Below are 57,671 nucleotides of genomic sequence, written 5' to 3' on the forward strand. Positions count from 1 at the left end.
TAAATCTACAGTATTGTCTTCGTTATTACAAACTTCAAATGTGTTAAACGGATTTATTGCTGGTGGTAAATTAATATCTATATCGAGTGGTACCGCATTATAGCAATCAGCCACAGTGTTATAAACTTTTATATAAACCGTTTGAGGGTTAGAAATATTAATATAAGCTTCAGGTGTAGCAATTGCATTAATATCAGCATCTAAATCTAACATAGTTTCAAAATAGGTGATAACATTATCTGGGTTTATAACATCAAACAATTCTGATTCAGATTGTGTAAGATCAATAGTTGTTGTTGCATCATAATCATCATCACAATACACAAGTAAACTTGGTATATTAGGATGCTCATTTACACGTAATGCAAACTGTGTTAAGCTGTAACAATCCGTTATATTATTTTCAATTCTTACATAAATAATTTGATTATCTTCTCCAGTATATACATCAGGTAATGCAGAAATAGCAGCATTTGCATTGGCTTCATCTAAATAATAGGTTACTGTAAACTCAAGTGCATCTTGATTCCCTAAAACAGAACTTGTTTGCGAGAATAAACTAAACACATCAATATTGTCATTTGACGCATCATCACAGGTTTGCATATCATTTGGTTGATTTGCAATTGGTAAAGGGTTTATAATAAGTTCAAATGGATAAATATAAAAACAGGACGTTGCACCAAATTCAACCCTTACATAAATAGTATCACTTATGGTTTGATAGGTATAATCTGTACTTAGAGCATTATTGCTGTTTTGAGCATCTGTTAGGTTTTGATAATAACTAAACAATACATCTGTATCTTCATTAACAATAACAGATTCAATTTCATTTAAATTAAAACTGCTAGTAGGATTATCACATATCTCATACGTAGCAAACTCATTAATTGCTGGCGGAAGATTTATAATTAAATCTAAAGTAACTGTCGAATAACACTCTGCCAACGCATTATATGCTTTTATAAATATAGTTTGAGGATTCGTTAGATTTAAATACGTATCAGGATTAGTAATCATATTACTATCTGTATCTAAATCTGCTTGAGATTCAAAATATGAGATTGTAATGTAATTAGGTGTTACTGCATACAAATCTGTTTCGGCTTGTGTTAAGTCAAACTGCGTAATGCCATCATAATCTGCATCACATAAAATAATAGGTTGAGCTGGTTGCGGATGCTCATAAATTAACACATCAAATGTAGTAGTGCTATAACAACCTGTAGTATTATTTTCTATTCTAACATGAATTGTTTGTCCGTTAGCAGCATTATACATATCTGGTAAAGCACCTGTATCATTATTTGCCGAAGCATCATCAACATGATAAGTTACAGTAAACAAAGTTGAACTTTGCGTACCAAGAACAGCGTTCTCTTGCAAGCTTAAATCTATAAGCTCAACACCATCATTAGTTGCATCATCGCAAGCTAAAAATGTAGATGGCATATTTGCAATTGGTAACGGATTTACAATTAAATCAAAATCATAGGTTGTTGAGCATCCTGTTAACGCATACTCTAGCCTAACAAAAATAGTATCACTCGTTGTTAGATACGTATAATTTGTTGGTAATGGGTTTGAATTTGAATTTGCATCTGCTTGAGATGTATGGTATGAAAATACAATACCTGTAACATCATCTGTAACAACAGAATTAATGGTTGTTAAATCAAAACCACTTGTGGTATTATCACAAATCTCATAGGTTTGAAAATCGTTAACTGGCGGCGGAAGATTAACAATTAAATTAATTGGTAGTATAACATAACAGTTAGAAATGGTATTATTAATCTTTATATAAACCGTTTCAGGATTGGTGGTATTAGTATAATTCTCTGGATCAAGAATAAGTTCTGAATCGGTTTCTGCGCCAACAAATGATTCGTGGTAGCTTATTACAATATCATTTTGCCTAACATCTAAAATTTCAAATTCAGAAATAGTTAAATCAAAAACTACACTACCATCATAGTCAGCATCACACAACATTAAATCTGATGGTAAATTAACGTCTGGAACTTGAATAATATTAATATTAAATTCTACTATGGCATGACAATATGTACCATTTTCTATTCTAACAAATACTTGCTGCGGATTGGTTGTGTTGGTATAGGTTAATGGCAATTCACTAAGATCATTATCTGCTTCATAATATGAAGGATGAAATGAAATATCTAAAGTTTCTGGAATACCATTAGAAATTTCAGCTATTTGAGTATTTAAATCGAAGGTTTCGATACCATCATTGCTAATCTCATCACAAGTAAATACATCTGCTGGCGGATTATAAAGCGGCAATGACCCAACTTCTAATTCAAATGAAGATGTACCATAGCAGTCTTGATCTGTATAACTTTCTACACGTACATAAATAGTTTGCGGACTCGACGTATTTTGATATGCAGCGTATTTATCAATAATACTTGTTCGGTCTTCTGCATCTTGAGCAGTTTCAAAATAAAGTACTTGTTTATCTGGCTGACCGTTTAAAATTTCGTTGTCTTTTAAATAGAAGAAAAAATCTGCAATCTGATTTCCGTCAGCTTCACAGTTCTCAAAATTAGTAATGGGTATAAACTCAGGCAAAGTATTTATATATGTGTAGAAGCCAATTATGCTAAAGCATTCTGTAGAACTATTCTCTACTCTAACATAAATATACTGTGTTGAAGCGTTATAACTATCTGGATTTGCAATTTCGTTTTCATCATTAAATGCATTCCAATAATCCACATGATATGTAATATTTAATCCTGTAGTATTAGCAACAATTTCTGGAATTTTAGTTTCTAAATCTACTATAAACATACCATCTTGATCATCATCACAAATAATAATATCTGTTGGCTGCGTTACCGTTGGCGCACTTGTTACATTAATAGTTAGTGGCGCAATATCAAAACATCCTGTTAATGTATTGGTTACTCTTACATAAACCAATTGTGGGTTTACAGAATTATAATAATAAGGCGGAAGTATATTCTCATTATTAATGGCATCTTGCTCAGTTAAGTAATATTTTACGTTAGCTCCATTTACACCTGTACTTACATAAGTATTAAATGTGCTTAAAAATATAGATGTAAATCCATCTGTATCTTCATCACAATAATCTACCGTGCCTAAACCTTGAATATCTATATGCGGATTAATAATCAAATTTATTGTAATAAACTCAGTACAAACATCACTTATAATAGTTGCAAAAATTTGAGCTGGACTTGTACTTACAGTATAAGGTATAGCTACGTTTAATGGATTTGCATCATTATCTTGATCATCTTGAGTTTCGTAAAACGTAATTGTAAAATCATCATTTTCATTATAACCATTAACTAAAGTTTCAGTAATTTCATTTAAATCAAAATCTTCAACACCATCATCAGATACATCATCACAGACATTAAAACTACTTGTATCAAAACCTGTTTGAATAATATTTGCATGCAATTCTAAAGGAACAATAGAATAACAACCTGTTACATCATCTACAACACGTATATATACTACCTGAAACGTTTGCACTACATTCTGGTAATTTGTTGCATCTGCAATTGAATTATTTCCAGTTTGTGCATCTGTATAAAGTTCATGAAATGAAACCGAAACACCTGTAAGACCCTGTAATACATTAGCAATAACCGATGTTAAATCAAAAGTTTCAAAACCGTCCATGTCTTGCTCACAACTATTAATCCATTGGTCTTCTTGATTAACTACTGGGTTATCTAAAACGGTAATATCTATTGTCGTTGTACTTACACATCCAGTTGTAGCATCATAAACTCTTACGTATAATGTTTCACTAGTATTGATATTAGTGTAAGGCATGAAAATTTGATTGCTACCATTTTCTGCATCTTGCTGATTGTAATGATAGGTTACATAAAAATTTGGGTTATCTCCTGTAATTTCTGAATTAGCATCTGTTAAATAGATTAAAGTAAAACCGTCTGAAACTTCATCATCACAAATCTCAAAAGGACTTGGTTCATTAATTGCTGGTGCTTGATTAACCACTAAATTAAATGTTGAAAATGCTAAACATCCATTAACCGTATCTTCAATTCTAATATAAATGGGTTGCGGGCTCGACGTATTTTGATATGGATTTATAACAGGATTAACGCCATTTAGAGCATCATCATTAGTAAGGTGATAACTTATATTATAGTTTGATGGCGGAACAGATATAATGACTTCATAGTCTTTTGTTGCTAAATCAAACGTTTCTACACCATCATTACTATTATCGTCACAGAGTAGATAATCTGAAATAGTCCCTGAAGATTGTTCCGAATTTAAGGTCACTTCTACCTCATCTTCAATAACACATTGTGTGCTATTTAATTGAATGCTAATTTCTACTTTATAGGTTCCTGATTCTGTTGCTTCATACGTTGGATTAGTTTCTCCAGTAATTAAAACGCCATTTCTAAACCATTCATAAGTTGCTAAAGGATTATCTATATTTCCATCAAGCGTTACAGATTGTCCGCAAGTTGAAATATCTGGACCTAAATCTACTGATGCATTAAAGCTATTACCTTCAATAAACACTGCCGAATCATAAAACTCATCACCTTGATCTGCTATAACTAACTTAATATGGTATTGTACATTAGGTTGTATTGAAGCTGTTGCTGTTAATACAGTTGTTCTTCCGTTATAATTAGTGTCTCCAATATTATAACCTTGAAAAAAACTTTCATTTTCTGAAGGACAAAACCCAACTATTTCGTCATGAATGGTATTTGTGTTTACAGGAATTGAGGTTCCAGGGATTAAAGCGATATTTTGATATGGGTCGGTTGAAGCAGTTTCGCGAATTAGAAATGCAAAACCATCAGAGTATTCGCAAGGATTAGTTCCAAAATATTCTTCTGAAGCTAATAAGTAATTAAACTGAATTAGATTGGCTACAGAAATAAAATCAAACTCTATAGATGTTGCATTTAAAGTTCCGGTTATACCTAGTGCGTTTTCTAAATCTGTATCTGTAGTCCAATCCGTTTCTCCTTGATTTAAAACTGCATTATTTACTACATTACCAGCATCTGCAACACTTCCTGTAGTAAGCATAATACCATTTTGAAACGGAAAATTAGAAGTAGATTTTTCAAAATAACCATAACTTCCCAAACCGTTTACAGAACCATTTACTGAAGATGAAATATTTGAAATATCTACACAACCTTGGCCCAAATTACTTTCTATTAAAGCTTCAAGAGGTATCGTTTCATCTGTTGTAATTTGCTGTGAAAACAAAATATGGTTAAAACAAAAAAGCACAGCAATACATAGAAGGTAATTCTTTTTCATTTGCATAGATTGATTTTATAGCAAAGCAATTAAGTACTAATGTAAACTTGGGAGTAACAATGTATAAAAGTTTAAAATAGAAAAAAATCCCCATTAATGGGGATTTTTAAAGTTGAAATGGGCATTTATTTAGATGAAGTACATTTTATTTTTTTTAGCGGATTATTTACAAAGCTATAGCATTTTTATATATGCTTTTTTAAATGGCTTATATGCTATATTGTAACATTTTAAAATAAAAACTGACAAACATATAAAACTAGTCATTATGCTTTTAAAAAACCACTATCATCTTTTAGGTATAGAACCATCAAGTGACATTAACACTATAAAAAAAGCATTCAGAAAAGAGATTGCCATTTATCATCCTGAAAAAAACAAAACTGAAGAAGCTGCAGAGCGATTTGAAGGTTTAATACTTGCCTTTGATATTCTTTCGCATCCAGAAAAAAGAAAAACCTACGACAAATTATTAAGTGAGTCACTTACAAACAAACCCGCAGTTATAGAGCAAAAAGAAGAACAGCAATATAAAGAGTGGAAAAAAGAAGCCAAAACAAAATCTAAAAAATACAAATCTTCTTCTCTTGATGACCTATTGCTACTTGACCTATTTTTTGAAGCAGGCATACATGGTTTACTTGATAGTACAGATGGTCTTTTAGATGGAATTGGTGATGTTTTAGGAGAAGGTTTAGGTGGCGTTTTCGATTTATTCTAACCAGTTTTTAAAATCTTTAACGCGCTCTCTTGCAACAATAACCTCTTGCTCATTAAACGTATTGAGTTTTACCTGAAGCCTTGAATTGGTATAACTTATCATATCTTTTATTGCATTAATATTCACAAAAAACTTTCGGCTAGCCCTAAAAAACACTTGCGGTTCTAGTTCGCTTTCAAGATGTTCTAAACTTGTGTCTAATAAGTAATTTCTACCTTCGTTTGTAAACGCGTAAGTCCCTTTGTTTTCGCTATAAAAACACTCAATATCTTCAATATTAATGAGTTTTAGGTGCTGACCTACTTTTACAGAGAATCGCTTTTTATATTCGCGATCTATTGGATTTACCAATAACTTTTTAATATCATTAAAATCTAAAGTTACGGAGGTTTGTTTAGGTGTACGCTCATTATATTTTAATACTGCTTTTTCTAAATCTTCAGCATCTATTGGTTTAAGTAAATAATCAATACTATTAAGTTTAAAAGCCTGCAACGCGTACTCATCATAAGCTGTAGTAAAAATAACTGCCGACTTGATATCTATAGCTTCAAAAATTTCAAATGATAAACCATCACTTAGTTGTATGTCTAAAAAAATAAGGTCTGGATGTTCGTTATTATTAAACCAATCTATAGACTCTTCTACAGAATGCAGCATAACTTCTGTTTCAATATTTAAACTACTTAACATACGTTGCAAACGTCTTGCAGATGGTTTTTCGTCTTCTATGATGATTACATTCATTATTTTAATTTATTTTTTCTTCAAAAAAATTATAATTCTATTAAATAGGTTTATTCCCAAAAAGTGGTTTTTACTTCTTCTTCTTTATCTTTTAGAAACTCTTTTGCTTTTCTATCTTCCCAGTTTTTATTAAAAAGCGATTTTCTTTTAAAAACACTCCAAGCATGGATGCTAATTAAAGCTGTCCATAATACTAGAACTGTAATATTTAATGCGGTAATATTATTTGTATATGGACCACCTTCTTCAAGAATATAAAGATTATATGAGAGAAGCGCTACTACAATTGCATACAGTATTAAATGTAAATAGAACATTTTAATCCGTTTTACTTGATGCTTTGCATTTTCATAATGCTTTTTATCTTCTTTACTTAATGTCATTACTATTATAGCTTAAATTAATTATTTCCAGCTTTTATTTTCTTTGTCCATAATTTCTTTAATCTTGCGTTCTTCCCATTTTTTTCCAAAAATGAAGTCTGGCCCAAAAACACCTAAGAAATGGAAAAACAAACCAATTCCCCAGAACAAAGCTGTGGCGTAAGTTCCGAAACTAAAAAACCCGTTACTACTATTGACTCCTATTAAAATAATTAAAAATAAATTTACTACAATGTAAGATGCTAAGTGCCAATAGAATCCTTTTAGTGCATCTAGTTTTTTTCTTGCTCTTATATAAGCTTCTTCTTTACGAAATCGTTGTTGTGGCGTATCTTCTATACCTGATTCTAAATTATATCTTTCCATACTACTATTAATTAATTCCAACGTTTATCTTCTTCGTCACGCATAAATTTTTCAATTTTACGTTTTTCCCAATTACGCCCAAAAGCACCATCATTTACAAATACCCTAAAAGCTTGAATTGCTAAACCTAATCCCCAACCAAACATTGGAAACCAAAACCATTGTATGGTATGTGGCGTATATCTATACCATATAAAAATTAAAAAAGGGATTACAAAAACGTAAGATATTAAACTGTAATAAAAGCCTTTAAGTTCTTCTACATGATTACGAGCCCTTACGTAGCTCTCATCAAATTCTGTTGGTGTATGTGATTGTTTTCTCATGATTGATATTTGTTTTGTAAGCATTGGTATTGCGACTGCAAAACTTTTTGCTTGTTGATTGATTTTTACTTTTCTATTTGTTAATAATTGGTAGCGTTGTTTAATATTTTCTAAACCTACACCACTACTCTTTTTCACTATTTGTTTTGGTTGTAAATTGTTTTCTACAACTAAACTCTCACTAGTTTCATAAATCTTAATATGCAATGGTTTACTACTGGTAACCATATTATGTTTGACTGCATTTTCTAAAAGCAACTGCAATGATAATGGTACCACTTTACTTTCTGGGTTTGAAGCTTTCTCAGGAATTTCAAAAATAATACTGTCTTCAAAACGCATTTTTAAAAGTGACATATAAGTTCTTGCAAAATCTAACTCTTCATCAACGGTTATAATATCTTTGTTTTTCTGTTCTAAAACATAACGATATACTTTAGACAATGAGGTTGTGAATTTTTGTGCATTATCTGGGTTCTCTTCTATTAAACTTGTTAATACATTTAAGCTATTAAATAAAAAGTGAGGATCTAACTGATTTTTTAAAGCATCAAATTTTGCGCTTGCAGTACCAGCAATTACTTTTTGTTCTTTAAGCTTGTTCTTTTGGTATTTAGCAACAAAGTAAACCACATGAAAAATAGTTACAATGGTTAATGTAATCCATAATCCAAATGAATAGTTTCCCCAAGTTTCATTTGCAACAAACTCACTAAATGTTTTACCATTAAAAATGATTTCAGTATTAGCTCTAAGTATAAACAAACCTATTAATGTAATGATTGTAGATCCTGCAATACCTAAAGCAATGCGTTTAATAGTATCACCTTTTTTCCATGGACGACGTTCCATATAATCGAAAAAAAACATATTGGAATAGCCCAGAACAAACGAGTAAAGTTGATACACTACAAACTCAGCTAAAAACGCATTAATACCATTGAAGCGAAATCCATCTGAAAGGAAATTACCTATTAAAAAGATTAAACATCCTATAATAAAAGTGAGTATTATATTTTTAACTGATTTTGTCATGATAGCTTCTTAAGACAATTAATTATTCGCAAGATGCTAATACTTGCTCTACACGTTTTTGTCCCCATTTTGGGTGAAACGCAGTTTCTGGTTTAAAGTTAGCAAAAAGTTCTAAGGCCTTTTCTAAGTCTTTACAAAAAGGTTTAGTATCACTACCAAAATAACGTGCGCTTCCCATTCCCCATTCTGCTTTTCCTGCAACAACTCTTGGATTTTCTGGAGCAATTTCATGAGCTTTAGCATAAAGCTCTGCAATTTTACCAGAATATTTCATACCATAAGTCATGCCGTCAAAAGCAACCCAATTGGTTAATACATGTGCTTGTAACACTAATAATTCAGGATTATTTTCACTTATATGCATTGCTACATCTAAATGCTCTTGTGCTTTATCTAATTGTGCTTTAAGAATAGCTTCATCTTTTTGCTCCCAACTTTTTAAGCTATTCATTTGTGCAATATAATAATGAGGCAACCACTGTTTTGTGTCTGCTTTAGCAATACGTTCAAACATGTTTTCGGCTTCGTCCCATTTATTTTCTTCCCAAAGTGTAAATGCTTTTTGCATGCCTTTGTCAAAATTTGCTTGTGCATTAGTTATGGTTGATATAAAAAATAATGCAATAATGATAAAATGTTTCATAATGTTTCTGTTTTAATGATGAGGCAAATATCTTGTAAGACGTTCTATCTATAAAACCTTGTTTACCGAATTGTATAAATTTATGGACGAACTGTAATCTCTTAAAGATTAATATTAAAATAAGTAACTTAGTTCCGCTATTTGATACTAATAGAATAACTATTCATTATTTAATCTATCAATCATATGAAAAAATTAGTACTACTCGTTCTTAGTTTATTTTTTATTTCTTCACTAAATGCTCAAACTGACAAACGTTTAAAAGGCGTAGAAAAGGAAATGAATGCCATTTTAGAAACCGCTAAAGCTGCTGGTTTTGCTGTTGCTGTTGTTGAAGGCGATAAAGTTATTTACGCCAAAGGTTTTGGATATAGCGACTACGAAAACAAAATTCCTGTAGATACAAACACCCTATTTGCTATTGGATCTTCAACTAAAGCATTTACATCATCTGTTTTAGGAGTATTACGAGCAGAGGACAAATTGTCTTTTGATGATAATCCAAGACAACACTTACCTGAATTAGAGTTTTATAACGATGATATGAATTCTAATATCATTATAAAAGATTTAATGCGTCATAGTACAGGTTTACCAAGACATGATATGTCGTGGTATAATTTCACATCACATGATAAAGACAGTTTAATTACTCGCGTAAAATACCAAAAACCATTTACTGGTGTTAGACAACAATGGTATTATAATAACTTTATGTTTTTGGCTCAAGGCCTTATTGCAGAACGCATTACAGGCAAAAGTTGGGAAGATAATATAAGAGATCTTTTTATAAAACCTTTAGGTATGACTAGAACTAATGTCTCAATAGATGAAATGAAAACTGCTAGTAATGCAGCATTTGGTTATAACCTTAAAGATGGTGAAATTATAGAAAAAACAGATTACTATGATATTGCTGCCATGTCTCCTGCTGGAAGCATTAACAGTAGCGTTAATGATATGTCTAAGTGGTTAATTACTTGGATTAATGACGGAAAATACAATGGTAAAGAAATCCTTCCTGAAGCGTATGTAAAAGAAGCTATGAGTTCTCAAATGGTTATTGGAGCTGCCTTACCAAAAGAAGACTTAGAAAATATTCACTTTGCAAATTATGGTTACGGTTGGATGTTACAATCGTATAAAGGTCATTATCGTGTAGATCACGGAGGAAACATAAATGGGTTCTCTGCTAATGTTTGCTTTTTCCCTTCTGATGATATTGGTATTGTGGTATTAACCAACCAAAATGGATCAGCAGTTACCACTTTGGCAAGAAATACTATATCAGACCGTTTACTCGATGTAAATACTACAGATTGGGTAAAAAAACATGCAGATTTAATAGAAAAAAGAAAAAAAGCTAGTGAAGAATCTAAAAACGACAAACCTGAATCATCGAAAGTAGAAAACACTAAGCCATCTCATGTAAAACAAGATTATACTGGAGTTTACTCAAACAAAGGTTATGGTGATTTTAAAGTTGAATTAAAAAACGATTCTTTATTTTCTGAATATCTTAAAATTAAACAATATGTTAAGCATTACCATTATGACACTTTTGAGTTTATTGATGTTATAGATAATGTAGTAGACACCTCTCAAATTGGCAATGCCTTTAAAATAAAGTTTAATACTAATGCCACAGGTGATATTAGTAGCGCAGAGATAAATGTAGAACCAACTCTAGGCCCAATTGTATTTGATCGTACACCTTTAACTATTAATGTAAACACAGATGATTTACAACGCTATGTTGGTGAGTTTGATTTAAAAGGCACTACAATAAAAACCTATATTAAAAATGGTGACACACTTTATTTATTTGTAACAGGACAACCAGAATATGAATTATTAGCTACAGACGAACATAAATTCTCTTTTAAAGCTATTGATGGTTTTAAAGTAGAATTTACACCAAGTGATGATGGATCTATAAACGACATGACACTTATACAACCTAATGGTACGTTTAAAACAAAGCGTAAAGCAGAATAAATAGTTTCTTATATAGAAAAGCACCTTATCTTATAGGTGCTTTTTTAATTTATAACTTAAAATACGTAAATTTACATACTTCTTTTTTATTCAAAAAAACGAATACCTCAATTAAATAACTACATATAAAGTAGTTGACAACAATGAAATAACAAATTTATTTTTGTGAAAAATCAACTTAAAACCTACTTAAACAGATATGTCTATTTTAGCGACACCGAAATTGATTTAATCTATTCTCAACTAAAAGAAAAAACGTTTAAAAAAAAAGCGTTTCTTTTAAAAGAAAGTAAGGTTTGTAAATTCAACTATTTTATTCTCAAAGGTCTTGTTAGGTCATTCTATATTGATGAAAAAGGAAAAGAAAAAATAACCCTATTTGCCATAGACAATTGGTGGGTAACTAATACTGAAAGCTTTATTAAACAAACTCCATCTATACAATATATTCAAGCAATAGAAGAAACAACTGTTCTTTACTTATCAAAAGAAACTCTTGAAATTCTTTATAACAAATGCCCAAAGCTTGAAAGAGCTTTTAGAATAATTACTGAAAATATGCTCATAGCAAATCAACGAAAAAGTGATGTTTTTCTACAAATGAAGAGTAAAGAGCGTTACAATGATTTTGTTAAAAAACTTCCAGACTTTATTCAGCGTGTACCGCAATATATGATCGCTTCTTATCTAGAAATATCTCCCGAATACCTAAGCGAATTAAGAAAACCAAAGTAATATTAATTTCTTAAGATATCTTAACTTCTAATTGATTCTTTACTAATAATTTTGCTTAAAATGTTTAAAGAAAAACTTATGGAACGAATTACCTATCGAGATATTCCAAACGGAATGTTTGAAAACTTAAGAACTATTGAAACTTCAATTACAAATTCTTCTCTAGATAGAAAATTAATTGAAATTATTAGATTAAGAACTGCTCAAAAAAATGGCTGCGCTTATTGTGTAGATATGCATTATAAAGAATTAAAACATCTTGGAGAAACCGAATTACGTTTATCTTCATTATGTGTTTGGGAAGAAACACCATATTTTTCTGATAAAGAAAGAGCTGTATTACACTTTACAGATACACTCACAAAATTAAATAGAGGTCCAATTTCTAATACTGATTATAACTCTTTATCAAAATTCTTTTCAAAAGAAGACATCTGTTATTTAACATTGACTATTTCTCAAAGTAACACATGGAATCGCTTAATGAAAGTATTTCAGTTTACGCCTGGACATTATAAAATAAATCAATATAAAACAAACTAGCACTAAAAATGAAAAAATTAGGAATCATCATAATAACAGCTATTATAGTTAGTTGCAATCCGAACAATTCAAAGCATACAACAAACAATAAAATAGCCCATCAAAGTATAATCAAGACCGATACACTAACAAAACACTTAAAAGCTTTTAAACCAGAATTACCTACAATAGGTTTACTTATGTTTAGTGGAGTTTTACAAGGAGAAGTTATAGCTACATCAGATGTTTTTGGGAAACCAAATAAAGACAGAAAACAACTTTTTAATGTAATTACTATAGCACAAACCCAAAACCCAATCACAACCGAAGAAGGTATGCATTTTGTTCCTGATTACACTTTTGAGAATTGCCCCAAATTAACGGCTTTATTTGTTCCTAGTGGATATGATATGTATGCACAAGTCCGTAATGAACAAATGATAGATTTTATTAAAAAGAAAAACAAAGAAACTAAATATATAGTGAGCAATTGCGCTGGAGCGCAGCTTATAGGGAAATCTGGAATAGCAGATGGTCATAAAATCGTCACCTATATTGGAGGCGGAAAACAATTGCAAAAAGATTATCCAAATTTAAAAGTTCAAAATGACAGTTTAGTAACCTTTGTTGAAGACGGAAAATTTAGTTCATCAAATGGGAACTTGACCAGCTATATTTCTGCTTTAAATCTAGTAGAAAAAATGACTAGTCCAGAACACAGAGCGTTTGTTGAAGACTATTTATATATCGACCGACTTCAAAAATGGAAAAAATGATGCAATTACTAATACTTCAATATTTTAAAGGTTTCAGAGGTGTTTTGTGAGTTATTAACCAAAACATAATAAACACCTGAAGGCAATACTTTTGTATCTAATGTTATAGAACCTAATTTTGTTTTAGTCGTTAAAACAAGTCGACCTAAAGCATCATATAAACTAATACTATAATCACCTGGGTTATTAAAGGTCAATGTAATGTTATCACTTGTAGGATTAGGATAAACCTTTACATTTAAAGTCGTCTCTTCATCTAAACCTAAAGTTTCATTTATTGAAAAATCTGTAATTACCGGAAAATGATCCGAAGCACTACTTGTATCTAATAAATCAAAACCATATAATGCTAATCTATTAGCTGGCATTTCTTCAGTTTGAAGCACAAAAGATTTTTCGGCAGTTAAGGTATAATCAGAAAAAATGATGAAGTCTAATTTGCCTGGAGGAAAACCTTGACCATCAGAGCGCCAAGTATAATTCATTCTAATATCAGTTTGAAGGCAGTTTTGTTCTGTTAAGTCACTATCATCCCAATCTAATGGATCACCAACACCATAAGATGCCGTATCTTGAATATCGCCTGTTTTTAGCGTTGTTAGTTGTTGCGAAAAGCCAACCAAATTTAAATCACCTCCATAAACAAAAGGTGTGTTTGCAGGCAACGTGATATCGCCACCTGCAGATTTAGCATCTAAAATAAATGCAGCGTATTGATCTGCTTGATCCTGTCTATTAACATCTGCGCCACAACAGCTTAAATGCGCATTTGTAAACAGCAAATCTGTACCATAACTGCTTGGCAAATCAATAAGTACAGGAAATTGTCGTGTTAAACCATCCCAACGTTGTGTGATTTCCCATCTAGAAACAGTGACTTCGCCACCATGTCTTTCTACATACCAGCCATTTGCTGTACCTAACGGAAGCCAAGCATCAAAAAGCGATTTTACATAGGCTTCAGTTGTATTATAACTTTCAACAAAGCCAACAATATCAGGATTTACAATTTTAATTATGTTTTCAAAATTATCAACTCTATCCACCTCTAACAAGCCGTTAAATAGCGTGTTGTATATCATAATTCTAATATCAGATATATCAGATTTATTAATCTCAATTGGTGTATATGGTGTCACAGGTGTTTCATCAAACGTATATGAAAACACAGAACCAACATTTGGCACTTTATCAAAATTACTATCGTTTTTTAAGAGTATTTTTATAGTTGAAGATGTAAACAAAGGGTTGATACCATCAGGAATAGCATTACGACCAATGGCAATTTCAAACTCATCAGAGGTTACTGTTGGTGCAGCTCTTAATTTAAGGTCTGAAAACCCAACTTGAGAATACGGCGTAACATTATAATGTGCAAAAAGCTCTGTAAAAATGATACCAAGTTCTGATCCATATCCTTGTTGAACATCAAAACCTGTACTTGTATTATTATCTGAATCTATAAAAATCCCTAAATCGTGTAAAATAAGGTCATCGGTTAGATCAAATTCTGCATCGGCTTTTATTTTAATAAATAAAAACTCACTATCGTTGGTAACTTGAATTTCTAAAAAGTCGATACCACTAATGTTTTCGTTAGTATCTACAAAAGTGGTTAAATCTGGTGTCCAATCATCAAAAACACCATCTATAGTTATGGCTTTAGATTGGGCAAATAGTAATTGTAAGTTTATAAACGCTAAGAGTAGTAAGCTCTTTTTTAGGTTATTTAATCTCATAGGTTTTTAAAATAATGTCATGCAATTTACGGTATTAATAAAGAAGAACATACCAGTAACAAAATAAATAAAAAAGCGTGATTATTTATAGTGTTTTAACTTAAAAAATACGTAGAACTACGTATTTCTTTTCTCAATTTATTTGCCGTACTTCGCTTAAATATTGATATAGAATATTAAAACGGGTTCATATCATAAAATTATACCATATTAAATTAACACTACGGTCAAAAATGGGCTGACAATCCAAAGTCGAAATTTGAACAATGACGTCAAAAAAAGGTAAATCTGATATTATAAACATCAACAAAAAACAATACAAACAAAGGATATATTTTCCTAAAATAAATTAAAAAAAATGAACTTAATTAAACTTTCTAGAAAACCCTATATGCCGATTTTTTTGGCAACATAAATCTTATTTGTTTCATGCAATGTACCACATAGTGAAGCAATAGACTTGGAGAATTCAAAAAACACCTCTTTGAGTTTAGAAAAATTTACAGAAAAGCATATTGACTATACAAATAAGCTTTCATCAATTTTGAAAAACGAAAAGAATGTCGATATGAATATTTTAGAAAACTCTAAAGGAGTTTTTAATGATATTGATGAACTTAAAATGTTTCTAATCGAATCTGAAATTGAACAGGTTGAAGAAATAGCTAATTTACTTTTACAAATACATAACAATACTGATACTTTTTTAAAGAATCTAACCTTTTCAAAAAGTTTAACCGAAAATGAGGCTATTCAAATTATTACAAATGAAATAATATGGCAACTGAATCTAAAGTTAGATAGAAGTAGTCTAATGAAAGCTAGTGATTGTCAAAGAGCATATGATATAGCTATGTATCGATGTGAAAGAAATTTTGCAATAGGTGTTGCTGGCTTAGCTGTTTCTGCTTTTTTTACATTTGGATTAGGGTCTGTTGTTGGTGCAACAGTAATAGCTGGAATTGCTGCAAATTGTGGAGCCGAAGCACTTTCTGACTATAATGACTGTAGAGAAGCACTTTGATTACCATATTAGATTTTTAGAAATAAGAAAATTTCAACCTCAATTTTTATAAAAATTTAAAAGAAATGAAAAAAAAATATTTAATATATATTCCTTTAATTTTAATTTTAATTATTCAAATATTTGATAAAAATGATGATTTCGTTATTATTCAATATATATTATTAGCTTCGATGATAATTGCGTTGTTGATAAAACTATTTAATAGAAAAAAACAAGTATAGCTTGATAGAAAAACTAGTATGGCATAACACAGTATAAAAATAATTGCTATTTTAGGTTTAACCGAAACCGCAACTATTCTTATACAAAACCGATAGAGCACATTCGTCAAAGGCGAACTTTAATTACTACGTACTACCCACTCTTGCCCTTAAAGTAAATGTGCTCCATCTAAAGGGTTAAACGAAACTTAAAAAAACATTATTAATTTTAGACAACGGTAGAACATGAAAAGTAAAATCAAACAATTAATCAAAATTGGAATTCTATACCTTGTAATGATATTAGCACAAACAAGCTGTGAAAAAAATAATAACTCAATTGATGATGAACTACAACAAGAAAAAAAAGCAAGCAAGGTTTCTTTCTCGGACTTTAATACTAATGTTACCCATAATCGTCAATATCAAAACCTAGAAAGACATTTTGACATTAGTAAAAACTATAATCAAAATCTACAGAATAGAATTAGTGCAAATGATAGTATAACTTTACTAACTGACGAAATATTACTCATTCAAAAAAATGATATTTCTTATTATACTTTTAAAATTGTTGCGCCATCAGAACATAATGAGTTTTACAATTTAGTGGTTCATGTAAACAATCAACAACAAATTATTAAATCTGAAATTTATGAGTACACACCTGATGATGATTGGTTAATAGAAACGAGTCAACCATACTCTGGTTTTGTTAAAGTTATAGATAATGATTTTATTTCGCTAGACGATTTATTTTCCGCTAGAGCAATGCAACAATGCCTTACAGGTGCATCAGGAGAATGGGAATGCAATTTAGGGAACAATCATGCACCAGGAGAAGGACAATCTTGTACGTCTTGGGATTTCATTATTACTTTAGAATATGGGCGTTGTCCTGATCAAGGTTTTGGTCCTGAGTTATATCTTGATAATACATTAACTGATCCATCTGTTCCAAATTCTGGTGGTGGTGGAAGTCCTACAATTCCTACTGAAACTTTTAATTTTTTAAAAGAAGAATGTATCGCTGATATTGCTAATGAGCTTGGATTAAGTATAAATGACAGCGATTGTTTAAGTAATAACAGTTCTTTTTCAGAAGCTTGTAGTTTAAGTAATGATATTTCAAATTACTTGGCAAATAATCAAGTAAGTTCTAACCCAAATGGTGGGTTAGGGTTTAGTATAAATTCACTTGAAGCCATTGCAATTGCAAAAGAATTCGTAGAAATAAGATGCGGTCTTCCAGAAGCAAAATTAGAAAGATTTCTTGAACTCAAAGAAATTCTAAATAATAATCCTTGGGCTCTAGTTCAAGAATGCGCTGAACAAAATGGACTCAATACAAATAATTATTTAGATTTATATAACTTACCATTTCCCCAAGAGTGTAGTGATAGGTTATTTAATATGGGAGTAGAATGGCATCATCAACCAATTACCGATGGAAATGTACCACTAGCTAATATCGATTATTATGGGGTAGAAGTTAATAATTATCCAGATTTTGACAATGATGGAAACCCAGATTCTGAAGCTGAAATATACCAAGCCTTCAGAGAGAAGTTTATAGATGTAGCAAGTGGAGATTTAGAAGATTTTCAATTTTCTTGTAATGTTCCTTTTAATTCTACTAATAATGGTGATATAAATTGGGAGTTTATTCCTTTGACTACACAAGATGGTATAGACTTTGTCTCAAATGACCCTATTGCTTCAATCTTACTCATAGAAGCTGATGCAAGTGGTTTTTTCCCATCCATAGCAACTGATGATGGTGCTGTTATTGTTTCTGATTTCACAAATAATGATTGGACAATTTCTACAATTATGACAGCCAATAATGGTACACAACCTTTCTCTGGTAATCGGCAATGGGGTTGGTTAATTAACCAAAATGGGAACTTCGAATTTTTTACTAGAGCTGTTGATGTTGCAAACATAAGTTTATTGTTGAATATTGGAGCTAGTACTGAATGTCAACAAGACACCTATTACAATATTGCCGAAGCCACTTGGGAAAATATGCAGCAAGAAATAGTAGATTGGATAAATAGTACTGAAAGTAATGGTGGGCAAGCTTCGATTATACCTAAAACAGCCATTAGAGTTGATAAAGAAAAAATAGAGGAGTTACTTACAAGCAATGAAACTATAAACCAAATTAATTGTGATTAAGTATGAATTTATCAACTAAAGATATATTACTTTTTGTGAAAATTATTCTACCGTCTGTAATTTGTATACTTTCATTTATACTTTTTAAGATTGACATTGGGTATCACGTATTATTTTTTGGTATCGTTATAATGTTATTTAATTTAAGAAAGGCTAAATACAATTATCTGATTAGTTTTATTTCTTCAATAGGAATATCATATTTGGCTTTTTTCATTTCCATCGGTCTATATTTTGGAATTGGCTACATATTAATGCAATTTATTGAGCTTGATAAACTAGAGGAATTTTCCATATATGAATATAATTTTAAAAACTTTTTAATGTTGCTTCCAATTTCAATATTCTCACCAATCCTTATGTTTTTATTCTATAAATTTTTATTTAAAATAAATAAAAATAAATATACTAAAACTATTATTTTGATTACTATTATCGCTTTAATAATATTTGGTACAATAAAGAAAGATTTTGAAGATGAAAATGTATCGGCTTTTTGGCAATTTGTAATGGCTATTGCAATTCAACTAGTGCTATATGAAAATGAGATTAGTGAATTTATAAAAAGTAAAAATACTGACTACAACAATAGCTATAAGTAATTGCTTTGGGTGTGGGCGTTAGGTGTTTTTCCTAACTGTCACTTTTGGTCGGTCTTTAACGATACATATCAGGTCGCTAGAAGCAATTTGATGACGTTCTTACTGTCTTTTGTTTTTTATGCAACTTGCCTAAACAAGCCACAACAAAATAAAACCCAGAACGTCACTGCGCATAGTGCTACGTTAAACGAAACTTCAAAAAATACTATAAATTTTTATCATAAGCCTCAATAAATTCTTTAGCTCTTGTGTTTCCGTTATTAAACTCTAAACTCTTGTTATAATTGGTATAAGCCTGTAAACTATCGCCACTTAGTAAATAGGCTTCTGCTAAACTATCGTACACATTAGCACTTTCTGGAAATAGTGCCACATTCATTTTAAAAACCTCGATGGCATTATCGAATTCCTTTTTTTCTAAATGTCTATAACCCAAAAAATTAAACTGCCTTTCATTAAGATACATACTTGTTGAGTCTTGCGCTTTAATAACTAGATAACCTTCAAGCGCTTTACCGTAATCCTTATCTTTTAAGTGCATACTTGGGGTTTTATAATCGTCTGCAACTTTTAAATAATCGTAGGTAATTGGCTCATCATCATTTTCTGGTAATACTGCTAAATAGCGTTTTTTAGTTTCAGGATGTTGTACAAAATGCAGCTTTTTATACATATCTGCTACAAAAAGCACATTGTTATCTAAAACCACAGGTTCTAGTTTTTCTGCGCCTTTCCATTTTAAAAACAAGGTATTGTCTATATAATAGACTTCAATAAGTTCTTCTTGAGTAAACAAATAGCGTCCTGAAGTTTGCTCTTTAAATTCTGCTGTGTAGTCTGGCTTATTTGAGCAGCTTGAGATGATAACTGCAACAACTAAAGACAGTAAAAGGGTTTTAATTTTCATTGTAATACGATTGGTTGATTGCTATATAATGAGCAAAAAAAAGTCTCATTATAAATGAGACGATTTTTTATAAATATTGTTACTAATGTGTATCAATTTGTCTTACTTTTTTAATAAGATACTTAGACTATTCCTTTCTTATTTCACATCCATTAGTTCTACATCAAACACTAAAGTAGCATCTGGAGGAATAACACCACCAGCACCTGCAGATCCATAACCTAAATCACTAGGTATTACTAAACGTGCTTTATCACCAACGTTTAAAAGGCAAATACCTTCATCCCAACCAGCAATAACTTGACCAACACCAACTTGAAAATCTAATGGTGCATTACGTTTGTATGACGAATCGAAAACGGTTCCGTCAGCCAATTGTCCTTTATAATGTACAGATACAGTTTTACCAGCTTCGGCAGCTTTACCATCTCCTTTTTGAATGATTTGGTAACGTAATCCGCTTTTAGTTTCTTCAAAACCAACAGCAAGCTTATCTAATTCTGCTCTTGCAGCTTCGCGCTCTGCAGCAATACGTGCTTCACGAGATCCTTCAAAAGTTCTAAAGGCTTCAATAGCATTAAAGTTTTCAGCATCTGCTCCTACTCTAACAATCTCTAAACTATCAATAACATCACCTTGAGCAATAGCATCAACAACATCTTGTCCTGATTGTACTTTTCCAAAAACAGTATGGTTATTATCTAACCAAGGAGTTTCAACATGTGTGATAAAAAACTGACTTCCGTTGGTTCCTGGTCCAGCATTTGCCATAGATAACACACCTGGAGCATCATGTTTTAAATCTGGATGAAACTCATCATCAAACTTATAACCTGGGTTTCCAGAACCTGAACCTTGTGGGCAACCACCTTGAATCATAAAATCTGGAATAACTCTATGAAATTTTAAACCATCATAATAAGGTGTACCTTGAGGCTTCACTTCATTTTCTAAATTACCTTCAGCTAAAGCAACAAAGTTACCAACTGTTCCTGGTGTTTTTTGAAATTCTAAAGCGACTAAAATCTCGCCTTTTGTTGTATTAAATTTTGCGTATAAACCGTCTTGCATTTTAATATATTTTATTTGAAGCTGCAAAGATAGTTAATGATTTATGATTTACGAATTTTGAATGTTGATTTTAGAATTGAAAAATAATAGTAGTTTTACCAAAAAAATTAAGTGAATGAAATTCATTACAAAAATACTTGCAGGTTTTGGAAATATTAGAGCCATGGAAAAACTACATGTGGATGACCATACCGAAGCTATTATAAATGATATAGACAATGCACCTTTTGCTATATCTGATAACAATGTATTGTTTGCTGGATTAAATGAACTTGGTGGTTATTACTTTTTTCAAACGGTTGTGGTTGGTACATTTCATATTAAAACCATTAAAGGCGCGCAATTAACACTTACAGGAATAGACTTTGAGATTGTATTAGAATCTGATATGGAAGAGTTAGAGTCTGACCATTCTAACGTATCTAATAGAAGTATCTCGAAAATTGATTTTCAGATTGAAAAAGAAGACATCGACAAAGTTGATGCTACTAGAATTAAAAAAATGGTCTTAACATCAAAAAAGAAAGTTGTTGAGTTTACTATTTATAAAAAAGGTACAACAGACTAATAAAATACTAGTGTTTTAGACTACATCCTTTCTATATACTCTGGACAATCTAGTCTTAGATCTTTATTTAATAATTCTTTTTCTAATAGATTACAATAATCTGAAGTATCATTTTTTTGATAAAATTTACAACCAAAACACGTACGTTGTACTGTTAAAATTCCTTTTTGATTCAATTTATAAATTAACTCGCTTAAGGTTTTAAACATAGCTTCAAGTTCGCTTTGATTAAATTTATCTACTTGATGTTTTAAAGGGGTTGCAAAATCATATATCTTAGAAGCTAATTGCTTTCCTAATTGTGATAAATGTATACTGTAACTCCTACTATCACTTGAAGAATAATCTTTTAAGATTAATTGTTTTTTATCAAGAGTTTTAATGGCGTCACTTATTGTTGGTTTTGTAACATTAAACTCTTTAGCTAGGTGACTTACATTACATAATTCTTGTTTGTGATTGGCAACAAAAATTAAAATTTGAATTTGTATAGGACTTAAGCCTACCAACTTTGCTTTTTCCCAAAGCAAAATTTTAAACACTTCTGAAATACGTTCTAGGCCAGAAACAATTTTGTTTGAAATATGTTTCTGTTGATGTTCGGGATTAAAAACATTATTATCCATAAAAAAAAGCCTGCCGAATTTAGGTCGACAGGCAAAGTTAGTCATCCTAATTAAATTAATAACAGTTTTCCATTTCAATTATTGAATATCCCTTTTTGGCAATATCATCAATAACAGATTTAGGCGCAGTTTCTATATGACAAAAACGACATTCTTTTGTGGTTATAATTGGATTGGTAATCCCTTTTGTTTTCAAATATGCCTTTCCGAAGTTAAATACTATACTTTCATCTGTTACGCTACTTTGCACAAGAATATCAAAATGCATTGTTATGCTATCATCACGTTTTACGTATGTATCCCAAACTGAAACGTTCATAGGCTTATTGTTTTACATTATATGGTAATGACAAGTTACCACTTGCAACGCTATACACTTCATAAACACCAAGCATTGGAAGTTCAAGATTACTCGTATTTACTTTCATAAACGCTGTAACACCATCATAATTAAAATCGGTTCTATTGTTTATTCTATAATCTGGAACTATTACTTTTATGGTATTATTTGCAGTTGTTACAGGATATCCAGGGGAATCCATATACATTGGCATTCCTGGGTTTGTTGGTGGTAAAACAACAGTCATATCAGCTTTTTTAAATTGTTTAACCGAGAGCCCACCAGCAACTCTTTTATCTTCATGTAAAATTACCCAATGTGGGTGCCAAACAACTCCATCATTATTATAAATTGTATCATTATCCTCGTCCCATAATGGTGTATCGTCAAAATCTGGATGCGATGTTAAAGCAAGAGCTACAATACCTTCAGTTTGATTAAAACCTACGTCAGTTGGCTTTAAATTTGTTGGAAACACATACCCTAATACTAAGGCTCCATCTAGTTGCCCAACTTTTTTTGGAATTGTATGACCTGCTTTACCATTAACAGATATTTCCCAAACGGTTATACCCAAATTCTTTTGATGTGTTACAGTTACTTCATTAATGTTGAAGTCTTCGTTATTGTATTTACTTTCTTGAGCGAAAGAAATAAACGCAGTACAAGAAAATAAAACTATTACAATGATTGAGACAATTGATTTCATAATTATTTTGATTTAAAATTGGTGATTATTTACTTAGGATTCCTAATTATTTTGTTAAAATTAACCTTTAACATCAGCCATTGAGGCTCCAAAATTGATGTGTAAGGTATGTCCATTTGGTGTTACTAAAGCTGGAACAGACTCTACACCTGCTTGCTCTGCTTCACTAATACGATTTCTGTTTTCGTCTATGTTCACGATTTCTACATTATCTGCTCCTATTAAATTGATAATGTCATGTTCTGCACTTATACAAACTGGACAGCCTGCATGGTAAAAAATTGATTTGCTCATCTTACTCTATTTTATGTTTTGAATTATTGCAATACAAATATAGTAAGGATTCCTAACTATAAAAATTATTTAGCTATTATTTTTATATTATCTCTTAAATATATTGGGAAATTGAGTGATTAGTTGGCTACTTCACTCATAAATTTTATACGGTATAAGCGTAATTCTTCGTCTTCATAATCGCCTTCAAACTCTTCTATAGCATCAGAAATTTTATCGGTTTCAGATTCCATAAAATAGTCATGAATCTCTTCTTGCTGGTCTTCATCTAGAACCTCATCAATCCAATAATTGATATTTAATTTTGTTCCAGAAAAGACAATAGCTTCCATTTCTTTAATAAATTCGGGCATTTTCATCCCTTTAGAAGATGCAATATCATCTAATGGCAATTTACGATCTACATTTTGAATGATGTATAACTTTAATGCTGAATTTGAGCCTGTACTTTTAACAACAAAATCGTCAGGACGCATAATATCATTGTCTTCTACATATTGAGAAATCAATGCTATAAAATCACTACCATATTTTTTAGCTTTTCCGTCTCCAACTCCATGAACGTTACTTAACTCTTCAAGTGTCATTGGATATTTTAAAGCCATATCTTCTAACGATGGGTCTTGAAAAATAACAAATGGTGGCACGCCTAAATGTTTTGCATTACGTTTACGTAAATCTCTAAGCATGCTCATTAGTTTTTCGTCGGCAACGCCTCCACCACTTTTTGCAGCTGTAATAATAGTATCGTCTGTACCTTCATCAAACACATGGTCTTCTGTCATCATAAATGACTGAGGCGTTTTTATATACGCTCTACCTTCTGGAGATAATCTTAAAACACCATAAGTTTCAATATCTTTTTTAAGGTAGCCGGCTACTAAAACCTGACGTATTAACGCCATCCAATACCGTTTATCTTTAGCTTTACCAATTCCGAAAAAAGGTTGCGTATCAGTTTTATGAGAAGAAATTAGTGCATTAGTAATACCTATTAATACTTGAACTAGGTCTTTAGATTTATATTTCTCATTGGTTTTATCTACAGTTTCTAGAAGTATTGAAACTTCATTTTGAGCTTCGTGTTGCTTTTTAGGATGGCGTACGTTATCATCCATATCACCACCTTCACCTGTAGCGTTATCAAATTCTTCTCCAAAATAATGTAGAATAAATTTACGTCTAGATATCGAGCTTTCTGCAAAAGCAACTACTTCTTGTAGTAAGGCTTGACCAATCTCTTGCTCTGCAACGGGCTTACCAGACATAAATTTTTCAAGTTTCTCTATATCTTTATAAGCATAATACGCCAAACAATGCCCTTCGCCACCATCACGTCCTGCACGACCAGTTTCTTGATAATAACTCTCAATACTCTTTGGCATATCATGATGTATCACAAAACGTACATCAGGCTTATCGATTCCCATACCAAAAGCAATTGTAGCAACAACAACATCTGTGTCTTCCATTAAAAACATGTCTTGATGCTTTACTCTAGTTTTAGGGTCTAAACCAGCATGATAAGGCACAGCTTTTATTCCATTAACTTGTAATACTTGTGCTAATTCTTCTACTCTTTTTCTGCTTAAACAATATATAATACCAGATTTGCCTTCATTTTGTTTTACAAATCTTATAATATCTGCATCTACATTTTTAGTTTTTGGTCGTATTTCGTAATACAAATTAGGTCTGTTAAACGACGCTTTAAAAGTAGTAGCATTAGTAATATCTAAACTTTTTAAAATATCCTCTTGTACTTTAGGCGTAGCTGTAGCTGTTAAACCTACAATAGGTATATTATCTCCTATACGCTTAATAATATGGCGTAGATTTCTGTATTCTGGTCTAAAATCATGACCCCATTCACTAATACAATGCGCTTCATCAACAGCCATAAATGTAATAGTAACGGTTCTTAAAAACTCAACATGTTCTTCTTTGGTAAGAGATTCTGGAGCTACATATAGTAACTTAGTAACACCGTTTTTAATGTCTTCTTTTACACGCTTAACTTCAGTTTTATTTAATGACGAATTTAAAACATGAGCAATGCCTTCTTCTTTAGATATACCTCTAATAGCATCAACTTGGTTTTTCATTAATGCAATAAGTGGCGATACTATAATTGCAGTTCCGTCTTTTATTAAAGCTGGTAATTGGTAACAGAGTGATTTTCCACCACCTGTTGGCATAATAACGAAAGTATTCTCGTTAGCGACAACACTTTTAATGACTTGTTCTTGAAGTCCTTTAAACTTAGAAAAACCAAAATATTTTTTTAGCTCTGAATGTAAGTCAATTTCTTTGCTACTCATTAATCCCTATTAGTATTTTATATACATTTGCAGAAGACTAAAGATAACAATTTCTTTAAATGCATCAAACTCAAAAAAAAATAATTTTGAACATTAACAATTCGATTCTAAATACTGCAAAAAAAACTATAAATTTAGAGAGTAAAGCAATTTCAAATTTAAATGATTTACTGACTGATGATTTTGCTGATGCGGTATCACTAATGTACAATTCTAAAGGAAGAGTTGTAATTACCGGAATAGGCAAAAGCGCTATTATAGCCAATAAAATTGTAGCAACTTTAAACTCTACTGGAACACCTTCTGTTTTTATGCATGCTGCAGATGCAATTCATGGTGATTTAGGTTTGATTCTAGAAGATGATGTTGTCATTTGTATTTCGAAAAGTGGAAACACACCAGAAATTAAAGTTTTAGTACCACTTATTAAGAATGCAAAAAATAAAATGATTGCTATTACAGGAAATTTAAATTCTTTTTTAGCACAACAAGCTGATTATATTCTTAATGCATTTGTCGAACAGGAAGCTTGCCCTAATAACTTAGCGCCAACAACTAGTACAACAGCACAATTAGTTATTGGTGATGCTTTAGCTGTTTGCTTGTTAGAATTAAGAGGGTTTTCTAGTAAAGATTTTGCTAAATATCATCCAGGTGGTGCTTTAGGCAAACGTCTTTATTTACGTGTAAATGATCTTTCATCTGTAAACAAAAAACCTCAAGTAGCCTTAAAAACTAGTGTAAAACAGGTTATCGTAGAGATATCTGAAAAAATGCTTGGTGTAACTGCTGTAGTAGAAAACAATAAAATTGTTGGTATAATCACAGATGGTGATTTAAGGCGAATGCTTACTAAAAGTGATGCTTTTATACACTTAACAGCTAAAGATATTATGAGTAGTAATCCAAAACGTATTGATGAAAACGCTATGGCTGTTGATGCAATGGAAGTTATGGAAAACAACGGTATTTCTCAATTGTTAGTTGAAGACAATAATGGTGATTATGCTGGAATAGTTCACCTACATGATTTAATAAAAGAAGGTATTATATAATGGCAAAACATCATACCAATGAAATGTCTTTTTTAGATCATCTTGAAGATTTAAGATGGCATTTAATTCGTGCAACACTAGCAATTGTAATTGCTGGTTTTGCAGCTTTTATAATGTCTGACTTTATTTTTGACACTATTATATTTGGTCCAAAAAAATTAAGTTTCCCAACTTATAAATGGTTATGTAAAATTTCGACATTTATAGGTATTGACACTACGTTTTGCGCAGATGAGTTTCCATTTTCTATTCAAAACAGAACAATGGGCGGCCAATTTTCGGCACATATTTGGACCTCAATAACTACCGGTTTTGTGGTTGCATTTCCGTATGTGATTTACCAATTCTGGAAATTTATAAGTCCTGGTTTGCATGCAAATGAGCGCAAACACTCTAGAGGTTTTATTATCATTTCATCACTTTTATTTTTCTTAGGTGTCCTTTTTGGATATTATATTGTAACACCTTTATCAATCAATTTTTTAGGGACTTATAATGTGAGTAATGAAATTTCAAACGAGATAGATATTAGTTCTTATATAGCATTAGTAAGGTCTTCAGCTATTGCTTCGGGTTTAATTTTTGAGCTTCCAATTATCATCTATTTTTTAACCAAAATAGGATTGGTTACACCTAAATTTTTAAAGAAGTACAGAAAATTTGCTTTGGTTATTGTTTTAATTCTTTCAGCAATTATAACACCTCCAGATATTGCTAGTCAAATTATAGTAGCCATACCAATATTAATATTATACCAAGTGAGTATTTATATTTCAAAAATGGTAGTTAAAAATCAAAAGAAAAAAGAAAAACATGTCTGATATCGTAAAAGAATTTAATGACTATCGTTCTAAAATGAACGCTAACATTTTAGCAGATAATAATAAAATTATAAAGCGCATTTTTAATTTAGATACTAATGCTTTTGCCGAAGGTGCTTTAGATAAAAAAACCAAAGAGCTTTTAGGTTTAGTTGCTTCTACCGTTTTACGTTGCGATGATTGTATAAAGTATCATTTAGAAGCTAGCCATAAAGAAGGTTTAAAAAAGGAAGAGGTTGTTGAAGCTTTAGGTATTGCTACTTTAGTAGGCGGTACCATAGTAATTCCGCATTTACGACGTGCTTATGAGTTTTGGGATGCTTTAGAAACTGAGCGTTAAACTTTTAATAAATTAAAATACCTAAACCTAGTAGTATATACGATTTTACTATTTTAGCGTTTATTACCTAGTATATGAAGTTAAGAGCCGATAATTTAATGAAGTCCTACAGCGGACGAAAAGTTGTAAAAGATGTATCTTTAGAAGTTAACCAAGGAGAAATTGTTGGGCTTTTAGGACCTAATGGTGCTGGAAAAACAACTTCGTTTTATATGATTGTTGGTTTAATAAAACCTAATGGTGGTAGCATTCATCTGGATAATACAAATATTACAAATTACCCAATGTACAAACGTGCTCAAAATGGTATTGGTTATTTAGCACAAGAAGCTTCGGTTTTTAGAAAACTAAGTATTGAGGACAATATTTTAAGCGTTCTACAACTAACTAAACTTAGTAAAAAGGAACAGTTAGATAAAATGGAATCGTTAATTGATGAGTTTAGTTTAGGTCATATTAGAAAAAACAGAGGCGATTTATTATCTGGTGGTGAAAGACGTCGTACAGAAATTGCTCGTGCATTAGCTACAGACCCAAATTTTATTTTATTAGATGAGCCATTTGCTGGAGTTGATCCAGTTGCTGTAGAAGACATACAACGTATTATAGCCCAATTAACAAAGAAAAATATTGGTATCTTAATAACCGACCATAACGTACAAGAAACCTTAGCGATTACAGACAGAACGTACTTAATGTTTGAAGGAAGTATCTTAAAAGCTGGTGAACCAGAAGAACTAGCTAGTGACGAAATGGTACGTAAAGTATACTTGGGTCAAAACTTTGAGTTACGTAAAAAGAAATTGGAGTTTTAAAATTCTTCAAGCAATTACTCAAAAAACAACAAAGACCTAAAAAGCTTAATTAGTAACTACACTTATATATTTTTATTTTTCTTAAAAAGAATACTGATAATTTTTTTTATTAGTTTAACAACTATTAATGCTACTGCTCCTACTAACAACCCAACAATAAAATCTCTGAGCATAGATGGAAGATCTTCCAAGAAATGATGTAAAAATTCTAGGTTATGCACAAATATTCCTCCTGCAACTAGAAGTAATGCAATCGTTCCTATAACCGATAAACTTTTAATAATTTTTGGCAAGGCTTTGACTAAAATTGTTCCAATAGTATATGAAATTCCTTTATTTCCATTACTCATTTTAATTAATCGAAAACCTAGATCATCCATTCTAACGATAAGAGCTACAATACCATAAACTCCAGCAGTAGCAATAACAGCTACTATTGAAACCACTAAAATTTGAAATAATAAATCTCTTCCAACAACAGTCCCTAAAGCTATAATTATAATTTCTACAGAAAGTATAAAATCGGTTACAATAGCCGATTTTATTTTAGACTTCTCTATAACTAAAAGTTCTTCTTTAGAAAAATCTTCTTTTAATTCAACTATTTTTTCCTGATGATGAGGCACAAAATATTCAAATATTTTTTCAGCTCCTTCATAAGCTAAATACATACCACCAAGCACTAAAATAACAATTACAGCCCAAGGCAGGAATGCACTCAATAAAAATGCTATAGGCAAAATGATAATTTTATTTAGCATTGAACCTTTAGTTATAGCCCAAAGCACAGGAATCTCTCTAGAAGATACAAATCCAGATGCTTTTTCGGCATTTACAGCCAAGTCATCACCCAAAATACCAGCTGTTTTTTTAGTAGTAATTTTACTCATTGCAGCAACATCATCCATGAGTGCTCCAATATCATCTAATAATGCAAAAAATCCTGATGCCATTGATTTATATTAACTTTTTGAATATATTATTTAGTTGTAAGATTTTTAAATACTGAAAGTATAATGTAAAGTGTAATGATTAAAGGAATTGCTACAAAATGTAATACCAACAAAAGAATTAAGCTTAAAATAATAAACACATATCTAACCGCATTACTTTTAAAGCTCCAATCCTTAAACTTTAAAGCAAATAGCTTAATCTTTGAATTTAATAAGTAACAACTCAAAAAGGTTAAACCGATTAAAAACCATTTATTAAGTATCACACTATTAATCAAATCATTACCTTGATATTCAAGAATTAATGGTAATGAAATAATAAGCAGCGTGTTTGCAGGTACAGGAAGACCTTTAAAATAACTTTGCTGATCTTCGTCTATATTAAATTTTGCTAACCTATATGCAGAAGCCAATGTAATACATAAGCCAATTAAAGCAATTGGTGCTAATTTAATGCCTTGCCAATCTATTAAAGCATTCCACTCATTAGAAACCGATGAAAATGCTGGAGCATCAACGCTCATTGCAATAAGTTTAAACATTACTATTCCTGGCACCAAACCACTAGTAACCATATCTGCTAAAGAATCTAACTGAATTCCTAAATCACTCTGCACATTAAGTTTACGTGCAAAAAAACCATCAAAAAAATCGAAGAAAATACCTAAAAAAACAAAAATTGCTGCTAGAACAAAATTGTTATAAACAGCAAAGATAACTGCAATACTTCCGCATAATAAATTAAGAAGTGTTATTGCATTAGGAATGTAATTTTTTATTGCCATAAATAAGATTTGTGTAAAAATAACAAACTATTTTCTACAAATGCAACTATCAGGCAATAACTGAGTCATTTTGAAGTTTAATAGGTTAAAAATATTATGCATCTTTGTAAAAATTTTTGCTATTGAAAACATATCTATTCTTTGCACTAGCTTTAGTGTCATTATTAAGCACTGCCCAAACCACGCGTAAATACTCTAATGAGTTTATGAACATTGGTGTTGATGCTGCAGCTTTAGGAATGAGTAATGCAGTAGTATCTCATACTGGAGATGTAAATTCTGGATATTGGAATCCTGCTGGATTGGTAAACCTAGAAGATAATCAATTAGCATTGTTACATTCTAGCTACTTCGCAAATATTGCCTCTTACAATTACGCAGCATTTGCAATGCCTTTAGATGATAGAAGTGCCATTGCATTTTCTTTAATACGTTTTGGTGTTGACGATATTCTTGATACCACACAATTAATTGATGACCAAGGAAATATTAACTATGATCGTATTAGTAAATTTTCTACAGCCGATTATGGTTTAACGTTTTCTTACGGAAGAAACCTACCTATTCCTGGTTTAAGTTATGGTGTTAATGCAAAGGTAATTAGAAGAATTATAGGTGATTTTGCCACGTCTTGGGGATTTGGTTTAGATCTTGGTCTACAGTTTGAAACTAAAAATGATTGGAAAATAGGTATCATGGCAAGAGACATTACAACTACATTTAATGCTTGGGCTTTTGATGATGATAAACTAGCTACAATACAAAATGCAATTGAAGGTCAAAATCAAACGGTTCCTGAAAGTTCTGAGATTACAATTCCTAAACTTCAAATAGGAATGTCGAAAAAGTTTATTTTTCATTATGATTATTCGCTTTTAGCTTCGCTTGATTTAAATGTACGGTTTGAAGAAAATAACGATCTTATTTCTACTTCTTTTGCAAGTATTAATCCTGCTTTAGGTTTGGAGTTTGGCTATACAGATTTAGTGTTTTTAAGAGCTGGCGCGGGTAATTTTCAAAATGAATTACAAATTGATAATTCTGAAAATCTCACATTTCAACCAAGCTTAGGTCTTGGTTTTAAATACAATGGTATACAAATAGATTATGCATTTACAGATATTGGAGACCAAAGTGTTGCTTTGTATTCTAATGTGTTTTCTTTAAAACTCGATTTTAGTATCTTTAGATAATACTTTTTTTATGAAGATACGTTTTCTGCTCATTATTTGCCTATTCAGTTTTCAGCTCATAAATTCACAAAAGCTATCTCAAAATGCAGAAATTAGTGTTTTAACTGTTGGTCCAGGAAACTCACTTAATGATGCTTTTGGCCATAATGCATTTAGAATTAAAGATGTTGCAAATGGGTTTGATTTAGTGTATGGTTATGGCGAATATGATTTTGATGCTCCAAATTTTTATTTAAAGTTTGCTCAAGGAAAACTTAATTACTTATTGAGTAAAACAAATTTTAATCGATTTTATAGAGGCTATGTTTATCAAAACAGAACTATTAATGAACAAGTTTTAAATTTATCTGCTACTGAAAAACAAAAACTTTTTGATTTTTTACAGAACAACTATAAACCAGAAAACAGGAGGTATTTATACGATTTCTTTTATGATAATTGCGCCACTAAAATTAGAGATGTTGCTCAAAATGCATCAGAACGCGAAATAACGTTTAATAATATTAGAAATTTTGAACATAAAACGTTCAGAAATCTTATTCATGAGCATGTTAACAGAAATTCGTGGGGAAGTTTTGGTATTGATATTGCTTTAGGCTCTGTTATTGATCAACCAGCCACGCTTAATGAACATATGTATTTACCAAAATACATTTTTGAGTGTTTTGAAAATGCAACTTTAAGTCCATCTGAAAATCTTGTAAAATCTACTAAAACTTTATACAAAAAAAAGGAAACTAATACTTCAGAGAATTTACTTTTTAGTCCTTTAGTAGTATTAAGTATCATTAGTTTTTTAATACTTTTAGTTACTTATTTTGATTATAAAAAACTTAAGCGAAGTAATTGGTTAGATGTTTTACTATTTAGTCTTACTGGTATTATAGGCTTACTTATTTTACTACTCTGGTTTGCTACAGATCATAGTGCTACAGCTCAAAATTATAATTTGCTTTGGGCATTCCCGTTTAATAGTATAGCTCTGTTTCAACTATTTAAAAACCCAGTAAAAATCTGGTTTGTTAAGTATTTAAAGTTTTTAGTAATTATGCTTTGTCTATTAACATTACATTGGATTGTAGGTATTCAAGTATATGCTATAGGATTGATTCCTCTTTTAATTGCATTATTTATAAGATATATGTATCTCATAAAATACTTTAATACAGTTTCTAAATAGCTTTAAAATTATTGCCCTCTATAATATAAAATTGTACTTAATGTTTTTACAATAATATTAAGATCTAAAAACACGCTTCTGTGTTTAATATAATACAAATCATACTGAAGTTTTGTTAGACTATCATCGACAGACGAACCATATCTAGTTTTTACTTGTGCCCAACCTGTAAGACCTGGTTTTATAATATGGCGTGTTTCATAAAATGGAATAACTCTTGAGAGTTCATTAACAAAAAATGGGCGTTCTGGTCTTGGCCCAATAATACTCATATCTCCTTTTAGGACATTAATAAACTGAGGGACTTCATCTAATCGTGATCGGCGCAAAAAATTACCAAACATGGTAATTCTAACATCATTTTCTTGAGCCCATTTTGCACCATCAGTTTCAGCATTAACAATCATACTCCTTAATTTAATAATATTAAAGGGCTTACCGTTTTTACCTACACGTTCTTGAGTATAAAATAAAGGGCCTTGGTTTGCTATAGCATTACCAATAATAACAAACGGAATAAGTAGCATCCCAAAAATTAATCCAAAAAAGGAAAAGATGATATCAAATGAACGTCTAAAAAATAAATAGAGTGTATTTTGATTGCTTCTACTAAATGGAAAATATTTATAAAAATCTTTACCCACAAATTGAATTGGCACACGGTACGTTAACTCTTCATAAACTTGAGTATATTCTCTTATAGTAAACCCATTTTCTAAAAGCACTATTAAATCATGATAAATACTAGATGTAATCGTTTCAGAATCATAACTAGCCACCAACACCTCAGAAACTTTATAATCTGAAATAACACTCATAAGCTCACTAGGTCCAAACTCTTTTAAGCCCTTAAACTTAATTGGAGATTCAGTCTCTTTTTCGCAATTTATAAAACCAACAATTCTATAATTAGGATCAGACTCGTTTAAAGGTTTAATGATACTTTCAATATTAGAAATTTCTCCTACTAGCAATACATTTTTGTAAAACCTAGGTGATGCAATAAAGGTTATGTAAGCTAATCGCCATAAAAAAATCATGACTATAATTGCTATATAAAAATAAATAATTTGCAGCCTTTTTTCTGGTAAAAATGGTGTGAAAAATGGTGTTAGTAGGTAGAATAATACAACCGTAGAAGCTGTTAAAACTATGTTTCTAAATGTAATATCTAATTTACTTGATTTTTGTAAATCGTAAATTTCGAATATTGTACCAAAAATTGTGATATAGATAATTAACACAAGTATGCTAATGTTATTCTCTCTATTAACTATTAAATAATCGAAGTTAAAGAATAGTTCTAGAAGATAAAGTCCAAAAAGCACAAAAACAACATCTAATAAACGTAATAATACTTTACGCTCAGAAACCTCAAAATGGATGCCTTTTTTTTTGTTCATGGTTAATGTTAGAGTTCTGTAAATATAACAAGTTAAGTTTAACTATTACTAGCATCAACAGATAAGACTTTTAACCATTCGCTTTTAATATAGTTCCAATCAAATTTTTCAACTTTTAATCGCGCTTTTTCAACCATAGAATTACACTTTTTTTGGTCACTAAAAAGCTCTTCTATAGCTTTTGACATAGCTGAAGCATTATTAGGGTTAACTAAAATGCCATCAATATTATGGTCTATTAAAAATGGCATACCTCCAACGTTTGTTGAAACTATTGGCAAACCAAGAGCCATCGCTTCAATGACACTCAATGGTGTATTATCAAAATTTGTTGTATTTATAAATACATTAAAATTATTAGATAATTTATTCCATTCATCTTTTGTTAACTTTCCTTTAAAATCAACTTCAAGCTCTAAATCTTTTGCTAGTTTCTGAGTCGTTTTTAATGAACCATCTATTTCTGGTCCAACCATGCATAACTCAGAATCAGGAAACTTATTTTTAAGCTGCTTTAACACTTTAACTGCTAGTTTTGGATTATAAATTTTTGAAAATGAACGCACCCATAACAACTTTGGTGTATCGTAAGCACGTGCTTTAAAACTAAAACTATTAATTTCAATAGTATTAGGGATATATCTAATGTTATTATATCCTAATTTCTCAAAACTCGTTTTAAGATATAATGAAGGTGCTATATTAATATAGGCCTTTTTAAAAATACTTTTACTCATTTTTGAGTTTCTTTTTAAACGAGAAGGCAAATTCCCTCCATGAAGAATAGGTATGTATTTTAAATGTAAGGCTCTACATAATTGGCTTACGCCTAACGCGTAATAAAAATTTAAAGTACTATAGGTATCTATTATAACAAAATCTGTTTTACGTCTTAACTTAAAAACAGCATATAACATATGTAATAAGCGTAATATTTGATTTGTATAACTAGATGCATAGCTAACATTAAAACCCTCTTTCTCTAGTAATAATCCTAATACATCAATATATGAGGCATTACGATTATAGTTTTGCAATCGATTTCCTATGTATAACACGTTTTTCATTAGTAATATTTAAAAGTGATAATGCATACACAAAACCGGGTGCCGCCAGACGCATAGCAGAATGGTTAATCGTTGCAAACCAAAAAACTAAAAAAGCATAAAAAAACAAGTTCTTTTTGTGCTGCGTTCTATAGGCTAATGGTTTAAAAATCAAAATACTTAATATAAAAATCCCGAGCATTCCATGTTCAGAAAGCAAACGACTTACTTCATTATGCGATGTAATAATAACACCTTCTGTTTCTAGCCTAAGGTTTTTCATACCACTAGCGCCAACACCTAAAAAAGGGTTGTCTAAAAATCCTTCTAACTCTTCAAGAAACAACTCTCCTCGCCCAGTACTTATATCATTCTTATCTCGTCCTAACTCGTCTTGATTAGCATAGCGTTTATCTATTAAGCCGCTAGTTCTAGTTGAGCTAACAATCCATGTTGCTGCACCTAACATACAAAACATAATGAATGTAAATATAATTTGTTGTTTGCGTTGATATGCAGATTTAGTGTATAAAAGAAATAAAAAAGCCCCAATCATAATAATAGCTGCAAAAACACCTCCGCGACTAAATGTTATTATTCCTCGATAACTTATAAAAGCCAGAATAAAACCATTTATAAATTTTAAAATCAAACTTGGCGATTTTATAAATAAGCGTACTGTAAAAGCAAACATTCCTAGCCCTAATAAGGTTGCAACTTGATTTGGCCCAAAACCACCAGATGTTGCAAAATTAGAATCTGTTCCTCTTAATATACTTTTTAAGCTAGGTGTATAAAAATATAAGTACGTAACCATTGAAACTATTGGCAAGCTCATATACAAAATAACATCTAATATCTGCTGTTGGCTTATTTTTTTATCATAACAAAACAAAGCAGAAGCGCCTAGACATACAGGACCACTTAGTACAAATGCGATACTTGTTCTAAAGTTTAAATCGTAACGTAAATTAACCGAAGCAACAACAACAGCAGGAACTAATGCTATAAGATAGAAAAAATAGGGATAGCCTTTTCCTGAGATTCCTTTATAAAACATCCCAAAAAGAACAAATAAAACAACCAGATACTTAGAGATTTCATAAAACAAACCACCACTAGTCATTCTAAACATAGCCTCACCACCAATAATATAAGAACATGCAAGCAAAACCTCGAAGGTTTTTTTATGGTTTGGTGCCGTAATTATCCTAAAAATAAAGTAACTTATTATAGCTAAATAAAATGGGCTTCTAAACGGTGGAATAGCATAAAGTAGAATTCCAATAAGAATATGAAAACCAACTAAACCAATATATTTTATGTCTTTATCCAATGTATTGAATGTAATCCTTATAAGAATCTTTTAATTTAAAATCTAAAATAGCAAATTGAAAAAGACTACAAGAGTATTTCATTATAATGTTGTACAATTAGTTTTACTATAGACGCTTTAGAAAACGTATTTATAACTGTATTGTTTAATCTTTCTCCATATAAAATACGGTCTTCTTCATTTTCAATAAGGTATTGTAATGCGTTAACTAATTCGTCACTAGTATTTGGCTGTATTAAAATTCCATTGTCTTTATTAGAAACGATATGCTTACACTCTCCAACGTCTGTAACTACAACTGGAAGCTTGCCCAAACCATACTCTAACAATGTTAGTGGCAAACCTTCAATATTAGACGACAATACACCTATATCGCTTTCTTTAATAATTTTTTTAACATCAGATTGACTTCCATAAAAAAATACCGAGTTGTTAAGTTGTAACTCATTAACTAAGTCATAAACAGCTTTTGAGTAGTGATCATTAAAATCTTGTCCTACACAATGTAATGTCCAATCATCATGGGTTTCACAAATTTTTTGAAAAGCTTTAAGCAATACAAAATGATTTTTATCTGGTCTTAAATTAGCCAAACACAAAATACGTTTAGATAAATTTCCCTTAAGAATACTGACTTCATTACTAGTAACTACAGATTCTAAAACTGAAAAGTTAGGCACATAAGATATTAAATTACCTTTTAAATGGTGTTTACTCCAATGTACTAGATTTTGGTTAACACAAAGTATTGATGAAAAAAAATAAGAACAAAAACGTAAAACTTGTCTTTTTTTATAACTTAAATTGATGTTATTTCCATAATGATTATGCCAAACAATTTTAACCTTTGGCAACATTATTTTTACTAGTGTAGCCAAAAAAAATGAAGTAGAATGCGCATGAACAATATCTATTTTTTCAGATTTTAAAAACTTATAAAACTTTAAAACCGCTTTTATATCTAATGTGTTTTTCCGCTTTAAAAAAAGATAACTAACCGATGGATTAATAAAAGCTTTGAGCATACCTTCTTGCCTTGAGCAACATAAATACGAACGCTCTATAGATTCTGACAATGCATTAGATATATTTACAGCCATGCGCTCTGCACCACCTGCATGTAATGAATCTATAAGTTGTACAACACGCATTAGCTTAATAGTATATTTTTAATATCATGCTCAAGCCTATCAAAAGTATATTGTTGGGACCATTTCATGGCAGCTTTTGCCATCATCTCTAAATTATCATTCTTAATAGCCTCTTCAATCTTTACTATTGCAGATTCTAAATTTGGTTTTATGAGTATACCTCGTTTGCCATCAGCTAACATCCAAGACACACATGACACAGATGTTGCAATGGGTATACTTCCAAAAAACATACCTTCGGCAACTGCTTTTGGCCAACCTTCACTTTTTGATGGTAATATATTAAAATGAGCATCTAGTAATGCTGCTTTAACTACAGATTTATCTTGATTACCATGAAGAATTATATATTTTTCTAAATCATTATGTTTTACATATAATTCTAATTCTGGCATCAATGGACCATCACCAAACATATCTAGTACTGCGTGCATTCCTTTTTTATTTAAAGCTTCAATAATTTTGATAGTAAACAAAGGTCTTTTTCCAACAACCAAAGCTCCAGCAAAGACAAAATGCAATGGTTTAGAGTAATCTCGAGGTCGAAAAGCTATTTTCTCGCTCTCAGTATAAGTTGCAGATATAAAAGGATGTATATTTTTAGACTCATTTGGCCATTGTCCATACACCAAAGTTTTCATATGTCTAGAAAAAAATGTACTTCTCAAAATAGACTGCTGTAAACGATAACTCTTTGGTTGATTGCTATTTGGATCCCAATTACCCGCATATTTTGTAGACTTTTTTGTATTTGGAAAAAAAACCTGAACAAAGAGCCCCATTAACCCTAAATTTGCTGGACATCTAAAATGAATATGGTCGGCCGTTCTCATATGTTTGAATAATTTAAATACAATTATTGGACTAACACAAAGTGATCTTAAAACATTAAATAAAGACAGAATATTAAAACTAGGCACGCTTACAAACTTAAGATTGTGGTGTACATAAGGCGCATCAATTGGATTAAGATTTTTATCATCCTTTCTGTGGCCTAAAACAACAACCTCGTCAGCATATGCAGCCCATAAATTCATTTCTCTAATATAGGGACCATAACCATATATTTTGCCTTCAAAAAAATTATGAAATACGCTACTTACAATTAATAATCTCATTAATTAAAATTAGTCTTACCTATTAATTTGTGGTTTATTAATACACAAACTCCACCAGCCAACAACTCTACCAAAACCATCTGCCAATGCTTCTGCTTTTTTATTTGAATTGATAACATTTGTAAATCTAATTAAAGTTTGTAACAGTTGAACCAAATTCCATTTTAATCTTGCTGTAAAATTTGGGTTTTTGTATTTAATACGCCAAACATACCATCCGTTTTTTATAACCATTTTTCCATATTTAAATTGATTTGGTCTTCCAGAAGCCTCATGATGGTGAGATAGTTGCGCATTCGTATTTACATACAGTGGTCCCAATTTAGATAATCTTAAAGAAAAATCTGCATCTTCATACAAACCATAACCTTCAAAATAGGTTGAAAAATTAAGGGTTGAAAATACACTTTTTCGATATGATGAAATACCGCCCATTATTAAATCTATAGCATATATTTTTCCGTCAGGTGGCAAGAAACTAATTGATCGTCCATTCGAAAAACTAGACATTACTCCTGGTTGGGTTTCGGGTAATAAACCAAGGTATCTTCGCAGCCTAAACTTTAAAGGTTCATCACGCATCCAACCATCATAGTAAAACTTATTAGAACGCTTTAACCTATCTGACGTTTCCCACACTACCTCATTATTAATATAACCACATACGGCTAAAGCTTTAGGCTTTAAGTTATATGTTTCTAATAACACTTTAAAATACGATGGTGTAAGTATAATATCATCATCAAGAAAGCAAATAACATCTGTAGCATCATTTACTTTTAATATACCGTAGTTACGTTGCTTTGTTAAGCCTCTATTAGGTTGATCAACTTTAAAATAACGCAAGTTTTTAAACGCATACGCAGCTAACATTGTTTTTGTTTCGCCATTTGTAGACCCATCAATAATTAAAATTTCATTAGGATAAAGCTCCTGGTCTTTAACCGAATTAAGTAAATTCAGTAAAGCTTTTGGTCGCATATATGTACAAACAATAAGAGTAAAAGTCATAGCTTAATTATGAATAACGTTCGCCTATTTTAATTAATCGTTTTGCATAAGCAATAGATTTATTAAACTGTAAATGCTTATAGGGTAGTTTTAATAATCTAATTAAAAAATTAGATGCTTTCCCTTTAAAAAGATAAATAAAAAAATGCTTTCTACGCCATTCTTTCAACTGCTTTGCTTTATAATGTTTTAAAAACCCATAAGTCATTGTTGGGCTTGGTATTGGTCTATAATATTTAACTGGTTTATCTAGCTCCCAAGGTTGAGTTTTACGCTTTTTTCCTATAATTTTTGATTGATGTCCCCAAAAACGATAGCCTCCTTTTTTAGGTTTTAAATGCAAGTTTGGTGAAAAAGGATTATGTAACAAAATTTCGCCGTGTTGCAAAATTCTAAAACCAAAATCAGTATCTTCTCCATAACCACCATCAAAATTAATATCGTTTCCTATAAGGCGTTTTACTAAACTTCTTTTTACACAAGAATTTGCATTGCTAAACATATGAGACACACCAACTTTAAAACGTTGGTTTCCTAATACATCAAGGCGTTGTTGTAAATCTGTTAAATCTTGTGTTGTATGCTCAGCCATAATATCTAAACCATTACAAGCTTGTGCATTATAGGTTTGCAATAGTCTTATATGGTTTTCAACAAAATCTGGCAATACTCTTACATCGTCATCTGCAAAAATAATATAGTCACCTGTACACATTGCTATAGCTTCATTTCTAGCTCTACAACTTCCTTTAGAGGTTTGCCATTTTACCTTAATATCAAATTTAAAGTTATTAGGGTTGTAAAATTTTGGGTCTCTATCTTCTTTAGGTGTAGCGTCAACAATAATTGCCTCTTTTATAAGATAACTTTGCTTATTATGGTCATTAAGTAATAACTCTGTATATTCTTGTCGCCTCATGGTTGGAATTACCAAACTTACCGTAGGTTGTCCTTGTATGGCATTTAAATGTCTTGGCGTAATACTAGTTGTATTACACTTGGTTACTTTTTTTAATGCTTTTTTAAAAGCCTTATACTCAGTAAAAATATTGAACAAACCCTGCCTATACATCATATAATAGCTATGATGCCTTTTAAAATGTTTAAGAAAAAACAAGTATCTATCTTCATCTGAAATTGAAATATTAATCTTATTAGCTTCATAGAGTCCTTTTACGTAAATTGGAATGCCTCCATTATGTCTAATAAGGTTGAAACCAAAATCTAAACCTCTTACCAGTTCATTAGAAAAGTTATCATCAAACCCATTTAAAGAATTCCAAGTGGTTTCTCTTATAACAAAATTGTGGTAGTTTAACCGCCAATTAACAGCCAAATCTAAACCATTAAAATCATTTAAAAACCACCAATATACTGAGGTTTGATAGATTAAATGCTCAAAACAATTTTCAAAGCCTTGATCTAAAGAGCTATGCCATAAATCGCCTGGTGTTTCTAACAAAGCATCTAAACGCTCAAGGTTTGGCATTCCAGTGTATAATAACGTTTCACCTTTAGCTGTTGTATAGGTTTTAAATTTCATTTTTACCTTTAATTAATGCCTTATAAAAGCTTATATTTTGTTCAATAATCACTTGGTTTGAAAAATTTAAAATTACATGTTCTCTTGCTTGTTTGCCAAACATTTTTGCCTTTTTACAATCTCTTAGAAGCGTTATTATAGTATCTGCATACGCTTTATGATGCGCCGGATCTACAGTATAACCTGTTTCTTTATCGACCATAAGCTCTTTAGCCCAACCTATGTTAGACGATACTAATGCTTTTTCCATTGCCAAAGCCTCTAACCATGTCATTGGGAAAGCTTCTGCAAAGCTAGGCAAAACAACAACATTTGCTTTTGCTATATAATCTTTTACATCTTTATATGGTACTTCTAGAATGTGTGTCACCTTTTCTTTTGCCTTAGGTGTTAATAATGAATTAAATAATGAAAGTGTTGATTTATTTTCTAAAACATCTTGTACATCTTTTCCTATTAAAAGTAATGATGCATTAGCATCAGACGCCACTACAAAATTGAAAATCTGTGCCAACTCCAAAACACCTTTTTTTCTAATAATGGTACCAAAGTATAAAAGCTGCCCTTTATTAACCTCTACCTCCATTGGTTTAAAAAAAGTAGTATCAATTCCATTATGGATAACCTTAATATCTTTTTTTAGCTTAAAAATAGCTGTTGTAACTTGCGCTGTAAATGCACTTACCGAAAGTAGTTTGTCTGCGCGTTTTAAGGCATTGTTTTCAAAAAAATAATGCTTCTTTTTTTGTTGCCGTTTTTCTAAATGACAAAAATACGCATCACTCCCATGCAGACGAATAACAACAGGTATAGTAAAATTCATAAATGCTGTAATTCCTGTCCAATCTGGCGCTTCTATGGCTTCAATATTTGCAGCATTAATTTCTTGTTGTACTATACCTTGTATATGCTTTCGTTCTAAATACCAACCAAAAAATGTATAGCCCTTTCTAGCTATAGAAATAACTTTTATATTTTCATCTATAAACGACGTATTTTCATTTTGAAAAACAACAAATACAGTAACATCAACACCAGATTTAATTAGCCCTTTTGCTAAGTTTTTAATACTTGAGCCTAAACCTGCCGAAGGTTTTAGCTTTTCATGTGGATACTCTGATGTTAAAAAGGCTATAGTCATAGTTTCAACTCTTTTATTAACAACTCAGTAAAATAATTAGCGCCTTCTTCATTTAAATGAGAACAGTTTTGAAATAACGCATTGTTAGTTACTACTTCTGAAAAGTCTTTAAAATTTGGAATACGTATTTTTAAACTATCAACATAGTCTCTGTTCTTTAAATTTTGACAAAACGGAGCACAAAAATAAATGACATCAATTTTATTTTTTCTACATATTGAATCTATAATATCAAAACTTTTATTTTGCTTTAAAATAGTTTTTGGAAGTGTCGATATGCTTGAACTCTTCATTTTTCCATAAAGCGGTAAAAAACCATCATTAAAATTTACAACTGCTTTTCTATTAATAGATGAAGCTACAAACTCTCTAAACCCAACTCTGTAGTCGTTTTTTGCATATCTGTAAAAAGGGAGATAATAGTTTAAGTTAAAACTCGAATCTGTTTTTTGCAAATACGTTTTTATAATACTATGTTTTCTAATAAACGGTAATGATTGAGATCGAACGATATCTGAACTAGATTCAAAATTAAATAGGTAATCAACTTGAATAAAAACTTTATTAATTTTAATGTTTCGGCTTAATAATAATTGTAAAAAAATATTAACATCATCTAATTTTGCGCCTTGTGTTCCTAAGTTTAAAACAGTCTTATCTGTAAGTGCCTTTATTTTTGAAGTAACGATTGTGTTTTCAACTCTAGAGCTTCCTAAAAATACATAATCTAGGGTATCACTCTCCTTTAATGATAAAATAAACTGTGTTTTATTTCTTGGGTCTGAATGTTCATAAACCCATGTATAAGCTAAATCTAAAACGCATAGCAAAACCACAATAACAATAGATAAAAGGCCTATATGTTTTAAAAATGCTTTCATCTAAAATTGAAAATATATAAAATCATTATGATTAGAATACACACCTAAAATAATAATTAAAAATACAATGCCAATACTTTTAATTGTAGCATACTTACCCAAAAAAGGATGCTCGTAATGCCTAATTAACCACTCTATTACAACAAACAACAACACTAAAAGTAAGGCTTCAAAATTATAGCGCTCAATACTTAAAAATTGACTTGAAAAGTCATTTCTCAAAAAAATCTGTTTTATATATAAAACAGCATCACTAACTGTGTTAGATCTAAAAAACACCCAAGCTAAACACGTTAACATGAAGGTTAATGCAATATTTACTATAGTTTTTAAACCCATAAATGATTTACTTATGCTAATATCATCCAAATAATTTCTATTTCTACTTAATAATAATAATGGCAAAAAATATACTGCATTTAGTGCTCCCCAAACAATGAATGTCCAATTTGCCCCATGCCAAAAACCACTTACTAAAAAAATCACAAACACATTACGCACTTGTTTTATCTTACTAACTCTACTACCACCTAACGGAATATAAACATAATCTCGAAACCAAGTGGACAACGAAATATGCCAACGCCTCCAAAACTCTGCTATATCTCTAGAAAAATAGGGGTAATTAAAATTACGCATAAGATCAAAACCTAGCAACCTAGACAAACCAACAGCAATATCAGAGTAGCCTGAAAAATCTCCATAAATCTGAAATGCAAAATATACAGCACCTAATACTAATGATAAGGTGTTCATTTGCTCATAGTTATCAAAAATAACATTTACATAAGTAGCACAAGTATCTGCAATTACAACCTTTTTAAACAAGCCCCAAATAATAAGGTGTAATCCCGACATAGCTTTTTTGTAACAAAATTTTTTTTGTATTGAAAACTGTGGCAACAAGTTTTTTGCACGCTCAATAGGTCCAGCTACCAATTGCGGAAAAAAAGCAACAAAAGTTGCAAAATTAATAACGCTTTTTTCTGGATTTATTTTATCACGATATATATCTATTGTATAACTAAGGGTTTGAAATGTATAAAATGAAATTCCTACAGGAAGTATAATCTGTAGTGTACTTCTATGCATAGTAATACCTAAACTAGACCAAACCTCTACCCAATTATCTATAAAAAAATTATAGTACTTAAAAAAACCAAGCAAACCAATATTTACGCATATGCTAACGCCAAGAAGAAATCGTCTATGCTTTTTTTTAATAGTTAACCCCAAAGCGTGTCCTACATAAAAATCTACTATAGTACTAAATAGTATTAGCGATAAAAATCGCCAATCCCACCAACCATAAAACACATAGCTGCTTATAAGTAAAAGTAAATTTTGATACCGGTTATGTGTTTTAAAAACAAACCAATACAAACTAAACACAATAACAAAAAAAACTAAAAAACTAAATGAGTTAAACAACATAAATTTAAATAGTTGTTTTAAGTATAATGTGTTCTAATGCATTCCAAATAGTGGCACATGCATTTTCAGGCAATTGTCCTACAACATTATGGTACCATTGAGTGCCAACAGAAACATTTGATCTTTCGCCTTTTAAAACTTCAAAAACTTTTGTTTCAAGTTCACTTTTATCTTTACACCAAATTACGGCAGCATCAGATGGCATAGATCTAAAATGAACATATTTGTAATTCTGTCCTATATCTCGTATCCCTTTTTTAAGTTGTGGTTGCTCATAATTATAATAGATACAGGGCTTTTTATGTATTACAAAATCAAATACTGTAGATGAGCACACATTGGTAACCAACTCCGTATGGTAACATATATTAGCCAGTAAAGAAAAATCTTCTACTGTTGGTATTATTTCACTCCACATATCACCTACCTGTTCCCAAATAGGATCAATCTTTATAATTAAATCTTTATTGTTTTTTAAAACCTCATCATACCGATCTGTAAAATCAACTGGGCATTTTCTATAAATAATCCCAATATTTTCACCTTTATTATTTAAGTTTCTAACTGCGTTGGTTAAATCTTCTAAATAATACTGATCCAATGGAGACGTAGTAATATCATCACCAGAATAACAAACATATTTTTTATTAACATCTAAATTATATTCATTAAAAAAAGACGCCCTACTTTTTATTAAAGTACGATCATAATGTGGTACAAACTGAGGTGTTCCTGTAACAAAAACCTTACTTTCATCGATGTATGGATAGTAATGTAAAAGTTCTTTTTTCATAAGATCACTCCATACCAAATAATAGTCTGTTTCTATTACATTCATTGCTTTAGGAACATTATCCCAAGAATGAATAAAACAAACTGTTGGTATCCCTAAATCTTGGGCTGCCAAAACAGCACTAATCATTTTTGTGGATCGTTGGTTTGTACAAAAAACCAAATCAGGTTTGTCAGTAGTAAGCTGTTGCTTACAATAGGCATACTTTTTAGTAGATCGTTCTAATGTTTTAATCCTTTTTCTTATTCTCTTAATTCCTGCTTCTGTAGAGTTTAATCGTTCAAAAACATTAATAATAGTACTTTTAATAAAATCGTTAATCGATCTATAACTTAAAGGAAATTTATAAAGCTGATATACATTATCCTTAAACTTTTTTGTCAATACATTTAATTCTATTCGTTTTCTTACTCTACAAAAAAGTAATGTTTGCCAATTTTGTTTATAAGTAGCAATACTAACCTCATTACAATTAAACCTATCGCTTAAAGAAAAACGTGTATCATTCCAATATTGAAGATTATAATTACTGTTTTCTCCTTCTGCTTTAAATTTTGTGAATAAAAAATTTCTTAAGCCAGACCCGTCTGATACTAAAATAAATACTTTCTTGTCTTTCATTAAATTTAATACGTCTTTATACACACAAAATACAAATTATTTAAATGGGCAAACAGACATTAGATCTAATTTTAATTTATTAATTTGTTTAGGGTTAGGAAGCTCAATTTTAGGGTTAAAAAACGCCTCTAAACTTTCATCTTTTTCTATATAATCAAACTTGTATGGTGGTATCAATACCGATTTAAAATAATCTTTAAACTTGATATCATCACCAAACAATCGATCAGAAAACTTAACCCAAACCGCTGGTATACCATAGGCATGAGATACTATAACACCATGTAGTGACGAAGAAACAATACGTTCACATTCCATAATTTGTTTGGTTGTTAGCTCTACATCATTGGTCATTAAATCTATAACAACAATAGCTTTGTGGTCTTTAAACAACTCAACAACTCTTGCATAATCAACATAGTGTGGTATCACACCTAATTTATGTACTTTATTTACTTTAGGTAAATAATAATCTGGTAATAATAATGCTGGGTCTCCAAATATTTCTGGCACATCATAACCTTGACGCATTAAAACGCGCCTTGTCTCTGGACCTCTTACGGCCAAAAACTTTGCAGGTTTTACAAGTTGATCTTCATTTATAATACCACTTCCCCAAACAATACAGTTTTTATTTACATGTGCCAAAATGCTACCAATAGTAACATATATAGGTGCAAATAAATTTTTAAAACTAGGTTTTTTTGGATGTGTAAACTTTACCTTTGTATGCGAAATTTTCTCAACTAAATATTTACCAAGAAGATCACCATAGTTTTCTTTTGGTTTACCCATTAATAAAGGTTCACTCCACCAAAACAATCTTATAGATTTTAATCGAAACATATAACTTATATCGTTTTTAAATCTATTGTAAAATGAATCTCTTTTTTATCACTAACAACATAAAAAGCATAATTAGCGTGTCTGTATTTAAAAATTATGGCTTCTAATAATCTATCGTTTACATATTTTAAACTAACATAAGGTTGCGTTTCTTTATGTAACAAGGTTTTTGCCTTATACTTTAAAGACCTATAATAGTCGTCCTCTTTAAAAACAACTTTTATAACCTTATCATAATAATCGTTTATACCATAATCTAAAAAATGAGTAACATGTGCTTTTATGGTATTTAAAAACAGCGTAGTCTCTGGCTTATTTAATATACTTTCGTCATGCATAGTATAAACATGGTTCCAGTTTTTTACATCTCTATGTTTGGTGTGTTTTAATGCCTTGTTCCAAAGATAATGGCGTTGATTTATACGCTGTATGTTTTTAAGCCTAGGCACAACAGACAATGTATCATCATTACCTTCTGCAAATCTAGGGTGCCATTGATGCAACAAAAGGTTTTCTTCACAACGGTTTAATGTATATCCTTTTTCAATTAACCTACTATTTAAATCTTCATCTTCAGAGCCATAAAAATGGAAAAACGGATCTAAGCCTTTTACTTCTTTAAGTGCTTTATTATAAAACAAACCTATACCAAATGTATCGCCAAAATGTGTAGGCTTTAAATCTAAAAAACGGCGTTCTTCAATTTGATTTGCTTCTACATCTTTAGGTAAATAGCCTATTTTAAATAACAAAAACTGGTTAGGTTTGGCAATATTTAAACAGTAGTCTATAAAATGAGTCGCAAAAACAACATCAATATCAGAAAGCACAACATAGTCAGACTCTGTTTGAGAAATGCCATAATTTAAAGCCTTACTCTTATTCCACAACAACCCTTTATGAGCAACATAATGGTAGGTAGCAAAAGAATAACTTTCCACAACATCTTTGATACTTTTAGCAAAATGCTGTTCACTACCATAATCTATAAACTGAACCTCAAAGTTTTGGTTACTTTGGTTTTGTAAAGACTGTAAAGACAAACGAACACGTTCAAAATCACGATTTCTATAGGCGTATATAACGGTAATTTTTTGCTGCATTTTTAATTATTTACTAAACTGAAACAGGACTTGCTTTTTCCATGTACCAATAATTTTGCTTTTTAATTGAAACTTATGTGCAATTGCAAATAAATCGGCTTCACTTAAATCACTTACCCAGCCATGAAACCTTCTATCTGTTTTTTCTTTAAAATGATTAGTTACAGCGTATGATAATACAAAATGATTGGTAAACTCAGAGAGATGTTTAATCAAAGCTTCCACCTCAAAAATATACTCTAAAACACCACTAAATATAACATAATCTACATTAGGTATTTGTGGCAATTCTTTATTAAGATCAACCACCAGAGTATCTTCATTTCTACTCACAATATCAGAATGTAAGTAAGTACAGCCTTCTGGTAACATATTTTTTAAAACTAGTCGTGCGGCTCCAAACTCAAAAACTATACTGTTTGGTTGTACGTGGTTAGCCAAAAGTTGTGTGCGTTCATCCCATGAAGCAAATAGTGATTTATCTTTACTCCAACGATCAACATCAGACTGTTTGGTCGATTTATTTATAAACGTAATAATAATTCGCTTTATTTTTTCGAATAAATACAACAATTTATTTGAGATTTTTTTAATCATAAACTACATATTAAATATTTAAGTCTAGAGTTGCATAATTAGTTGTTTTAAGGTTGTAAACCACATGTACGTTTTTAAATCTGGTCTGTTTAGATATTGTAATTCAGATTTATTTTTCCAATAATCATACATGGTTTCAATATGTGTTGCTATACGATCAACGTCATCTATCTCAGCTACAAATTCATAACGTTCTCCTAAAAGTCTTGAAACCTCACTATAGCTTGGCCCCAAATACAAAATAGGCTTATTAGCTTTTACACAATGCGGAAATTTACCAGGTAAAAAAGGGCTTATTTCAGACTTAGCTTCTAAAATTACATTAACCGAGGCATGCTCCTGCATACCTTGCACATCTTTATAACTAACATAACCTGGGCTTACATAAAGTTGAGAAATTTGTTGTTCTTTAGCATCCAAGTACGTTTTAAAATAAGCTTTATGTCCTAACAATAATAATTGAGTATCTGCTTTTGCTTCTGGGTGTTTATTTAAAAACAATTCAAATCCCTCTATTAAGCCTTTTGGGTTTCTAGGTTTCATCAAGCTTCCTGCATGCAATATAGTAAAACGCTCCTTTTTAAAATACAATGGTAATATTGACCTGTCTATTTTAAAATCTGAAATTTGATGTGGTATAACAATGCCGCGTTCTAAAAAATCCGGATAATAACTTCCCATCCACTCTTTTAACAACTGACTGGGGAAAATTGCATGCGCCGATTGCTTTGAAACGGCTCTAAAAAACTCTTGTTGCTGGTAATAGCCTGGTGCCACCCAATTATACGGTCTTGGGTAAAAATGCATAGGGTACGGATCATGCACATAAGCCAACCATTTGCTATGCCATTTATCAAGTTTAAGTACTGCCTTGTGTGCCCTAAAGCTTGCAGCCTTACTTAGCGTAAGCACCCAATCTGGCTTAAAATTAGTTTCTTTTTGCAATGCCGTTTTAATACTGTACACATCATTAAAATGAGAAAAAGAAAAGCCCCAGCGTTTTTCAAAAAAAGGATTAATGTTAATTTTAAAAACCTTCCAGAGCATAACCTGAAGCTTACTAAGCACATACATAAAAGTAAACTTCTGCTCAGAGATTGAAACACAGTCAATCCCTTTTAAACTTGTCGCTTTTCGTGTATAATGATACACTTTTAAATCAAAACCAGACTGTTTTAGATTTCTAATAACATCTACATTAGCTTTAGATCCGCTACTATCTTCAATATTAATAGATTCAGTTACTATTAATATGTTTTTTTTTTCTACCAAAATGTATATCTAATTTTTAACAATCCATAAATTACCTCCTGTATTTTTATAACAAAATGGCATTTTTTCAAATAAAGAACTGTGATGAACATGTAAATAATCTGCAAACAATTCAATACTAAATTCTAAATTATACATCAAAAAAGCTCTTAAAATATAATTCTCATTCCAATTTATACCTTTATAAACCCATTCCTTTGGGTACTCAAATGGATAAAATATATCATGAAAATGGATATGCACGCCTTTGTTTAAAATCGGTAAAATTTCAAACAAAATATAATTAACATCACTTCCTGTTTTTGATACATGTGTACTATCAATAAACAAAATATCCCCCGAATTTAATGCTTTAAATATATCAAGATTTAATAATTGCAAATCACTTTTAATAATTACATTTTTTTCTTTGTCTTTAGTTTTCATTAAATCAAATAACCTTTCTGGATATGGGTCAATAAATGTTAAATTTATTTTATTATCAAAATAAAAATCATTTGTATCCAACATAATTGCAGAGGAGAATCCAGAACCTATTTCAATAATTTTTTTAGGCTGTAAATGCATCAACATTGCGAATAAAATTATTCCATCTGTATGCCCATAATAACCATTATTAAACTGATATCTTAATTTTAAATCTTTTTCAAAAATATATGGAACTTTGTTATAGAACTCACTTAGCTGTAATAACAATTCTTTTTGGTTTTCAAAGTTTAAATTAATGCCATTAACACCTTCTACTTCCCTATTTTGCCAAATCTCCTTCTCTCGCTTTTTAACCTCACTTATTGAGATTACTGGTGAATAAAAATGCCCATTAGGGTATGCTGAATTTAGGCTATACTTGTATAATGTTCTTATATAGGGTAATTTGTTTAAAAACTTTTTAAAATAATTTTTTATTTTTTTCATTCCTAAATCATTTAAAATAATCTTTAATAAAATTAACTATAAGTTCAGCAGCTTTTCCACTGCCATAAGGATTTACTTTAGTATCAAATTTAGTGCTACTAAGTAATTCTAATGTTTTATCTATAATTTTAGATGTGTTTGTTCCTACTAAAAAAGAATGTCCAGACAAAACACCTTCCAACCTTTCTGTTACTTCTCTAGTAACTAGTACTGGAATATTAAATGTTGGGGCTTCTTCTTGAATACCACCAGAATCAGATATAATAACCTTCGCTTTTTTCATCAACCAAACAAACGATGGATAATCTAACGGCTCTATAAGATGTATGTTTGCAATACCTTTTAATTTATCAAAAACAACCTGCCTTACATTTGGGTTATAATGTACTGGAAATACAATTTGTAAATCATTTTTAGATAATTCTAATATAGCATTGCATACATTAATATAACCTTGTCCAATATTTTCTCTCCTGTGTCCTGTTACCAGAATAATATCACTATTTAAATCTAGTAAGTTTTTTAAGTTTTCAATTGATGGATTAGAATAACCTTTTGCTAATTTATTTCTAGTAAATTTTAAAGCATCAATAACTGAATTTCCTGTTATTAAAATATCTTTTTCTTTTACACCTTCTTCAAGTAGGTTTTTACTTGCGCTAAATGTAGGAGCCATGTGGTAGTCTGATAATCGTCCTGTTAGTTGTCGGTTAATCTCTTCAGGAAATGGAGCGTGTTTATTATATGTTCGCAAACCCGCTTCAATATGCATGACCTTTATCTGTCTATGAAATGCGGCGAGAGCAACCATACTTGATGTGGTTGTGTCTCCATGCACAATAACTAAATCAAATATTTCACTATCTAAAATTGCATCCATTTGAAATAAGATCTTAGAACTTAAAAAATTTAAATTTTGATTTTTTCTCATCAAATCTAAATCATAATCCACTTTTAGCTGAAAAAAATCTATTACCTGATCTAATAATTCTCTATGTTGAGCAGTAACACATAGTTTATATGGTATATTTTTTTTATGCAACTCATAACATATTGGAGCCATTTTTATAGCTTCAGGGCGCGTTCCTATGCAAACAAGTATTTTCATTACTTTCTAATCTCTCTTTTTTTTTAAAATTATTATAAAATTAAACTATTACTATAATCTTATTTTTTAAATTATTGATATTAACAATAAATTTCAAAAACTCTTAAAATCTCTGCAATTTAATCGTATTAAAAATAAAGCCGTTTTATACTTGTTATATAATATAAAACGCTTGGCAAAATGCCTTCTGTAATTCTATAATACAAGGTTCTTCCTTTTATTAGCTTGTGCTTAAACGGTTTGCTTTCACTATCATTAGCACTTGATCCTTGGCTAATATGTACAATTTTTGCCGCTGGCACAATCATACTTTCCATTTCCGGAAAATACGTTTTAATTCTATAAGATAACTCTGTATCTTCGCCATACATAAAAAACCGTTTATCAAAACCTCCAACTTCATCAATAATGCGCTTTCTAACAAAAAAATCGGCTCCAGAAACGTAGTCTACAACAAACGGAATATTGCTCGTTGTAGGAATTGCTCTTCTATTGGCATTTAAATAATAGTGTTTTGAGTAAAAATACTTCCAAAAAGAGCCTTTTACAAACAGTCTAAAATTAGGAAAATTACCCGCAGAAACATTATATAACAAATCTGGAGTTAATAATTGAGCTCCAGCTACACTTACGTTTTTATTTGCAGCATTTTCCATAAAATTATAAAGAAGCTCTATAGCATTATTTATTAAGTACGTATCTGTATTTAACAAAAACAGATATTTTCCATTTGCTATTTTAATTCCTTTATTATTAGCTTTACCAAAGCCAAGGTTTTGCTTATTCGCTATTACTTTAACCTCTGGAAATTTCTTTTTAATAACAACAACAGAATCATCTTTTGAGTTATTATCAACCAAAATAAGTTCTATAACTATGTTTTTTGTAAAATCATAAACAGATTGTATGGCATCACATGTTAATTTACAGGTATTGTAGTTTACAAATATTATGCTAACATCTACCATATTTTATTATAAATCTTTGTATGTTTTAAGCTTACCTTCATCTTTTAAATTAAGCCAAGAGCTAGAGCTGTTTGCCGTTTTAATATAATAGTCTTGCTCGGCGGTTAAATTATTAAAATCTATATACCAACCGCCATGCTTTGCTATATAAGGGTATTTAGTACGTATGGCTTTAAAAAAATTTTTCCAAACTGGTTTTATGCCGCTTGGTCGGTATAAGGCAAATGTAGTATCAATTTTTGCTATATAGTTGTTATTCTTGTCTTGTTTTTTATAAAACTGACGCTCCCATTTTAATACAGTCTGCTTTTCTTTATTTGTGTCTGGTATATCGTCTATTTTTAAACTAAACCCTACTTTATTTACATCTGGATTAGCATTGAGTATAGTTTTAAAATGCCATAAAAAATCATGCGGACATTCACTAAGTGGTACAATATCTGGATCGGTTACTACATAATACCCTTTTGCATAGGTTTTAAACAACTCTTCCTGATTCCAAAACACCCTATGACCGTAGTTTTTATGAAGCCTATGTATTTTAACTTGGTCATTAATCTCTTTAAAATACGCAATTAAAGGCGCATAGGTTGAGTTATTATCTATAATTATAATATTGGTATATGCATTATCTTGCAAAAAGCTTAGTAATTGTTTTAAGTAAAAAAGCTGATTGTAACTTATAATAATAATCGGAATAGATTTATAATTTTTGTTATGGTGACGCAAAGTGGTATTAAATATTAAATTGTAATAATAGTAACAATAATACCTGAGTGTTAACACGCTTTTTTTAAGCTTTAAATCCTTCACTTTTTAGGCTTTTTATAAATCTTTATATATAGAAATTATCCTTTGTCTAATCTGCATATGGTCTAAACGCTTTAACGCAAATTCTTTATTGATCTTATTAGCATAATTTATTAAGTCTTTATCTTGCAAACAAGACATTATCAAAACTTTTATAGAGTTTATATCTTCTGGATCAGTAATCAACAACCCATTTTTATTATGTTCTATAATTTCTTCTGTTACACCTCCTGGACTTGATTGTATAGGGAAAGCTCCCATTACAATAGCCTCTAATAGTGTATTAGGCAAACCATCAGAAAGACTATTACCTATATAGATAAGTGACTGTCCCATTAATTTAATAACTTCTTCATGTGTTAATTCTCCTGTTCTAAAAACCTTAATCTTTAACTTTTTATCTTTAATATAATTCACTACAGAAGTAGTAGCACCAAAAACTATAACCTCATATTGTTTTACACTATCTATAGAGGCAATGGCTTTTATTACAGATAAGGCTCGTCCAAAATGATGTTGGTAACCTTTAATTAAGATAATTCTTCTGTTCTTTAAAGGCTCTTTAAATTTAGACATATAATTAATATCATAACCACCACCACCAGGAATAACCTCTAAGCTCATGCCTTTAAACCCTAAAGCTCTTGCTATTTTTAAATCTCTTAAACAGTCTGCATGCAAATAATTAATACGGTTTAACACTGCCTTTATTTTAAGGTTATGTGTTTCAATAGTTCTATAAAAAAACAAATCGCTACCCCAACAAGAATAAACCCATTTTAAGTCTAAAAACTTATTCATAGTTTTTAAAATGGGGTAAGAACATGATTGCATTTCAAAACTATGAACAACGTCTGGGTCTATTCTTTTTATCAAATTAGCGAGAGCTTCATTCTCAGAAACTTCTAAATAAGGCTTTATAAAATTATAAAACTTAGGAAACTTTTTAGATAACAGATACTCTCCTTTTATATAAGGAAATTTCCTCTTTTTCCAATGGGTAAACTGTGTAATAGTCGTTTGGGTTTTAAAATAACCTTTATCTAATACATCAAACCAATACAACTCAAAACTCGAATGCTCTAAGTTTTCAATCCATCTAAAAAAATGAATAGATGGCATCGCTACTAGAAGAATTTTTATTTTACCCATTTTCTTGATAGCTTATATATACCAATACCTTTTATATTATTAAGCTTTTTTAAATATAAAAATTCTAAGAGTTTTAATTTAAATAAATCAATTCTATTTATATAACCATTTGTAAACATGTATTGTTTTAAAACATAACTTTCAGATTTTAGATTAGCAATATTAGGCAAGATATAATTCCTGTATATTTTAAGATAGAAAACAAATTGTAGTTCCCTAAACTTGTTATACTTTATGCTATCATTTTTATAATAATTAATCATAGTGTCGGTAGAATTAAAATATTCTAATAGCGATTTACTAATTAACTTTATAAAGTCAATGGTATATTTATGATGTCTATCTTCTTGCCTGTAAAAACAATCTGGCTGAGCATCTTCTAGTATTTTTATTTGTTCGGTATCAGTTTTAAATAATACTTTAATAGCAAATTCTACATCTTGAAACCTTTGAAGTCTTTCATTAAAACGTGTTTTTAACTCATCTCTTTTTATGAACATTGATGTTAATTGCCATGGAAGTTCATGCTTTAAAAACATAAGCAAATAGTTTGCCTTTATATTTGAGTATCTGTTAACAACTTCATTAGAGTCAAAAGGCTTTACATAAAACCTTAACATTTTAAATATAAACAAAGAAATGCTTGGGTTACTTATAGCTACTAACACTCGTGTTTCAATGCAGTTTTTTGCTAGTAAATCATCTGAGTCTAAAAAGACAATATAACTTCCCCTACTCAATTCAAACCCATAGTTACGACAAGCATTAGCACCTTTTGGGCGTTGAGCTGGCCGTTTATAATATTGAAAACGACTATCCTTTTTACAATAAAGGTCAAGTAAATTAGCAGTAGCATCTGTACTACCATCATCAACCACAAGACATTCCCAATTTTGGTAAGTTTGAGCCAAAACACTGTCAAGCGTTTGCCCAATTGTATGAGCTCGATTATAAGTAGGAATAACTATAGAAACTAACGGAGTATGCACTAAATAAACATAATAATTAGAGCTCTAAAATACAGATTTAAAGGCAGTGCATAAAACCTAAATAAACATTTATTAGCAAACCAATACAAATTATTTTCCTTTAGCAGATAAAACAACTTGCACATTATTGGGCTCCATCATAAAATATTTACAAAACGCAGTAATACTTACAAAATAATTAGGCTGTAATTCAAAATGACTGTTAATGTCTTTAATTGTTTGTAACGCTGTCTTATCACAAACATTCATTAAAAACATAATATCAGCCGTATATAAAAATAACGGACTCATAATACAATTAATAAATAGTTCAAAAAAAGCAACCAGTTAATTGTAATTTTTAGGAGAGTAAACAAGTCTTAAATAACTACCTAACAATTGTTTACACAATAAATCTATAAAAATTACAGCAATTATGCAAATTATGTTTCTACACTAACCAATCAAAACAGCATTCCAAATAACCACAACCCAAAAACGATCAAGAACATTAAAGTTAAATGCATCACAATACACCATTAACTATCAACCATACCATAGCTATATCTAAGCCATACATAAGCCATACCTAAGCCATACATAAGCCATAGAAACAACACAAAAAAAACAACCAACAAAACACCATAAAACAGAAAAATTCATAAAAAAGCACCACCATTTTCCAAAAACAAGAAACATAAAGAACAAAATACCATTATCCTAAAAATAAAAAATTTTGCAAAAAACATAAAACTAAATTAGTCCTTGCACAAGGTATTTCAATGAGTAAAACGAGCACTTAAAAGCTCATACGTAAGTAACCAAATCATAAAATACCAAGGCACCCAAATTATTTTATTTAACCAGATGTACATTATTACTACATCACAAATCTTAAATTATGGCAAAAGTTAAAAGCCTAATCAAGTTTGAAGGAACACTAGATGATTTAACATTTTACAAAGGCGAAGATGGCTATCTAGTAAGAACCAAAGGCGGTATCAGTAAAAACCGTATTCAAAACGACCCTTCGTTTGTACGAACTCGAGAAAACAATGCCGAGTTTGCCAATTCTGCAACCAGTGGTAAATACCTCAGAAGAGCCGTAACTGCACTTATGTACGATGCAAAAGACCCAAGA

At 30.5% G+C, this 57,671-nt stretch carries 54 protein-coding genes (1 of these 54 running past the window's edge); 16 read left to right on the forward strand and 38 right to left on the reverse strand.

The annotated features are described in order from the left end of the window. On the reverse strand, positions 1-5,334 hold a 5,334-nt coding region (locus tag BXY80_RS00005), incomplete at its 3' end, for a choice-of-anchor L domain-containing protein (RefSeq protein ID WP_120199175.1). Positions 5,335-5,602: 268 nt separating this feature from the next. On the opposite strand from BXY80_RS00005, the gene BXY80_RS00010 reads away from it, so the two are divergent. Next, on the forward strand, positions 5,603-6,055 hold the full coding sequence (locus tag BXY80_RS00010; RefSeq protein ID WP_120199176.1) for a J domain-containing protein: 453 nt from the start codon (positions 5,603-5,605) through the stop codon (positions 6,053-6,055). Here BXY80_RS00010 and BXY80_RS00015 read toward each other — a convergent pair. The 5 genes from BXY80_RS00015 to BXY80_RS00035 are packed head-to-tail and all read right to left on the reverse strand — an operon-like array spanning position 6,047 to position 9,555. After that, positions 6,047-6,802 (reverse strand): LytR/AlgR family response regulator transcription factor, encoded by a 756-nt coding sequence (locus tag BXY80_RS00015; protein ID WP_120199177.1) that lies wholly within the window; start codon positions 6,800-6,802, stop codon positions 6,047-6,049. The genes BXY80_RS00010 and BXY80_RS00015 overlap by 9 nt on opposite strands. A gap of 50 nt (positions 6,803-6,852) precedes the next feature. Next, positions 6,853-7,185 (reverse strand): 2TM domain-containing protein, encoded by a 333-nt coding sequence (locus tag BXY80_RS00020; RefSeq protein ID WP_120199178.1) that lies wholly within the window; start codon positions 7,183-7,185, stop codon positions 6,853-6,855. Positions 7,186-7,206: 21 nt separating this feature from the next. Beyond that, complete coding sequence (locus tag BXY80_RS00025) at positions 7,207-7,551, reverse strand: 2TM domain-containing protein (protein WP_120200306.1); 345 nt, start codon at positions 7,549-7,551, stop codon at positions 7,207-7,209. An 11-nt stretch (positions 7,552-7,562) separates the two neighbouring features. Next, complete coding sequence (locus BXY80_RS00030) at positions 7,563-8,912, reverse strand: histidine kinase (RefSeq protein ID WP_120199179.1); 1,350 nt, start codon at positions 8,910-8,912, stop codon at positions 7,563-7,565. Between the two features lie 22 nt (positions 8,913-8,934). Further along, a complete protein-coding gene (locus tag BXY80_RS00035) occupies positions 8,935-9,555 on the reverse strand; it encodes a hypothetical protein (RefSeq protein WP_120199180.1) in 621 nt (206 codons plus the stop codon). Between the two features lie 186 nt (positions 9,556-9,741). Here BXY80_RS00035 and BXY80_RS00040 point away from each other — a divergent pair, with 186 nt between their 5' ends. The 4 genes from BXY80_RS00040 (at position 9,742) to BXY80_RS00055 (ending at position 13,586) form a co-directional block, all read left to right on the forward strand. Continuing rightward, a complete protein-coding gene (locus tag BXY80_RS00040; protein WP_120199181.1) occupies positions 9,742-11,553 on the forward strand; it encodes a serine hydrolase in 1,812 nt (603 codons plus the stop codon). Between the two features lie 165 nt (positions 11,554-11,718). Further along, entirely contained in the window at positions 11,719-12,288 is a 570-nt protein-coding gene (locus tag BXY80_RS00045) for a Crp/Fnr family transcriptional regulator (protein ID WP_162843249.1), read from the forward strand. Positions 12,289-12,366: 78 nt separating this feature from the next. Beyond that, positions 12,367-12,831 carry a carboxymuconolactone decarboxylase family protein gene (locus tag BXY80_RS00050; protein ID WP_162843250.1) on the forward strand — a complete coding sequence of 155 codons (465 nt, stop codon included), beginning with the start codon at positions 12,367-12,369 and terminating at the stop codon, positions 12,829-12,831. Between the two features lie 8 nt (positions 12,832-12,839). Further along, positions 12,840-13,586, forward strand: a complete 747-nt coding sequence (locus tag BXY80_RS00055) for a DJ-1/PfpI family protein (protein ID WP_120199184.1) — start codon at positions 12,840-12,842, stop codon at positions 13,584-13,586. An 8-nt stretch (positions 13,587-13,594) separates the two neighbouring features. Here BXY80_RS00055 and BXY80_RS00060 read toward each other — a convergent pair whose 3' ends face one another. Next, positions 13,595-15,325: a T9SS type A sorting domain-containing protein gene (locus BXY80_RS00060; RefSeq protein ID WP_120199185.1), complete on the reverse strand. Its 1,731-nt coding sequence runs from the start codon at positions 15,323-15,325 to the stop codon at positions 13,595-13,597. 484 nt (positions 15,326-15,809) lie between these two features. On the opposite strand from BXY80_RS00060, the gene BXY80_RS00065 reads away from it, so the two are divergent. The 3 genes from BXY80_RS00065 (at position 15,810) to BXY80_RS00075 (ending at position 19,335) form a co-directional block, all read left to right on the forward strand. Continuing rightward, positions 15,810-16,349, forward strand: a complete 540-nt coding sequence (locus BXY80_RS00065; RefSeq protein ID WP_147376086.1) for a hypothetical protein — start codon at positions 15,810-15,812, stop codon at positions 16,347-16,349. 449 nt (positions 16,350-16,798) lie between these two features. Further along, positions 16,799-18,733, forward strand: coding sequence for a hypothetical protein (locus BXY80_RS00070; RefSeq protein ID WP_120199187.1), 1,935 nt, complete (start codon positions 16,799-16,801; stop codon positions 18,731-18,733). A 2-nt stretch (positions 18,734-18,735) separates the two neighbouring features. Continuing rightward, positions 18,736-19,335, forward strand: a complete 600-nt coding sequence (locus BXY80_RS00075) for a hypothetical protein (RefSeq protein ID WP_120199188.1) — start codon at positions 18,736-18,738, stop codon at positions 19,333-19,335. Positions 19,336-19,540: 205 nt separating this feature from the next. On the opposite strand, the gene BXY80_RS00080 is transcribed toward BXY80_RS00075, so the two are convergent. Both BXY80_RS00080 and BXY80_RS00085 read right to left on the reverse strand, forming a co-directional pair. Further along, a complete protein-coding gene (locus BXY80_RS00080) occupies positions 19,541-20,242 on the reverse strand; it encodes a tetratricopeptide repeat protein (protein WP_120199189.1) in 702 nt (233 codons plus the stop codon). A gap of 138 nt (positions 20,243-20,380) precedes the next feature. Then, a complete protein-coding gene (locus tag BXY80_RS00085; protein WP_120199190.1) occupies positions 20,381-21,313 on the reverse strand; it encodes a peptidylprolyl isomerase in 933 nt (310 codons plus the stop codon). 115 nt (positions 21,314-21,428) lie between these two features. Between BXY80_RS00085 and BXY80_RS00090 the strand changes: the two genes are divergently transcribed. Further along, positions 21,429-21,881 carry a hypothetical protein gene (locus tag BXY80_RS00090; protein ID WP_120199191.1) on the forward strand — a complete coding sequence of 151 codons (453 nt, stop codon included), beginning with the start codon at positions 21,429-21,431 and terminating at the stop codon, positions 21,879-21,881. 20 nt (positions 21,882-21,901) lie between these two features. Here the strand turns inward: BXY80_RS00090 and BXY80_RS00095 are convergent, their stop codons facing one another. The 5 genes from BXY80_RS00095 to BXY80_RS00115 all read right to left on the reverse strand — a co-directional run bounded on the left by BXY80_RS00095 (position 21,902) and on the right by BXY80_RS00115 (position 26,171). Next, the gene (locus BXY80_RS00095; protein WP_120199192.1) at positions 21,902-22,507 is read right to left on the reverse strand and encodes a MarR family winged helix-turn-helix transcriptional regulator; all 606 of its coding nucleotides are present in this window, start codon (positions 22,505-22,507) and stop codon (positions 21,902-21,904) included. A 55-nt stretch (positions 22,508-22,562) separates the two neighbouring features. Further along, entirely contained in the window at positions 22,563-22,826 is a 264-nt protein-coding gene (locus BXY80_RS00100) for a DUF2024 family protein (protein ID WP_120199193.1), read from the reverse strand. Between the two features lie 4 nt (positions 22,827-22,830). Continuing rightward, a complete protein-coding gene (locus tag BXY80_RS00105) occupies positions 22,831-23,556 on the reverse strand; it encodes a hypothetical protein (RefSeq protein WP_120199194.1) in 726 nt (241 codons plus the stop codon). 60 nt (positions 23,557-23,616) lie between these two features. Beyond that, on the reverse strand, positions 23,617-23,850 hold the full coding sequence (locus BXY80_RS00110) for a thioredoxin family protein (protein ID WP_120199195.1): 234 nt from the start codon (positions 23,848-23,850) through the stop codon (positions 23,617-23,619). A gap of 119 nt (positions 23,851-23,969) precedes the next feature. Next, positions 23,970-26,171: an ATP-dependent DNA helicase RecQ gene (locus tag BXY80_RS00115; protein WP_120199196.1), complete on the reverse strand. Its 2,202-nt coding sequence runs from the start codon at positions 26,169-26,171 to the stop codon at positions 23,970-23,972. Between the two features lie 86 nt (positions 26,172-26,257). Between BXY80_RS00115 and BXY80_RS00120 the strand changes: the two genes are divergently transcribed. From BXY80_RS00120 to lptB, 4 genes are all read left to right on the forward strand, one after another. Beyond that, positions 26,258-27,226: a KpsF/GutQ family sugar-phosphate isomerase gene (locus tag BXY80_RS00120; RefSeq protein ID WP_245977116.1), complete on the forward strand. Its 969-nt coding sequence runs from the start codon at positions 26,258-26,260 to the stop codon at positions 27,224-27,226. Further along, positions 27,226-28,047, forward strand: a complete 822-nt coding sequence (gene tatC, locus BXY80_RS00125; protein ID WP_120199198.1) for a twin-arginine translocase subunit TatC — start codon at positions 27,226-27,228, stop codon at positions 28,045-28,047. Before BXY80_RS00120 ends, tatC begins: the two co-directional genes overlap by 1 nt. Beyond that, entirely contained in the window at positions 28,040-28,387 is a 348-nt protein-coding gene (locus tag BXY80_RS00130) for a carboxymuconolactone decarboxylase family protein (RefSeq protein ID WP_120199199.1), read from the forward strand. Before tatC ends, BXY80_RS00130 begins: the two co-directional genes overlap by 8 nt. A 74-nt stretch (positions 28,388-28,461) precedes the next feature. Further along, complete coding sequence (gene lptB, locus BXY80_RS00135) at positions 28,462-29,202, forward strand: LPS export ABC transporter ATP-binding protein (RefSeq protein ID WP_120199200.1); 741 nt, start codon at positions 28,462-28,464, stop codon at positions 29,200-29,202. 62 nt (positions 29,203-29,264) lie between these two features. On the opposite strand, the gene BXY80_RS00140 is transcribed toward lptB, so the two are convergent. After that, positions 29,265-30,155, reverse strand: a complete 891-nt coding sequence (locus BXY80_RS00140) for a DUF808 domain-containing protein (RefSeq protein ID WP_120199201.1) — start codon at positions 30,153-30,155, stop codon at positions 29,265-29,267. Positions 30,156-30,181: 26 nt separating this feature from the next. Next, positions 30,182-30,940, reverse strand: coding sequence for a CDP-alcohol phosphatidyltransferase family protein (locus BXY80_RS00145; RefSeq protein WP_120199202.1), 759 nt, complete (start codon positions 30,938-30,940; stop codon positions 30,182-30,184). A gap of 122 nt (positions 30,941-31,062) precedes the next feature. Between BXY80_RS00145 and BXY80_RS00150 the strand changes: the two genes are divergently transcribed. Continuing rightward, complete coding sequence (locus BXY80_RS00150) at positions 31,063-32,133, forward strand: PorV/PorQ family protein (RefSeq protein WP_449404360.1); 1,071 nt, start codon at positions 31,063-31,065, stop codon at positions 32,131-32,133. A gap of 10 nt (positions 32,134-32,143) precedes the next feature. Then, entirely contained in the window at positions 32,144-33,313 is a 1,170-nt protein-coding gene (locus BXY80_RS00155) for a lipoprotein N-acyltransferase Lnb domain-containing protein (RefSeq protein WP_120199204.1), read from the forward strand. An 8-nt stretch (positions 33,314-33,321) separates the two neighbouring features. Here BXY80_RS00155 and BXY80_RS00160 read toward each other — a convergent pair whose 3' ends face one another. The 22 genes from BXY80_RS00160 to BXY80_RS00265 all read right to left on the reverse strand — a co-directional run bounded on the left by BXY80_RS00160 (position 33,322) and on the right by BXY80_RS00265 (position 56,842). Further along, a complete protein-coding gene (locus BXY80_RS00160; protein WP_120199205.1) occupies positions 33,322-34,716 on the reverse strand; it encodes a sugar transferase in 1,395 nt (464 codons plus the stop codon). 38 nt (positions 34,717-34,754) lie between these two features. Beyond that, positions 34,755-35,783: a glycosyltransferase family 4 protein gene (locus BXY80_RS00165; protein WP_120199206.1), complete on the reverse strand. Its 1,029-nt coding sequence runs from the start codon at positions 35,781-35,783 to the stop codon at positions 34,755-34,757. Then, positions 35,740-37,098, reverse strand: coding sequence for an O-antigen ligase family protein (locus BXY80_RS00170; protein ID WP_120199207.1), 1,359 nt, complete (start codon positions 37,096-37,098; stop codon positions 35,740-35,742). The genes BXY80_RS00165 and BXY80_RS00170 overlap by 44 nt, the downstream gene beginning before the upstream one ends. A gap of 65 nt (positions 37,099-37,163) precedes the next feature. Continuing rightward, positions 37,164-38,249: a glycosyltransferase gene (locus BXY80_RS00175; RefSeq protein WP_120199208.1), complete on the reverse strand. Its 1,086-nt coding sequence runs from the start codon at positions 38,247-38,249 to the stop codon at positions 37,164-37,166. Continuing rightward, positions 38,249-39,367: a glycosyltransferase family 4 protein gene (locus BXY80_RS00180; RefSeq protein ID WP_120199209.1), complete on the reverse strand. Its 1,119-nt coding sequence runs from the start codon at positions 39,365-39,367 to the stop codon at positions 38,249-38,251. Before BXY80_RS00180 ends, BXY80_RS00175 begins: the two co-directional genes overlap by 1 nt. 15 nt (positions 39,368-39,382) lie before the next feature. After that, positions 39,383-40,378 (reverse strand): glycosyltransferase family 2 protein, encoded by a 996-nt coding sequence (locus BXY80_RS00185; RefSeq protein WP_120199210.1) that lies wholly within the window; start codon positions 40,376-40,378, stop codon positions 39,383-39,385. Between the two features lie 7 nt (positions 40,379-40,385). Then, positions 40,386-41,921, reverse strand: a complete 1,536-nt coding sequence (locus BXY80_RS00190) for a glycosyltransferase family 2 protein (protein ID WP_120199211.1) — start codon at positions 41,919-41,921, stop codon at positions 40,386-40,388. Continuing rightward, on the reverse strand, positions 41,911-43,062 hold the full coding sequence (locus BXY80_RS00195; RefSeq protein WP_120199212.1) for a glycosyltransferase family 4 protein: 1,152 nt from the start codon (positions 43,060-43,062) through the stop codon (positions 41,911-41,913). The genes BXY80_RS00190 and BXY80_RS00195 overlap by 11 nt, the downstream gene beginning before the upstream one ends. Next, a complete protein-coding gene (locus tag BXY80_RS00200) occupies positions 43,059-43,943 on the reverse strand; it encodes a hypothetical protein (protein ID WP_120199213.1) in 885 nt (294 codons plus the stop codon). The genes BXY80_RS00195 and BXY80_RS00200 overlap by 4 nt, the downstream gene beginning before the upstream one ends. Beyond that, positions 43,944-45,377, reverse strand: a complete 1,434-nt coding sequence (locus BXY80_RS00205) for an MBOAT family O-acyltransferase (protein ID WP_120199214.1) — start codon at positions 45,375-45,377, stop codon at positions 43,944-43,946. Between the two features lie 4 nt (positions 45,378-45,381). Next, positions 45,382-46,791 (reverse strand): glycosyltransferase family protein, encoded by a 1,410-nt coding sequence (locus BXY80_RS00210; RefSeq protein ID WP_120199215.1) that lies wholly within the window; start codon positions 46,789-46,791, stop codon positions 45,382-45,384. A gap of 36 nt (positions 46,792-46,827) precedes the next feature. Then, entirely contained in the window at positions 46,828-47,637 is an 810-nt protein-coding gene (locus tag BXY80_RS00215; RefSeq protein WP_245977120.1) for a polysaccharide pyruvyl transferase family protein, read from the reverse strand. A 5-nt stretch (positions 47,638-47,642) separates the two neighbouring features. Beyond that, the gene (locus tag BXY80_RS00220) at positions 47,643-48,740 is read right to left on the reverse strand and encodes a glycosyltransferase family 2 protein (protein ID WP_120199216.1); all 1,098 of its coding nucleotides are present in this window, start codon (positions 48,738-48,740) and stop codon (positions 47,643-47,645) included. Positions 48,741-48,746: 6 nt separating this feature from the next. Beyond that, a complete protein-coding gene (locus BXY80_RS00225) occupies positions 48,747-49,337 on the reverse strand; it encodes a hypothetical protein (RefSeq protein ID WP_120199217.1) in 591 nt (196 codons plus the stop codon). A 24-nt stretch (positions 49,338-49,361) separates the two neighbouring features. Next, positions 49,362-50,609 carry a glycosyltransferase family protein gene (locus BXY80_RS00230; RefSeq protein WP_120199218.1) on the reverse strand — a complete coding sequence of 416 codons (1,248 nt, stop codon included), beginning with the start codon at positions 50,607-50,609 and terminating at the stop codon, positions 49,362-49,364. 9 nt (positions 50,610-50,618) lie between these two features. Then, positions 50,619-51,524 (reverse strand): class I SAM-dependent methyltransferase, encoded by a 906-nt coding sequence (locus BXY80_RS00235; RefSeq protein WP_120199219.1) that lies wholly within the window; start codon positions 51,522-51,524, stop codon positions 50,619-50,621. A 7-nt stretch (positions 51,525-51,531) separates the two neighbouring features. Continuing rightward, positions 51,532-52,632, reverse strand: a complete 1,101-nt coding sequence (wecB, locus tag BXY80_RS00240; protein WP_120199220.1) for a non-hydrolyzing UDP-N-acetylglucosamine 2-epimerase — start codon at positions 52,630-52,632, stop codon at positions 51,532-51,534. A 128-nt stretch (positions 52,633-52,760) separates the two neighbouring features. Next, positions 52,761-53,600, reverse strand: a complete 840-nt coding sequence (locus BXY80_RS00245; RefSeq protein ID WP_120199221.1) for a glycosyltransferase family 2 protein — start codon at positions 53,598-53,600, stop codon at positions 52,761-52,763. A 6-nt stretch (positions 53,601-53,606) separates the two neighbouring features. Beyond that, the gene (locus BXY80_RS00250) at positions 53,607-54,239 is read right to left on the reverse strand and encodes a glycosyltransferase family protein (RefSeq protein ID WP_120199222.1); all 633 of its coding nucleotides are present in this window, start codon (positions 54,237-54,239) and stop codon (positions 53,607-53,609) included. A gap of 186 nt (positions 54,240-54,425) precedes the next feature. Then, positions 54,426-55,562, reverse strand: a complete 1,137-nt coding sequence (locus BXY80_RS00255; protein WP_120199223.1) for a glycosyltransferase — start codon at positions 55,560-55,562, stop codon at positions 54,426-54,428. Beyond that, complete coding sequence (locus BXY80_RS00260) at positions 55,550-56,551, reverse strand: glycosyltransferase family 2 protein (RefSeq protein ID WP_120199224.1); 1,002 nt, start codon at positions 56,549-56,551, stop codon at positions 55,550-55,552. The genes BXY80_RS00255 and BXY80_RS00260 overlap by 13 nt, the downstream gene beginning before the upstream one ends. Positions 56,552-56,641: 90 nt before the next feature. Further along, positions 56,642-56,842 (reverse strand): hypothetical protein, encoded by a 201-nt coding sequence (locus BXY80_RS00265; RefSeq protein WP_120199225.1) that lies wholly within the window; start codon positions 56,840-56,842, stop codon positions 56,642-56,644. Positions 56,843-57,431: 589 nt separating this feature from the next. Here BXY80_RS00265 and BXY80_RS00270 point away from each other — a divergent pair. Next, positions 57,432-57,671, forward strand: partial view of a hypothetical protein gene (locus BXY80_RS00270; RefSeq protein WP_120199226.1) — the 5' portion only. The gene runs 507 nt beyond the window's last position; the window shows 240 of its 747 coding nt (coding positions 1-240); it begins with the start codon at positions 57,432-57,434; its stop codon lies off the right edge, out of view.

This window comes from Ichthyenterobacterium magnum (assembly GCF_003610635.1).
GTDB classification, from domain to species: domain Bacteria; phylum Bacteroidota; class Bacteroidia; order Flavobacteriales; family Flavobacteriaceae; genus Ichthyenterobacterium; species Ichthyenterobacterium magnum.

Coding starts and splice junctions, on each gene's coding strand:
- BXY80_RS00110 (WP_120199195.1), bottom strand. CDS start 23,850: ATGAGCAAATCAATTTTTTACCATGCAGGCTGTCCAGTTTGTATAAGT.
- BXY80_RS00010 (WP_120199176.1), top strand. CDS start 5,603: ATGCTTTTAAAAAACCACTATCATCTTTTAGGTATAGAACCATCAAGT.
- wecB (WP_120199220.1), bottom strand. CDS start 52,632: ATGAAAATACTTGTTTGCATAGGAACGCGCCCTGAAGCTATAAAAATG.
- BXY80_RS00155 (WP_120199204.1), top strand. CDS start 32,144: ATGAAGATACGTTTTCTGCTCATTATTTGCCTATTCAGTTTTCAGCTC.
- BXY80_RS00050 (WP_162843250.1), top strand. CDS start 12,367: ATGGAACGAATTACCTATCGAGATATTCCAAACGGAATGTTTGAAAAC.
- BXY80_RS00085 (WP_120199190.1), bottom strand. CDS start 21,313: ATGCAAGACGGTTTATACGCAAAATTTAATACAACAAAAGGCGAGATT.
- BXY80_RS00255 (WP_120199223.1), bottom strand. CDS start 55,562: ATGGGTAAAATAAAAATTCTTCTAGTAGCGATGCCATCTATTCATTTT.
- BXY80_RS00175 (WP_120199208.1), bottom strand. CDS start 38,249: ATGCGTGTTGTACAACTTATAGATTCATTACATGCAGGTGGTGCAGAG.
- BXY80_RS00185 (WP_120199210.1), bottom strand. CDS start 40,378: ATGACTTTTACTCTTATTGTTTGTACATATATGCGACCAAAAGCTTTA.
- BXY80_RS00080 (WP_120199189.1), bottom strand. CDS start 20,242: ATGAAAATTAAAACCCTTTTACTGTCTTTAGTTGTTGCAGTTATCATC.
- BXY80_RS00220 (WP_120199216.1), bottom strand. CDS start 48,740: ATGCAGCAAAAAATTACCGTTATATACGCCTATAGAAATCGTGATTTT.
- BXY80_RS00015 (WP_120199177.1), bottom strand. CDS start 6,802: ATGAATGTAATCATCATAGAAGACGAAAAACCATCTGCAAGACGTTTG.
- BXY80_RS00100 (WP_120199193.1), bottom strand. CDS start 22,826: ATGAACGTTTCAGTTTGGGATACATACGTAAAACGTGATGATAGCATA.
- lptB (WP_120199200.1), top strand. CDS start 28,462: ATGAAGTTAAGAGCCGATAATTTAATGAAGTCCTACAGCGGACGAAAA.
- BXY80_RS00040 (WP_120199181.1), top strand. CDS start 9,742: ATGAAAAAATTAGTACTACTCGTTCTTAGTTTATTTTTTATTTCTTCA.
- BXY80_RS00210 (WP_120199215.1), bottom strand. CDS start 46,791: ATGAAAGACAAGAAAGTATTTATTTTAGTATCAGACGGGTCTGGCTTA.
- BXY80_RS00145 (WP_120199202.1), bottom strand. CDS start 30,940: ATGGCAATAAAAAATTACATTCCTAATGCAATAACACTTCTTAATTTA.
- BXY80_RS00095 (WP_120199192.1), bottom strand. CDS start 22,507: ATGGATAATAATGTTTTTAATCCCGAACATCAACAGAAACATATTTCA.
- BXY80_RS00060 (WP_120199185.1), bottom strand. CDS start 15,325: ATGAGATTAAATAACCTAAAAAAGAGCTTACTACTCTTAGCGTTTATA.
- BXY80_RS00205 (WP_120199214.1), bottom strand. CDS start 45,377: ATGTTGTTTAACTCATTTAGTTTTTTAGTTTTTTTTGTTATTGTGTTT.
- BXY80_RS00200 (WP_120199213.1), bottom strand. CDS start 43,943: ATGAAAGCATTTTTAAAACATATAGGCCTTTTATCTATTGTTATTGTG.
- BXY80_RS00055 (WP_120199184.1), top strand. CDS start 12,840: ATGAAAAAATTAGGAATCATCATAATAACAGCTATTATAGTTAGTTGC.
- BXY80_RS00130 (WP_120199199.1), top strand. CDS start 28,040: ATGTCTGATATCGTAAAAGAATTTAATGACTATCGTTCTAAAATGAAC.
- BXY80_RS00215 (WP_245977120.1), bottom strand. CDS start 47,637: ATGTTTCGATTAAAATCTATAAGATTGTTTTGGTGGAGTGAACCTTTA.
- BXY80_RS00190 (WP_120199211.1), bottom strand. CDS start 41,921: ATGAAATTTAAAACCTATACAACAGCTAAAGGTGAAACGTTATTATAC.
- BXY80_RS00140 (WP_120199201.1), bottom strand. CDS start 30,155: ATGGCATCAGGATTTTTTGCATTATTAGATGATATTGGAGCACTCATG.
- BXY80_RS00035 (WP_120199180.1), bottom strand. CDS start 9,555: ATGAAACATTTTATCATTATTGCATTATTTTTTATATCAACCATAACT.
- BXY80_RS00165 (WP_120199206.1), bottom strand. CDS start 35,783: ATGAAAAACGTGTTATACATAGGAAATCGATTGCAAAACTATAATCGT.
- BXY80_RS00105 (WP_120199194.1), bottom strand. CDS start 23,556: ATGAAATCAATTGTCTCAATCATTGTAATAGTTTTATTTTCTTGTACT.
- BXY80_RS00030 (WP_120199179.1), bottom strand. CDS start 8,912: ATGACAAAATCAGTTAAAAATATAATACTCACTTTTATTATAGGATGT.
- BXY80_RS00025 (WP_120200306.1), bottom strand. CDS start 7,551: ATGGAAAGATATAATTTAGAATCAGGTATAGAAGATACGCCACAACAA.
- BXY80_RS00020 (WP_120199178.1), bottom strand. CDS start 7,185: ATGACATTAAGTAAAGAAGATAAAAAGCATTATGAAAATGCAAAGCAT.
- BXY80_RS00160 (WP_120199205.1), bottom strand. CDS start 34,716: ATGAACAAAAAAAAAGGCATCCATTTTGAGGTTTCTGAGCGTAAAGTA.
- BXY80_RS00180 (WP_120199209.1), bottom strand. CDS start 39,367: ATGAGATTATTAATTGTAAGTAGCGTATTTCATAATTTTTTTGAAGGC.
- tatC (WP_120199198.1), top strand. CDS start 27,226: ATGGCAAAACATCATACCAATGAAATGTCTTTTTTAGATCATCTTGAA.
- BXY80_RS00195 (WP_120199212.1), bottom strand. CDS start 43,062: ATGACTATAGCCTTTTTAACATCAGAGTATCCACATGAAAAGCTAAAA.
- BXY80_RS00075 (WP_120199188.1), top strand. CDS start 18,736: ATGAATTTATCAACTAAAGATATATTACTTTTTGTGAAAATTATTCTA.
- BXY80_RS00265 (WP_120199225.1), bottom strand. CDS start 56,842: ATGAGTCCGTTATTTTTATATACGGCTGATATTATGTTTTTAATGAAT.
- BXY80_RS00225 (WP_120199217.1), bottom strand. CDS start 49,337: ATGATTAAAAAAATCTCAAATAAATTGTTGTATTTATTCGAAAAAATA.
- BXY80_RS00070 (WP_120199187.1), top strand. CDS start 16,799: ATGAAAAGTAAAATCAAACAATTAATCAAAATTGGAATTCTATACCTT.
- BXY80_RS00090 (WP_120199191.1), top strand. CDS start 21,429: ATGAAATTCATTACAAAAATACTTGCAGGTTTTGGAAATATTAGAGCC.
- BXY80_RS00245 (WP_120199221.1), bottom strand. CDS start 53,600: ATGGTAGATGTTAGCATAATATTTGTAAACTACAATACCTGTAAATTA.
- BXY80_RS00235 (WP_120199219.1), bottom strand. CDS start 51,524: ATGAAAAAAATAAAAAATTATTTTAAAAAGTTTTTAAACAAATTACCC.
- BXY80_RS00115 (WP_120199196.1), bottom strand. CDS start 26,171: ATGAGTAGCAAAGAAATTGACTTACATTCAGAGCTAAAAAAATATTTT.